Here is a 56,877-nt window from a genome sequence, read left to right as displayed (position 1 = left end):
CACATAGGTGACCTTGTTGCCGTCGCACTGCCAGCCGGCCTCGATGCGTCCCTGGCTGATATCATGATGGGCCGATACCGGCGAAAGCGAAGGAATCGGCGCTGGATCGACGATCACCTCGGCAAATCCGGGTGCGCTCGGGCTCGGCGAAATTCCGGCGACGCTTTCGAATAGCCATTGGCAGACCGCGCCATAGGCATAGTGGTTATAGCTGTTCATGTCGGGTTCGTAGATCGTGCCGTCAGGCGCCATGGAATCCCAGCGCTCCCAGATCGTCGTCGCCCCTTTCGACACCTGGTAGAGCCACCCCGGCACATCCTCCTGCAGGAAGACCTTTTCGGCAAGATCGTCCATGCCGAGCTTTGTCAGCGCCGGCAACAGGGCCGGCGTTCCGATGAAGCCGGTGCCGATCTTGTAGTCGGCATCAATGATCACCTGCCGGAAATGCTGCTGCGCGGCTTGCCTGTGCTCTGCCGGTATCAGGTCGTGAAGGAAGGCCAAGGCGTAGGATGTCTGGTCGTTGTGCGCGAGCCGTCCCGCCGGCGTGATGAACTCGTTGGAAAATGTCAGCCGGATCTCGTTTGCGCGCTGTTTCATCTTCTCTTCAAGGGCATGCTCGCCGAGAGTGGCTGCGATCCTTGCCAGAAGGTCGGTCGAGATGAAGTGATAGAGCGTCGCCGCGCAGTCGTCGGCGATCGTCGGGCGAGGCTTTCGATTGTCGCCGACCGGCTGCAGCCAGTCGCCGAAGGTGAAGCCTCGGGCGCCCCAATGCGACGGCGGGCGAACCAGGGGACCATCCGAGATCGACCAGACAAAATCGACCCAGCGCACCATGGAATCCAGGCACTCCGCCAGAACGGCCCGGTCGCCGTAATGGGTGTAGAGCACCCAGGGGATGACGACGATCGCGTCGCCCCAGCCGGTCGAGCCGGCATAGCCCGGGAAATTGGTCGGATGCAGACGCGTCGGATCCGGCGAAAAATGTGAGACGGCGCCATCCTCGCGCTGATCGGCCATCACATCCCGCAGATACTTTCTCAGGAAGGATTGGCTGTCGCTCAGCCAGCATGCGGTTGCGGCAAAGACCTGGGCGTCGCCCGTCCAGCCGAGGCGTTCGTCGCGCTGCGGGCAATCGGTCGGCACTTCGACGAAATTGGCGCGCTGCGACCAGATGGTATTTTCGACCAGACGATTGACCAGCGCATTGCCCGAGGTGAAACCGCCGGCGGGCTCGGCCACAGACGAGATCGGGATGGACGCGATTGCGAGGATCTTCGCATCGCCCGTAATCGTCACCCTGGCATAACGGAAGCCGTGGAAGGTGAAATGCGGCGCGTAGGTCTCGTCGCCGTCTCCCCGTAGCGTATAGACGGTGTGCGCGGCAGCCGTGCGATAGTTGCGATTGTCGAAATGACGGTCGGGACCGAGAACTTCCGAATGCTCCACCCGGACTTCGGCGCCGGCAGTGCCCCGGACGGTATATCTGATGTAGCCGCCGGCATTCTGGCCGAAATCAAAGATCGTCCTGCCCTCATCGTCGATCCAGTTTTCGACCGCGGCGAGTGGCCGCAGCTCGCGCACCGCAGCAGTTTCATGCGCGACGAGCAATGCCCTGTCGAACGGCAGTCTCTCGGTGCCGTGGCTCTCCAAGTAGCTTTCCTGCCGGGCATCATAGATTTCGCCGAAATAGATCCCCGACTTCAGAATCGGCAAAACACCGCTTCGCCATGTGGTGTCGGTGGAAAGAAGGGCGCCATCAGCTCCGATCAGATCCGCAATGGCGCCGATCCTGTCACCCCAGCAATTCGGGATCGCCTGGGCGCCCCACATCAAGGGCGATCGGTACCATCCGTCGGCAAGCCAGATCTCGATGCGGTTGAGGCCCGGCTTGAGCAGGTTCGAGACATCATACCGCTGGTAAGCAAGGCGATCGTCGTAGTTCGTCCAGCCGGGTGTCAGCAAGTCACCGCCGACGCGAACGCCGTTGATGAAGCAGCGATAGAGGCCAAGTGCGGAGATGAAGAGATCGACGGGGAGCCCCGGGCCATCATGCTCGAAAGTTTGAGAAACGAAGCTTGCCGCCGTTCCCTGACCGCCATCCGATAGCGGCGCGATCATATCCCCGGACCAGGTACGCGAAACGAGGTTGCCGCTGATGGCTGCCGGCTGAAAGTTCATCAAGTCCTCCCGACGAGTTGTAGAACGTTCTCCATATAACGTTCTACATTTTCTTCGGAAGCGCAATAGAATTTTCGTTACCAGTCTGCCATGGTGGTTGTGCGGGCGATGTTGACGACCCGCAGCAAGCCAGAGATTTCATGTCAATCGAAGAAAAACAAAAGCCGCAACGGAATGATCGCGTAACGATCCGGACCGTGGCAACTCACGCCGGCGTATCGGTCGCAGCAGTTTCCAAGGTGATGCGAAACGCCTATGGCGTCAGTGATGCACTGCGCGCAAGGGTGACTGATTCCATCGAAACACTCGCATATCGCCCCTCGCGGGCAGCACGAGGGCTGCGTGGCCGGAGTTTCACCATCGGCGTGCTCCTGATCGATATCCGCAATCCTTTCCTTCCGGAGGTGATTGCCGGCGTGAACGGGGTGCTGGCGCCTTCGCACTATCAGGCGATGATCGGGGTCAGCGATGCGCGCGTGCAGCTGGAGACGTCGTTGATCGAGTCGATGATCGACTACAAGATGGATGGCCTGATCCTCGTTGCGCCGCGTTTGCCCTCGGACATCCTCGCAAAGTTCGCAGTCCAGATACCGATCGTCGCCGTCGGTTACCACGATGCCAGCGCTACGGCCTTCGATACCGTCAATGCCGACGATCAGCGCGGCGCGGAGATCGCGGTGGAAGCGCTTCTTGCCTGCGGCTATCGCGACATCGAAATGCTGAGCCTTGGCGAGCGCCAGGGGCACGCGGTCTCCGTCGTCCGCCAGCGTGAGATCGGGTTTCGCCGGGCGATGCAGCGTGGCGGGCTCGGCTCCTCGCCAGCGATCGGCAAAATTCCGATTGCCTCGCCGAAGCGGGAAGAGGCGATGCGAAAATTCCTATCGAGGAAGGACAGGCCGCGCGCCGTATTCTGCTGGAGCGATCTCGACGCGATCACCCTTCTCAGCCTGGCTATGGAGATGGGCGTGCGCGTCCCCGAAGATCTCGCCGTCATCGGATACGACAATTCGCCGACCGCAGCACTCGGCCTCGTCAATCTCGCAAGCATCGATCAGTCGGGCAGGGAACTCGGTCAGGTCGCAACCCGGGCCCTCATTTCCAGAATAGAAGGCCGCACCGCTTCCGAGCATATTTTCCAGATACCGTCGCTGGTCAGCCGAAACAGCCTGGCCCGTTCCGGCAATTCCACGGACAGATAATAGCGACCACGGCCGGCTTGCCGGTGTTGCTTGCCTTCGTTTTCAGTCGGATTGAGGGGGACTGCCGCAAGACTGCCGCACGACCAGGCGACACGGCAATCTGGTGATGCCGGCAGGGACCGGTTCACCCTTGGAGAGGCTGAGGATTGCCAGGCCGGCGCGATGGCCCAGTTCCTTCAACTCCATGTCTATGGTGCTGAGCGGCGGGCGCGTTTGCCGTGCGACGACCTCCCAATTGTCGAACCCGACCACGGCGACATCCGTGGGAATCTCCACATTGAGGTCGCGCAGCGCGTCGATGACTCCGCGGGCGATCTCGTCACTGCCGCAGAAGATGGCGTCGGGCTTTGGGCCGGGCCGGGCAAACACCGTCTGGACGGCTTCGTGACCCCATTCCTCCGACCACTCGCCGAACATCGCTTCGGCACCGTCGCCGCAGGCATCAAGATAGGATTGGGCGCGGATGCGAGCGGCGAGATAATCCCGCGGCCCGGTGATGTGCAGGATCCGCGATCGACCGAGCTCTTTCAGGTGGTCGACGGCGAGGCGGGCGCCCTGTTCGTCATCAGGGAAGAAAGTGACGCTGTCGGCCGGCCCCTCGGCAAAGACGTAGACGACGGGTATCGGCAAGCGGGACAGCTGGACCGGCGGCTTGAGGTCGAGGCGGGTCGCGGTGAATATGATGCCGTCGACCTGCCGGTCAAGAAGCGCCTCCAGGTGCAGCTGGGCGAGCCTTGGATCATTGTTCGTGGCGCAAAGGAAGACGGAAACGCCGTGATCGACGAGCACCTCCGATACCCCGGCCGCCATCGGCAGCGTCAGTCTGCCATAGGTGTCGTTGGTCAGCATGCCGATCGCATGGCTTCGCTTGCTCAGCAACCCACGGGCGAGTGCGTTGGGCCGAAATCCGATTTCTTCCGCCACACGCCGGACCCGCTCGCGTGTCTCGGGCTTCGTCCGGCCGGTGTCGTTCAGCGCGTTCGACGCCGTCGAAATGCTAACGCCTGCAGCCTTCGCCACGTCGTAAATCGTCCGTCTCCGATCGCCGCTATTCTTCAAATTCCGCCTCGTCATCGGTTCATGATAAAAGCTTTTAGCAGAAAAAAAAGGTGCTGTTAAAAGGTTTTATCAAACCGACATCAGATTTATGCACACAGACTGTCGACACCAAAAAATTTCTGATCTAACGTCCATTTCGTCCGACGGCCTTGGGCCTGAACGAGAAAAAGGGGAACAAGCATGCTTCGACTGAAAACAACGATCACTGCTCTTGCGCTGCTGGCAAGCTCTTCTCTCGCCGGCGCCGAAGAAATCACCCTATGGGTGCGCACGTCGTCCGGCGCCGTCCTTCAGGGACTGGCAGACAAATACAATGCCGCACATTCCGACAAGGTCAATGTCACCCAGATCACGGCGGAGCAGATGGTGCCGAAGCTCGGTGCGGCGATTGCCGGCAGCGCGGCTCCTGATGGCGCCGTGCTCGACCTGATCTATCTCCCGACCTTTGCCGCGGCGGATGGTCTCGAGGATATCTCCGACTTCGTGAAGGGCTTGCCCTATTCCTCCGCGATGAGCCCGTCGCACATCCGTCTTGCCACCTATGACGGCAAGATCTATGGCGTGCCGGCCCTGCCGGATGCCTCGATTATCGCCTATAACACCGATCTGTTCACCAAGGCCGGCCTCGACCCCAACAAGGCGCCGGCATCGATGGAGGAGGTCGCCGCCGATGCCAAGACGATCGCCGCGCTCGGCAACGAGACCTACGGCTTCTATTTCGTGGCAAATTCGGGAAGCTGGCTGATCTACGACTTCCTGCCGCATCTGTGGGCCGCCAATGCCGATGTGCTGAGCGATGACGGCCGCAGCGCCACGGTCGATACGCCGGCGCTGCGTGAGACCATCGCTGCCTATCGCGATATGTGGAAGGCCGGTGCGATCCACCCGACCTCGCGTTCCGGCAACGGCAACAATGCCGTCGAAGCCTTCGCCTCGGGCAAGGTCGGCATCCTGATGACCGGCTCCTACATCGTCAATCTGCTGACCAGCAAATATCCCGACGTGAAATTCGCCGTTGCGCCGATCCCGGGGCCGAAGGGTGGCGCATCGAGCTTTGCCGGCGGCGACACGCTGTCCCTCATCAAGGGCATCAGTGAAGAGAAGAAGAAGGTCGCGCTCGACTTCGTCAATTTCTACATGCAGCCCGAGCAGCAGGTCTATATCACCCAGGAATCGGGGATGCCGTCGCGCACCGACCTCGCAGCGGAAGCCTATGCGAAGTTCGACCCGCGCAATCTCGTTGCCTACGATATCCTCGCCAAGGCGCGCACGCCCTACACTTTTTCGTCCGATGAACTCTTCGTCAGCCGCACCGGGCCCTTCCTCAACCTGATCCAGGGCACGATCTTCGGTGACGACGTCGACGGAACGATTGCCAAGACGCAGGCCGACTTCACCCGTATCCTTGAACGTACCAATCCGAACTAAGCCAACGCGTTTCGTCAGGGTGTCCGTGGATGCCCTGACGTTCATTTCACATCTCGACATTCAAGCGGAAGGAGGAGTTGCGGTGGTATCCTCGACACTTCGCAGCCGAAGGCGCGCAATCGCGACCGGAGAAGCCGAGCCAAAGGGTTGGCTTGGTCTTGCCTTCATCCTGCCGGGCTTGCTGTTCATCGTCGTGCTTTTCCTCGTGCCGCTTGTCATGACGGTCTGGATGAGCTTCTACAACTGGCCGCTTCTCGGCCGGACGAAGTTCATCGGCTTGTCCAACTATGCCGAACTGATCGGCGATACCCAGCTTTGGCATTCCCTGGGTTTCACGCTGCTCTACACTGTGCTGGTTACGGTTGCGATCTTCCTGGTGGCCTTTCCTCTGGCGCTGCTCGTCGACCGGCCGCTGCGGATCGCCGGCTTTTTCCGCACGATCTATTTCATGCCCGTCGTCATCGGCTTCGGGGCAGCCTCGACATTGTGGATGTGGCTGCTCAATCCCGATAGCGGCGTCTTTGCGCAGCTGCTGCGCGGCGCGGGCATCATCGACAGCGCCCCGAGGCCGCTCGAAAGTTTCTGGCCAGCCCTCGGCGTCGTCATCCTGATGGTCGTCTGGAAAACAGCGGGCTTCACGATGATCATCCTCCTGACCGGCCTTCAGAGCATATCGAACGACGTCATCGAAGCCGCCAGGATCGACGGCGCCAGCGTCTGGAGCCGGTTTCGCCGGATCACGCTGCCTTTGATGAGGAACTCGGTGGTGCTGGCGCTTGTCCTCAACGTCACCTCGTCGATGCTGGCCTTCGACCAGTTCTTCATCATCACCCAGGGCGGCCCCGAGAACAGCACGATCTCGGCGGTCTTCTCGATCTATCTCGCGTCGTTCTCATCCTACCGTCTCGGTTATGGCTCGGCGATCTCCTTTGCCCTGCTCATCGTCCTGGTGGCGATCAGCGCCATCCAGTTCGTCCTGCTGCGCCAGCGGCCGGAGGAGGGTTGATGGAACGGCTCAACCACAATCTCGCAGGGAAGCCGGCGAGCGAGCGGCTCGGTTATCTCGCTTTCGTTCTGACGGCATGCGTCTTTGCCGTCTTCTTCGTGATGCCGATCGTCTGGTCTTTCGCCAATTCCTTCAAGCCCGCGGCCGCAGCACTTGCCGATCCGGCAGCGCTTTTCTCGAAAGCCTTCTCGCTCGAAAACTACCGTCGCCTCGAGCATGTCGGCGCCGGCTGGTACGTCTATGCCGGCAATTCGGTGCTGATCGCCGCCGGAACGGTGATCCTGACGGTGCTCGTCGCGGTGCCGGCGGGATACGGTTTTTCGAAGTTCCGCTTTCCCGGCCAGTCGCTGCTCTTCGTGCTGATCATGGCAACGATGATGATCCCCTTTCAGTCGATCCTGACGCCGCTTTTCCTGATCCTGAAATTCCTCCACCTGCAAAACAGCCTTCTCGGGCTGGTGCTGATCTACGTGACGTTCCAGCTACCCTTTTCCGTCTTCATGATGCGCAACGCCTTCGACGCGGTGCCAAAGGCGCTGATCGAGGCGGCGCGGATAGACGGTGCGTCGCAGGCTACGATCCTGCGCCGGATCATGCTGCCGATCGCGCTTCCCGGTGTTGCCACCGTTGCCATGTTCGCCTTCCTGAACTCCTGGAATGAATTCCTTGCCGCCCTCATCTTTCTGTCCGACCAGAACAAGTTCACGCTGCCGATCATGCTGGTCAATGTTTCATCGGGCATCTATGGCATCATCGACTGGGGCGCGCTTCAGGCCGGCATAGCCGTGACCATGGTCCCCTGCATCCTGCTTTTCCTTCTCTTGCAACGATATTACGTGCGCGGCCTGACGGCCGGCGCCGTGAAGTAACAGCGCTCGTCCCGCTCAGGAGTCCTCATGACCAGCTCACCTCGTTTTCAACCGGCACGCGCTGCGGGACGGCAGCGATACAGGCCCGCCGACCATTCCAGTGTCGTGTTCCGTGGCGGTTTCTGGCAGAGTTGGACGGAGACGGTTCGCAACGTCACCATCCCGACACAGCACAAGCGGCTGGAAGAGGAGGGCTTCCTCGAGGTGCTCGATTTTGACAAGCCGGCCGGGCCGCTGGTGCGCCCGATCCAGCCGAGCGGACTGTCGATGCAGCATTTCTTCGATTCGGATTTCGGCAAATGGATCGAGGCCGCAAGTTACACGCTGAAGGCTCACCCGAATGCGGCGCTCGAAACGAAGATCGATGCTATCGTCGAAAAACTCGAGAAAGGGCAGATGGCAGATGGCTACCTCAACAGCTGGTTCATTCGCCGCGAGCCGGACAGGCGTTGGACCAATCTGCGCGACCTGCACGAGATGTATTCGATGGGCCATCTGCTGGAGGGGGCCGTCGCCTATTACGAGGCGACTGGAAAGCGTCGCTTCCTCGATGTGATGATCCGCGCAGTCGACCATATCATCGAAACCTTCGGTGCCGAACCCGGAAAGCTCAGAGGTTATGACGCCCATGAGGAAATCGAGTTGGCGCTGGTCAAGCTCTACCGGGTGACGGGCGATCCGCGGCATCTGAAGCTTGCGACCTATTTCGTCGACGAACGTGGGCGAATGCCCTCATATTACGACGAGGAGGCTCGCAAGCGCGGCGAGAGCCCTGAGGATTACGTCTACAAGACATATGCCTATAGTCAGGCCCATTTGCCGGTGCGCGATCAGCACCAGGTCGTCGGCCACGCGGTTCGCGCCATGTACCTGTTTTCTGCGATGGCGGATCTCTCCCGTGAGAACGACGATCCGACATTGAAGGAGGCCTGCGACCGGCTTTTCGACAATCTGGTCAGCCGCCAGCTCTACGTGACCGGTGGCCTTGGCCCGTCGGCATCCAATGAAGGGTTCACCCGCGAATTCGACCTGCCGAACGAGACGGCTTACGCCGAGACATGCGCGGCCGTCGCGCTCGGCTTCTGGAGCCATCGCATGGCGCAGGTCGATCTCGACAGCAAGTTCACCGACAGGCTGGAAACGGTGCTTTACAATGGCGCGCTTTCCGGCATCTCGCGCGACGGCGAGCGTTATTTCTATGAGAACGTCCTTGAAAGCCACGGGCAGCACCGCCGGTGGAAATGGCATTACTGCCCCTGCTGCCCGACAAACATCGCCCGTTTCATCACGTCGCTCGGCCAATATTTCTATTCGACTGATGATCATCAGCTCGCCGTCCATCTCTACGGCACCAATTCCGCCGAGCTGACAGTCGGCGACAGCTTCGTGCGCCTGATCCAGGAGACGCAATATCCCTGGGATGGCGACATCAGCCTGCGGTTCGCCGTCGAGCGGCCAAGCCGGTTTCAGCTTCGTCTTCGGATCCCCGGATGGTGCAGGCAGGCGCAAATCTCGGTCAACGGCGTTGCCGTCGATCTCGATCAATGCGTGACGAAGGGTTATGCCGCAATATCAAGGGAATGGCGCAATGGTGACGAGGTGCGCATCGGCTTCTCGATGCCGGTCGAGCGCATCTACGCGCATCCTGCCGTCTCCGAAGACGGCGGGCGCGTCGCGCTGCGGCGCGGGCCTGTCGTCTATTGCATCGAGGAGACGGACCTCGGCGGCGAGCCGCAGCGGCTCCGCCTGCCGGCATCTGAGGAAATTTCTGCCCGTTACGATGCCTCGCTTCTCGGCGGAGCGACCGTCCTCGAAGGCACCGCGCTCGAAGCCGATATATCCGATTGGCAGAATGCGCTCTATCGCACCGCGCGCCCCGCGCTGAAGGAGCGGCCTTTCACCGCGATCCCCTATCACCTCTGGGCCAATCGCGAGCCCGGAGCGATGGCGATCTGGTTGCACGAGGTCTAGGAGAAAACCATGGCACGGCTGGAACTCAAGAGCATCGTCAAATCCTATGGCATCTACGAGGCCGTGCGCGGCATCAGCCTTGACATCGAAGACAATGAATTCGTCGTTTTCGTGGGTCCGTCGGGATGCGGAAAATCGACGACATTGCGCATGATCGCGGGTCTCGAACACATCACCGGCGGTGAGATCGTGATCGGCGACCAGGTCGTCAACCGGCTTGGCCCGGGCAAACGCGATATCGCCATGGTCTTTCAGAACTACGCGCTCTATCCGCACATGACGGTGCGGGAGAATATTTCGTTCTGCCTGGAGCAGCAGAAGCTCGCCAAGAGCGAGATTGACGCCCGTATCATCAGGGCGGCGGAAACCCTGCATATCAGCGAGCTGCTCGGCCGGCGCCCGGGCCAGCTTTCGGGCGGCCAGCGCCAGCGCGTCGCGATGGGGCGCGCGATCGTGCGGAACCCGAAAGTCTTTCTCTTCGACGAGCCGTTGTCCAACCTCGATGCCAAGCTTCGCGTACAGATGCGCACGGAGATCAAGCGGCTGCACCAGCTGTTGCCGACGACGACCGTCTACGTCACGCACGACCAGGTCGAGGCGATGACCATGGCGGATCGTGTCGTGGTGATGAATGGTGGCATCATCGAACAGGCGGGACCGCCGCAGGCGCTCTATCATCGGCCCGTCAGCCAGTTCGTCGCCGGCTTCATCGGCTCACCGTCGATGAATTTCCTGTCGGCGACGCTGCTATCAGGAGACAAGGGTCTCGTCGTCAAACTGACTGACGGCAGCGAGCTTCCGGTGCCGAAGGCGCGCGCCGGCGACTATGCCAGCCATGCCGGTAAATCAGTCGTGTTCGGGATCAGGCCGGAATCGATCACCGACCGCCAGGCCCGTCCTGGTTATGCCGACATCGAAGCTAAGATCGATCTTGTGGAACCACTCGGGCCGGAGACCATGGTCTATTTCGGCATCGGCGAGGCAAGTCTTTGCGCCTGCATCGATCCCGAGAGCGGGCCCAGGCCGATGTCGACGATGCCGCTCTCGTTCAACATGAACCAGATGCATCTGTTCGATCCGGCGACCGGCCGGTCGCTGGCGCTTGCCTGAACCGCAAACACTGAAAGGCCGGCAACCGCGAGGGTCGCCGGCCTCGATGATCAGGCAGCCTGGCGGATCTTCGAAGGACGCGTGGCAGCGGCCTTCTCGACCATCGCGGTGACTTCGGCGCGTCGGGCGCCCGAAAGCGGCAGGCGCGGCATGCGAACGCGCTCGGAGCCGCGGCCCATGATCTGCTCGGCAAGCTTGATCGACTGCACGAGGTCGTGTTCGGCATCGAGGTGCAGAAGCGGCATGAACCAGCGATAGATCTTGCGGGCCTCTTCCCAGTCGCCGCGTTCGGCGGCGGCAACGAGTTGTACGGATTCCTGCGGGAAGGCGCTGGTCAAGCCCGAGACCCAGCCCTTGGCGCCGAGCATCAGGCCTTCAAGCGCCACGTCGTCGAGACCTGCGAAGATATCGAAACGATCGCCGAATTCATTGATGAGATCGGTGAAGCGGCGCGGATCCGGCGCGCTTTCCTTGACCGCCTTGATGTTTGGCACATCGGCAAGCACCTTCAGCACATCGGCGCCGATGTTGACGCGGTAGGCCGGCGGGTTGTTGTAGAGCATGATCGGCAGCGAGGTCGCTTCGGCGACGGTACGGAAATGCGCGATCAGCTCTTCGGGCTTCGGCACATAAACCATGGCCGGCAGCAGCATCAGCCCGTCGGCGCCGAGTTTTTCGGCGTCGCGAGCATAGGCGACGGCACGGCGCGTGTCGAATTCGGACACGCCCGTCACCACGGGAACGCGGCCGTTGACGACCTCGACGGCAGCTTTCAAGATCGTGCGCTTCTCCTCGGGGTCCAGCGAATTGTTCTCGCCGCATGTGCCCATGACGATCAGTCCGTTGACGCCATCGTTTACAAGCGCGTCCTGGACGCGCTGGGTCGAGGGCAGATCAACGGAAAGATCATCGTTGAACTGTGTCGTTACGGCGGGAAATACGCCCTTCCATCCTGTGGTCATTGATCGAGCCTCGTTGAAACTGGTTGCCTTATATACAAACTGTCGACAAGATTCAATGATGTGAGCTTACATATTTGAGACCCCGAAGACCGACATTGCGAGAATCGGCCGAAACGCAATACAAGGCTCTAACAAAAGAGGGCGGACGAATGCGGAACGACGCGGAAAATGTGCGGGTGCGCGGCTCTGGCACGCAGAGCGTCTATGTGACGCTTAGGCAGGAAATCCTGTCGATGGCGCTGGAACCCGGCAGTCCGCTCGACGAAGTGCGGCTGTCGGAGCGTTTCCGGATGTCGCGGACACCCATTCGAGAGGCGCTGTTGCGGCTCGCCGCCGATGGGCTCGTCACGACGCTGCCGAACAGGAACACGATCGTCGCAACGATCGATTTCGCAAGCTTGCCCACCTATTTCGAAGCGCTGACGCTGATGTACCGGGTGACGACCCGCGGCGCGGCGCAACGGCGAAACGGCGAGATCATGAAGACCATCCGCCGGCATCAGAAGGACTTCGCCGATGCCGTTGCCGCGCGCGATGCCTATGCGATGATCGAGGCCAACCGCGAATTTCACGTCGCGATCGCTGAACTAGCCGGCAATTCCTATTACACGGCCTTCTTCGCCAGGCTGCTCGACGAGGGCCGCCGCATCCTGCGCCTTTACTACTCGACATTCGACGACCGCCTGCCGCGCCAGTATGTCGACGAACACGAGGAGATCATCGCCGCAATCGAGGCCGGTGACGTCGAGCGGGCCGACCAACTGGCGATCGCCCACGCCGGGCAGATCGTCCGCCAGATCCAGGAATATATTGCCCGCGACCTCGACCGGCCGGTGGCGATCAGCATGTCCTGACGCGACGAGAGCAGTGAACCGCTCGAGCCTCAAGAGGCGAGGGGGCCGCCTTGCTCTCTGACCAAGGTCATCAGCCGGCGCAGGACAGCCGCCGACTGGCGAACACCGTCATGCTCGAATTCGTTGGTCACCCATGCCTGCACATTGGCGACGTGGCGCGCTGTTTCGAGCGAAAGCCCGGCATCGACATACATGTCGTCATGATAGATGACCGCGGCGACCGGCACCTCGTTTGCAGCGAGACGTGCCGGAGCATAGAGCGGGGCGTAGTGCTCAATCGTTGCCAGCGCCTCGACACCTGCCCTGAAGGCCCTAAGCGAGCGAATTTCCTCGAACATCCAGGGATACATCATCTCCCCCGTCAACAGCAGCGGCCGCCGGTCGCCCGCAAAGGCCGGATGCTCGGCGCGGATGCGTTCGGCTGCCCAGGCAGTCGGCGTCCCGGCCTGGCCATAGATGCTTTCCTGCAAAACGGCGAAGAGCGGATTGTCGTCATATGAGGTCAGCGACATCACCGACGCGAGGAAGCGCTCGGAGAGACGTTCTTCATTGGGACCGGAGAAAGCCTCGTCGACCAGCCAATGGATGTTCTCGTAACCCGGCGCCATGCCGAAATCGATGCCGATGGTCTGAAAGCGGCGAACGGAGAGGCGATCGCCATCGGGCAACCGCACCTCATTGGTCTCGATATAGTCGGCGATCCGGCCGATGCGTTCGGCATCCCCGGGGTAGCGGCGGTAATAGGCGGCGTTCTTTTCGGTAACGCGCGGGTAGGTGCGCCGATAGACATCATCGGCCGTCGCCCCAAGGCCGGCAAGGCCGCCGGTGACATAACAGGCGGAAAGTCCCTCCGGCGCCTTCGAGAGATAGGTGAGTGTCAGGAAGCCGCCATAGCTCTGGCCAAGCGTCTGCCAGCGCCCGCCGCCGAAGACGGTTTTCCTCACATGTTCGCAATCGGCAACGATGCTGTCGGCACGAAAGAGGCTGAGATAGTCGGCTGCGGCCCTGCCGTCGGCAAAGTGCTCCATCGTCGCACTTTCGATCCGGCTGCTGCGCCCGGTGCCGCGCTGGTCGATCAGGATAACGCGGTGCGTCTTCAGGGCTTCGGCAAGCCATGGCGGCCCGCCGTTGCTCGGCCGCGGCGACTTTCCGCCAGGACCGCCTTGAAGGAAAGCCAGCAACGGCAGTGTTTCACGACGGCGGGCGGGATCGCACACTTCACGTGCAAAAATCCGGATCGTCTCACCCTCCGGCTTCGACCAATCCAGGGGCACGTCGACCATATGATCGCGCATCAGCATGCCCGGTGTGGTGTATTCGACCGCCATGGCTATCTCCTCACTTTTCATGTCGACATATTGCCTACAGCGGCATTAGTGTCGGTTCAAGATCCTGGCTGCAAGGCGAGGGTTTCATCGATCTCGAAGCGCAGGAAAAGCAGGAAAACAACATGTCGTGGCAGCACCCCGTACCCCGCATCACTGAGGACGAACGGCAGAACCGCCTCGCCGGGCTTCGGAAACTGATCGAAGCCGAAGGATTGGCTGCCGTGCTTCTTGGGCCGACCGAAAGCCTCCACTACTTCACCGGGCTCGTCTGGCATCCGAGCGAAAGGTTCCTCGGCGCGCTCGTCATGCCCGCGACCATTTCCTACATCGTTCCGGGGTTCGAGCGCAGCCGTGTCGAAACGCTGCCACATCTGCCGGGGGAAATCCTGGTCTGGGAAGAGGAGGAGAGCAGCGCCGCTCTCATCGCCCGCCTTGTTGCCCAGCGCGGCAGACTTGCCCTCGACGATGGCTTGCCGCTTTTCTTCTATCACGCATTGGCAGCGGAGATGGGCGCGGCAAGGCTTGCCGATGGCGGGCGGCTGATCCGCGACCTGCGTTGCATCAAATCGGCTGCAGAGCTTGCCCTCATTCAGTATGCGATGGACCTGACGCTCGACGTCCACAAGCAAGTGCATGGGCTTTTGAAGCCGGGCATCAAATCATCCGAGGTGGTCGAATTCATCGACCGACAGCATCGCCAGGCCGGCGCCGATGCCGGCTCGACGTTCTGCATCGTCTCCTTCGGCGCGGCGACCTCGCTTCCGCATGGCGCCGACGGCGATCAGGTCCTTGGTCGCGACGACGTCGTTCTCGTCGATACCGGCTGCCGGATCGACGGTTATCATTCCGATATCACCAGGACCTATATTCTGGAGGACGGCAACAGCGCGTTCGAACGCGCCTGGTGGATCGAGCGCGAGGCGCAACAGGCCGTCTTCGACGCAGCCCGGATCGGCGCCGCCTGCTCGAGCCTCGACGATGCGGCCCGCAAGGTGCTTGCCAAACACTCGCTAGGCCCCGACTATCGCCTGCCGGGTTTGCCGCATCGCGCCGGTCATGGCCTCGGGCTCGAGATCCACGAGGAGCCATACATCGTTCGCGGCAACGACGCGCCGCTTGCCGCCGGCATGTGTTTTTCCAATGAACCGATGATCGTCTTCCCCGGGAAATTCGGGATCCGGTTGGAAGACCATATCTACATGACCGCCGAGGGACCACGCTGGCTGACCAATCCAGCGGCGGGACCGACAAAGCCATTCTCCTGAGAAGGCCCAATCTCACCCGCTCAGGCAGCGCCGATTTTCAAGTGGCTGTCAGGCTGGGCGACCTTGAGGAGATCATCGCCGCGATCAAGCCTGACGATCGCTCACGCCGCGCAGATCGTCCGACAGCACCAGGACTATATTGGCCTCGATCTCGGCCGGCCGCTGGCGATCAGCGTAGCCTGAAGCGACCGGATTGAAGAGGTGGAGGCTGCCCCGGCCCGCACATTAGCGAGAGGTGCCGGAAATTCGATCCGTAAAGTATTACTTCGCAAACATTACTTGCTTTCTGGCGTGGTAAAAGGTTGACTATGGTTAACCCTATAGTCTCGAGGATAGGATGATGGATTTGTTTAGAAGGGAGGGGGATGACCAGGCTCAACTGAAGAAAATGACACTAAATAGCAGATATAGAAATATAGCGGCGATGCTTTCGATTGCAGTGGTTGCCCTGTCTATATTCTTGATATCGATTGGCGCTTTAATTGAGTTTTTTCAACCCGCATTTTTGTCAAACGTCATTCTCGACGACGTCCCTTTGCACTACATCGCGTGGTTCATGATAACCTTCGGGATCACTATCGCCGTCATCAACGTGATTTTGGCGGCAAGGCGGGAGATCGAGCAAGAGACGGCCGAAAGCATGCTTCCATCGGACGCAGCCGAGATCAAAAGGCAGGCTTTGCGTGACCTTCGAACACATCGAAACGGCTATGCTCGTTCCTCCAAGGTTAATCAATATCTCTGGAATTTTCTCACCTTGGCGATCATCGTTTTGAGTGGCCTTTCATCATTGTTTTCGGCCTATGGACCGGTTGTCCCGAATTGGCTGCCAATGACCGCTTCCGCGCTCGTGGCGCTTTTCGGCGTCATAATGGTCCAATTTCGCGTCAGGGATGTCTGGCAATTGAGAGAGCAGGGCAGGATTGAAGCGGAAATGCTGGTCGCCGATGCGCATCTCATTGAGACGACAGACAACCTTGCAACGCTCAAACAGGTAGCCGCCCTCAGAAGGCGCGCCCATGCACTTGAGATGAAACAGCTCAACCAGCTCTTCGTGGAAACCACAGAAGCAAATCGGTAAGTCACTCTCGGCATATGGCGGGACCGTTCTTCTGAGCGGGAATATGCCTCGTCGCTCGAGCACGTGTCGACTGACGCTCCACGACTTTGACAACGAACCGATGCCTCACGACGGTCCCTAGTGTCAGCGTTCGCCTTCTATTTCGGCCCTTCGCTCTGCGCCCGTGCCGCGCTCGATGGCTATTGCCGCCTTTCCTCGAGGCGATGCGCCGCAACCTCGTCGGCGTCGGTAGGCTTGTTGAACTGTTCGATCTGCCCGGTAAACACGCCCTGATCACCCGGAGCATCAATCACCCCGTTCCCCCAATGGAGATGTCTTCCAGGTGAGCATGACGCTCTATTGGAACGGTTTCTGCGCGTCCTGAGTGGATCCCGGGACTCAAGAAAGAAGCAATTGAGACATAGTTCTTTGAAGCAAGCTTCGATAACCACCGCCAAATCTCGACACAGATGACTTTCCGCTCCGCAAAGCGGCACCGCAGAATATTTCGATGTGCCTTGGACACACGACACTCCGGATCGAACTGAGGTCGAACTCTAATAGCTGTGTGGATGTTAAGCGCGGTTAAGGAAGTGTAAAGTTTGGTAAAGGTTCTCTCTGCGACACAGGCCAGGTACGCTGTTGGCCGAGAAAATGCAGGACGCGCAGGCGGCGCGGGGCCGCCTGCGGGGTAACGCGTCCCGCGGTCTCGTTCCGGGGGGGAATTCGACCGAAGAGGTGGTCAAAGGCATCGATGCCTTTTCCCGATCCGCGCCAACTCAACGAGGGATTGCGGGCCATGTCGCTGCAATCCGGTTTCAGCGCGTATTATGTCATGGCAGGATCAGTAGCGGGACGAACGTTAAGTGCGGTCAAGTTAATGTTAAGTTAGGTAAAACTTGGCTGCGCGACTGTATTTGTGCTGTATGGCTTGCCGGGATTGAGAGCGGATAATGCGAATGAACAAGGTTCTCCTTATCGACGACGATGCCGAGCTGACGACGCTTCTGCAGGAATATCTGGTCGAAGAAGGATATGAGGTCGTCACGGATACAGACGGGCGCGCCGCCATTGCCGCGGCGGCCGGCAATACGGTTGATATTATCGTGCTCGACATCATGATGCCTCGGATGAACGGGATCGAGGTTCTGCAGAGGATCAGGAAGCTCAGCCAGGTTCCTGTGCTGATGCTTACCGCAAGGGGCGATGACGTCGACAGGATATCGGGTCTCAATCTCGGCGCCGACGACTATGTGCCGAAGCCATGCTCGCCGGGCGAACTTGCGGCGAGACTGCGCGCCATCCTCCGCCGGGCGGGCCAGCCGGCGGCCGGTGCTTCGATCGACATCATAAGGGCGGGAAAACTCGTGATCCATCCTGGCAGCAGGATCGCCGAATGGCGCGGCGAAAGCTTGGACCTGACCGGCACGGAATTCAGCCTGCTCGAGGTCCTCGCCCGCAGCGCCGGCCAGCTCGTGTCGAAGCAGGACATTTCGAAGCGGGCCTTCGGCAAGCCGCTGACCCCGTTCGATCGCCGGATCGACGTCCATATCAGCAGCGTTCGCCAGAAGCTCGGACTGAGGGAGGATGGCCAATCCTGGATCCAGTCCGTTCGCGGCCAGGGCTATCAACTTCTCGTGGACTGACCATGCCCCGGCTTTTCTGGAAATTCTTCACGACGATCTGGTTGACGATGGCGGCAACCGTCGGCGTCATCATCCTGCTCGTCAATTTCCTCCAGGGCGTTCCTTTTGCGCGCGAACTGGAGGAAGAGCGGCGAGTGATCGCCCTGAATCTCACCGCAAACATGCTCGCCAGAGATGGTGAGGATGCCGCCGCGCATTTCGTGCGCGCAAGTGAAGAGACGCTACCATCTGGTCTGACGATCTCCAAAACGGCGAAAGCCGATGCCTGCGCGGTTCAAAAGACCGTCGACACACGATTCGTCCTGAAGGACGAGGTTTGCTACCAGATTTCCCTGCCGGCCAAGGCGACGTTCACGTTCGAGAACTTCGGTCCGTTCTTGCCGTGGCTCACGATCCTGATTTCGAGCACGATTTCGGCAGGTGCACTCGCCCGATATCTCATTCGTCCCGTGGTGCATCTGCGCGATGGCTTGAGCGCGCTCGCCCATGGCCGCTTCGATTTCCGCATCGGTGACAAGATGGCCGGCCGAAAGGACGAGGTTACCGCGCTTGCGCATGACTTCGATTCCAGCGCCGCCCGGCTTCAGGAGCTGCAGGATGCGCAGCAGAGGCTGTTCCATGATGTCTCCCACGAGCTGCGTTCGCCTTTGTCCCGCCTGCAGGCCGCCGTCGGCGTGCTCCGGCAGAGCCCGGCGAAACTCGGCGCCATGCTAGACCGCATGGACCGGGAGGTCGAACGGCTGGATGCGCTGGTCGGCGAAGTTCTGACGCTTGCCAGGTTGACTGCCGGATCCAGCCGGCCGCTGAAAACGCACACTCTTGATGTCATCGAGCTGCTCAACGAAATTCTCGGCGATGCGGCATTCGAAGCTCAGGCGCGGGAGGTCTCAATCACAACCAGTGTCGAGGGCGTTTTCCGCGCCGAAGTCGAAGGCGAGCTCATCTACAGGGCGCTCGAAAACGTCGTCCGCAACGCCGTCAAGTACACAGCCGAGCATTCGCGCATATCCGTATCGTGCGAGACGACAGACGAGCGCCTCAAAATCTGTGTCACCGATCAGGGGCCAGGTGTCAGTCGAGACGAACTCGAACGGATCTTCCAGCCGTTCTCACGCGGAAACGAGGCTGTACCGAGAGGTGGATATGGCCTGGGTCTGGCCATCACCAGACAGGCCATCGAGCGCCATGGCGGGCGTGTGCATGCGTCGTTGCCGGATGCCGGAGGTCTTGCAATCACCCTGGAGCTTCCCCGAAAGCCGACGTCCTATGGTTCGGCTGATGACCGGGCCTGATCCCGCCCAGCGATTTTACCTAACTTTACAGTGTCTTTACCGCCATTAACGCTGGCGCCGCTAAGCCTGAACCCACGATCCCGGTTCAGAAAGCTCGCCCGTGAATCCGTCGCTCTGCATGAACCTATCATCGCTGCGCAACGCCGCATCGGCGGTCACGCTTCTGCTGGCAGGCTGCGTCAGCGGCCCGGATCACGTTCCCCCAGAGATGCCGCTTCCTGCCAAATTCAAAGAAGGAAGTACCAAGAGCAACGGCGATGTCGTGGCGGCGCAGTGGTGGACGGCCTATCGTGACAAGCGGCTCGACGGCCTGGTGGCTCATGGCCTCAGCGAGAACCTTGATGTCCTGCAGGCGCTCGAGCGCATCAATTCGGCTTTCGCCAATGTCACGGTTGCCGCTGCCGGTGGCCTGCCGAGCCTCGATGTCGGCGCATCGCACACGGTATCCGGCGAGAAGGGTTCTGAGCGTACGACGATCGGTACCACGAATGAGACAGGTGGCGAGGCCAGCCTTTCCTGGCTGCTCGACATCTTCGGCCAGTACCGTCGCTCGAAGGAGAGTGCGATCGCCTCGCTGGGGGCCGCCTATGCAACGGCCGACAATGCAAAGCTCACCTTTCTGAAAGACCTGGTCGAGAGCTATATCGACGCCCGCTATTATCAGCAGCGCATCGCGCTTTCGCAGGCGAATTTGAAATCCCGCCAACAGACTTACGAACTCACGCAGCTGCAGCTCAAGGCGGGTGCGGCCTCCCGCCTCGACGTCGTTCAGGCCGAGGGTCTGGTACAGTCGACAAAGTCCGACATTCCTGGCCTCGAACAGAGCTTCACCGAATCGGGCCATCACATTGCCACTCTGCTCGGGATGCCGGCGGCCTCGCTGATGGGCGAACTGCAGAAAAGCGCCGGCCAGCCGGTTTTCCGTGGCGACATTCGGGCCGGCATTCCGGCCGATCTCATCCGCAACCGTCCCGATATCCGCAAGGCGGAACGCGAGCTGGCGGCGGCTGTCGCCGATATCGGGGCCGCGGAAGCCCAGCTCTACCCGTCGATCTCGCTATCCGGCTCGATCTCGCCGAGCTGGGTCAAATCATCCGGTGCAAGCGGCGGAACTCTGACCAGTTGGTCCTTCGGGCCGACACTCAACCTGCCGATCTTCGATGGCGGCAAATTGCGTGCGAATGTCGACATCGAAAAATCCGATGCCAGGACCCAATATCTCGCCTGGAAAGCTGCGGTGCTGAACGGGGTCGAAGAGGTTGAAAATGCGCTGTCGGCTGTTCGCCGTGACACGCAGACGCTCGAACCGTTGCGCAGACAGGTGCAGACGGCACAGGAGTCGCTTGCGCTTTCGACCACGAGCTACAAGGATGGCGCCTCGTCATTGCTCGACGTCCTGGAGGCACAGCGGTCGGTCTCCGATGCCCAGGAAAGCCTTGCCGACACCGTGCAACAGGTTGCCAAGGACTATGTGGATCTCTACGTCGCCATCGGCGCCGGCTACCTCAGCCGAGAGAACGCCGCCTCCAAGCACACCGCAAAGGCGGGCTAATTGGTGGCGCATTTGCTCTATCGCCCGGCCACATCGAGAATGCGGGTCGCGAGCTTGAGATGCGGCAAATCCATCATGCGTCCGTCAAGCTGGATGACGCCCGCGTCGGGGCTGGCGGCAAAGGCGGCGGCGACTTTCTCCGCCCAGGCGATCTCGGATGCATCCGGCGTGAAGGCGTGATTGATCGTTTCGACCTGGCTCGGATGGATGGCCATCATGCCGGAAAAGCCGTCGCGCCGGGCTCGGCCGACATAGGCCCTGAGACCGTTCAGATCGTGGAAATCGGGATAGACGGTGTCGATTGCCGGAACGCCGGCGGCATGGGCTGCGAACAGCGTGAGCGAGCGGGCAAGCTCGTAAGGCGGCGTGTAGCGGCCATCCGTCCTCCGCGCGGTCGTAGCCCCCATCGCGGCAGGCAGATCCTCCGCCCCCCATGTCAGGCCGCAAAGGCTGGTCGCGACATCCCGGTAGCTGCCGATCTCGAAGATCGCGGATGGCGTTTCGGTTGCTATCGGCAAGATCGGAATTACAGATGCAAGAGAGCCTGCAAGCTTCAGCACCGAAGCGGCACCCTCGGCCTTCGGCAGCACGATCGCGAAAGGATGAAGGCCGCTCAAAGCGGCAAGGTCGTCTTCGAATTCTGGGGAGGCGAGGGGATTGATGCGGATCAGGAGAGGGGTCTCGCTGGCATGATGCAGGACGAACTCGTGCACGCTCTCGCGCGCTTTCGGCTTGTTTGCGGGCGCAACCGAATCTTCCAGGTCGAGAATGACGGCATCGGCGCCTGAGGCGAGCGCTTTTTCGAAACGCTCCGGCCGGTCACCGGGCGCAAAGAGTAGCGAGCGCAGCCTCATGACGGTTTCACCTTCAGCAGTGCCGTGCGCAGGCACTGGCAGACGATCTCGCCGCGCTGGTTCAGGGTGATATGCCGGAAGGTGACGATGCCGGCATCGGGGCGGGAGTTCGAGCGACGCAGCTCCATCACTTCCGTTTCCACCCGCAGCGTATCGCCGATGAAGACCGGCTTTGGCATCGTTACCTTGTCATAGCCGAGATTGGCGACGAGCGTGCCGAGCGTGGTGTCGCCGACCGAAAGGCCGACGGTGAGGGCAAAAGTGAAGGTGCCGTTGACGACGATCCGGCCGAATTCGGTCCCGGCCGCATAGTCGGCATCGAGATGCAGCGGTTGCGGATTGTGGGAGAGCGTCGTGAAGAGCAGATTGTCGGTCTCGGTGACCGTGCGGCGGACGTCGTGGGCGATGCGGTCGCCGACCGTCCATTCGTCGAAATAGCGGCCGGCCATCAAATCTCCTCCTTCACAATGCTGACGACCAGCTGGTTTTCCGAGACCCTGATCCCCGAGGAAACCTGCAGCTTTTCGACGATGCCGTCGAAGGGCGCACGCAGAGAATGTTCCATTTTCATCGCTTCGACTGTCAGCAGGCGGTCCCCCTTGGTGACACGATCGCCTTCGGCGACATCCACCGAAATGACCAGGCCGGGCATGGGTGACAGGATCGCGCCATCACCGGCACTCTGACTTGCCTCGACCTCGCTGGCGACGGGCAGGCTGATCGGCCAGGCATTGCCGGCCTCGAAAAGCACCGTGGTTTCACCGATCGTGATGGTATTGGCCTCAAACTCCGGACGCGATTGCCCCCAATGGAGGTGATCGCCAATACGGATGCGCACCCTCTTGTCCTCTGCGCCGGCGATGCGGAACCCGGTCAGCGCGGTCCAGGGATTACCATCGGTGTTCTTTAAAAGCGCCGTGGCCGCGCTATCGATTGCAGTTTCGCTCGGCTCCGTCGCCACAAGCCTTTCGTCATGACGATCGAGAAAGCCGGTATCGATCCGAGCTGCGCGAAAATCCGGATCGATGGCGATATGGGCGAGAAGACCAGCATTGGATCTGACCGGCCAGACCTCGATGCCAGCGCAGGCGGCTGCGAGCTTCGAAAGTGCGGCCTCGCGGTTCGGCCCATGCGCAATGATCTTGGCAATCATCGGGTCGTAGAAGGCGGTGATGTCATCCCCTTGCTCGACACCGCTATCGACACGGACGGTTTGCGGCAGGCTGAGATGTTCAAGCCGGCCGATCGACGGCAGATAGCCGGCGGCAGGATTTTCGGCATAGAGCCGGGCTTCGAAGGCCCAGCCGCTCATGGCGATCTCGTCCTGCATTTTCGGCAGCGGTTCGCCGCTAGCGACCTTCAACTGCCAGAGCACCAGATCCTCGTCAGTAATTGCCTCGGTGACCGGATGTTCCACCTGCAGGCGGGTGTTCATCTCCATGAACCAGATGCGATCTTCGCAAAGGCCTTCCGAGGCATCGGCGATGAATTCGATGGTGCCGGCGCCGACATAATTCACCGCTCTTGCGGCTTTCACCGCCGCATCGCAGATCACTGCCTGGGTGGCGGCATCGAGACCGGGGGCAGGGGCCTCCTCGATGACCTTCTGGTGACGGCGCTGCAGCGAACAATCGCGTTCGAAGAGATGAACGCAATTTCCGAGCTTGTCGGCGAAAACCTGCACCTCGATATGGCGCGGATTGGCGATATAGCGTTCGATCAGAACGCGGTCATCGCCGAAGGCGGCAGCCGCCTCACGGCGGCAGGAGGCGAGAAGTTCGGCGAAATCCTGTGGGCGATCGACGCGGCGCATGCCCTTGCCGCCGCCACCAGCGACCGCCTTGATGAGCACGGGATAACCAATGATATCAGCCTCGGCCGCCAGCCTCTCTTCGCTCTGGTCCGCGCCGATATAACCGGGGGTCACAGGCACGCCGGCTGCTTGCATCAATTCCTTGGCCGCATCCTTGAGCCCCATCGCCCGGATTGCGGCAGGGGGCGCGCCGACCCAGATGATCCCGGCCTTTTCCACCGCTTCGGCAAATCCGGCATTTTCCGAAAGGAAACCGTAGCCGGGATGGATCGCGGCAGCGCCGGTTTTCCGGGCGGCATCGAGGATGCGTTCCTGCGAGAGATAGCTTTCGCGGGCCGGCGAGGGGCCGATGGCGATCGCCTCGTCCGCCTCCCTGACGAAGGGGAGGCCGGCATCGGCCTCGGAGTAGACGGCGATGGTGCGGATGCCGAGCATCTTGGCCGAGCGGATGATGCGGCGAGCGATTTCGCCCCTGTTGGCAATGAGAAGGCTTTCCATCATCGGCGCCTCACATCCTGAACAGGCCGAAGCGCGGCCCTTTCGGGATCGGCGCATTCAGGCAGGCGGAAAAGGCAAGGCCCAGCACGTCCCGTGTCTGGCGCGGATCGATGATGCCGTCGTCCCAGAGGCGAGCCGTGGCATAATAGGGATTGCCCTCGGCCTCGTAGCCGGCGCGGATCGGCGCCTTGAAGGCTTCCTCCTCTTCAATTGGCCAATTCTCACCGCGCGCCTCCGTGGAGTCTCGGCGGATCGTGGCGAGCACCGAGGCCGCCTGTTCGCCGCCCATCACGCTGATGCGGCTGTTCGGCCAGGTGAAGAGAAAGCGCGGGCGATAGGCGCGGCCGCACATGCCGTAATTGCCGGCGCCGAAGCTGCCGCCGATGATGACCGTGACCTTCGGCACGCTCGCGGTCGCAACCGCCGTCACCAGCTTTGCCCCATCCTTGGCGATGCCGCCGGCCTCATAACGGCCGCCGACCATGAAGCCGGAGATGTTTTGCAGGAAAAGCAAAGGCACGCGGCGCTGGCAGGCGAGCTCGATGAAATGCGCGCCCTTCAGCGCGCTTTCGGAAAACAGCACGCCGTTATTGGCGATGACGGCGACGGGCATGCCCCATATGCGGGCGAAGCCGCAGACCAGCGTGGTGCCGTAGAGCGGCTTGAACTCATGCAGTTCCGAGCCATCGACGATCCGGCCGATGACCTCCCGCACATCATAGGGCGAGCGCACATCCCCCGGGATCAGGCCGCAGAGATCCTCGGGATCGAGTTTGGGCGGCCGTGGCTGCTGCAGGTCGATATCAATGGCCTTCACGCTGTTGAGAGTGGCTGCGATATCACGCACGAGCAGCAGCGCATGCTCGTCGTTTTCGGCGACATGATCGACGACGCCGGAGCGGCGGCCATGGGTTTCGGCGCCGCCGAGCTCTTCGGCCGAGATGATCTCGCCGGTCGCGGCCTTCACCAGCGGCGGGCCGGCAAGGAAGATCGTGCCCTGATTGCGCACGATGACCGTTTCGTCGGACATGGCGGGCACATAGGCGCCGCCGGCGGTGCAGCTTCCCATCACGCAGGCGATCTGTGGGATTCCCTCGGCCGACATCTGCGCCTGATTGTAGAAGATTGCGCCGAAATGGTCGCGGTCGGGAAAGACTTCGGCCTGATGCGGAAGATTGGCGCCGCCGCTATCGACCAAATAGAGACAGGGCAGGCGGTTCTGCATGGCGATCTCCTGCGCCCGCAGATGTTTCTTCACCGTCATGGGGAAATAAGCGCCGCCCTTCACCGTCGCGTCATTAGCGACGATCATCACTTCGCGGCCGGACACGCGGCCGATGCCTGATATGATGCCGGCGCCGGGCGCCTCGTCATCATACATGCCGTTGGCGGCCAGCGTGCCGATCTCCAGGAACGGGCTGCCGGCATCGATGAGCAGCTGGATGCGATCGCGCGGCAGCAGCTTGCCTTTGCCGGTATGGCGCTCGCGCGCCGTTTGCGATCCGCCCTCGCGCGTTTTCGCCGAACGATTGAGGAGTTCGTCGATCAGGGCTTTATTCTTGCTGGCATTGGCCTTGAAGCTGTCGCTGTCGCGATCGATCGCAGTCGAAATCACCGTCATGATGCAATGAGCTCCCGGCCGATCAGGTAGCGGCGGATCTCATTGGTGCCGGCGCCGATATCGTAAAGCTTGGCGTCGCGCAAAAAGCGTTCGACCGGCCATTCCTTGGTATAGCCGGCGCCGCCGAGCGCCTGGATCGCTTCCAGCGAGACCTTCACGGCATTCTCGCTGGCGAAAAGGATCGCGGCAGCAGCATCCGTGCGCGTCGCGCGGCCGGCATCGCAGGCGCGAGCGACGGAATAGACATAGGCGCGCGCCGAATTCAGCGCGACATACATGTCGGCGATCTTGCCCTGCATCAGCTGGAAATCGCCGATCGCTTTGCCGAATTGCTTGCGATCGCGCACATAGGGCAGCACGACATCGAGGCAGGCTTGCATGATGCCGAGCGGCCCGCCGGCAAGCACGGCGCGCTCATAATCAAGGCCGGACATCAGGATCTTCACGCCTTCGCCTTCCCTGCCCATCAGCGCCTCGGCCGGCACCGCGCAATCCTCGAAGACCAGTTCGGCCGTATCGCTGCCGCGCATGCCGAGTTTGGAAAGCTTCTTGGAGACGCCGAAACCGGGCAGGTCTTTCTCGATGATCAAGGCGGAAATGCCTTTCGGGCCGGCCGCGGGATCCGTCTTGGCATAGACAACAAGCACATCGGCATGCGGCGCGTTGGTGATCCAGAATTTGGTGCCGTTCAGAACATAGCGGTCGCCTTTTTTCTCGGCACGCAACCGCATGGAGACAACATCGGAACCGGCGCCGACCTCCGACATGGCGAGCGAGCCGACATGTTCGCCGGAGATCAGCTTCGGCAGATAGCGGCGCTTTTGTTCCGGCGAGGCCCAGCGGCGGATCTGGTTGACGCAGAGATTGGAATGGGCGCCGTAACTGAGCCCCACGGAGGCCGAGGCGCGCGAAACCTCTTCCATGGCGACGACATGATCGAGATAACCAAGACCGGCGCCACCGAATTCTTCCTCGACGGTGATTCCATGCAGGCCGAGCGCACCCATCTCGGGCCAGAGCTGGCGTGGAAACGTGTTGCTTTCGTCGATCTCCACGGCCAGCGGAGCAATATGATCGGCAGCAAACCGCGCCGTCGTTTCACGGATCGCGTCCGCGGTTTCGCCGAGCGAAAAATCAAACATGGCACTCCTCCCGCTGAAATATGTAGCGCGGGTTGCGGCAGGGTCAAAGTGCCCTTGAATGATGCGGCCGAAGAACCTTGCGAATTCTTGTCGAGAGCGCGTGAGCGCCATTTTCTTGAAAAGATGGAATATATGGAAATCAAACCGGAGACGATGATCATGCGACAGTTCACGACAGGTGATCTCAATAAACAGATTGGTGATGTGACCGATGTCGCGAGCCGCGAGCCGGTTATTCTTACCCGCCACAACAAGCCACGTTTCGTGCTGATGAGCTATGAGCACTATCAGCGGATGCGCAGCGGCGGGGACCCGCGTCGTGCCCATCACATTTCGGAGATGCCGGACGAGCATGCCGAATTGTTCGGCGAGGCGATTGAGCGGCTGGCGCACGGTGAAGGCTACGACGATAAGCCATGAGTTTCGTCCTGGCGAGGTGGTTACCTATCCCTATCTCTGGGCGTGGCAACAGCAGCGTGGTGAGACCGAGGGGCGCAAACAACGCCCAGTCTGTGTCGTCATCGCGATCCGCAGTGCGAGCGATGGAAACACGCATCTCGTCCTTCTGGCAATCACCACACAGCCGCCGGAGGTGGGAAGGGTGGCCCTGGAAATTCCCGATATCGAACACCGTCGCGCCGGTCTCGGTGATCTCAAACAGAGTGGGATCGTCGTCGACGAATACAATTACGATATCGTCGAGCGATCCTGGTACATCGAGCCTCATCAGGCGGTTCTTTGGCCGCTTCAGCAAGTCGTTCATGATGAAGGTTGCCGCCATGTTCGCGAAAGCGCGAGGCCAGTCAGGGCGGGTCAACCGATTCGACTGACATGCCCTCGATTTCCGCTCCGTCCCGCCGAAAGCCCTCGGGGCTCTTGCCCACCCATTTGCGGAAGGCCCGGAAGAAGGCGCTCGGCTCGGAATAGCCAAGCTGCACGGCAATCTCACCGATGGTCATCGTCGTGTTCAGCAGCAGTTCGACGGCGAGGTCGCGACGGATGTCGTCCTTGATGGCGGCATAGCTTTGTCCCTCGTCGCGCAGGCGGTGGCGGAGTGTGGAGGGCGGCATGCGCATATCGGCGGCAAGCTCGGCAAAACTCCGCCACATGGCAGGCGTCGCCTGGTTCAGGCGACGGCGGACGCCGGCGGCGATGCCCGCATCATAACGGTAGCGCACTAGAATATTGGCGGGTGCGCCGCGCAGGAACTGTTTGAGCGCCTGTTCGCTGCGCCCCACCGGCAGGTCGAGCAGGGCGCTGTCGAAGCCGAGCCGGCTGATAGCTTGCGAGAAACGTACGGGCGCGCCGAAGAATAGCCGGTAGTCGGCCCCTTGTTTGGGTTCCGCGCAGCGGAAATCGACGAGCCGGATCGGAATGCGCCGGCCGACCAGCCAGCAGATGAGGCCGTGCAGGATGATCCAGTAGGTGCGGTAGGCGAAGGCCGAACGCGGGCCGCCGGCATCGCTCAGTTCGATCTCGGCCAGACCGTCGCGGATGACGAGCCGTCCCCGGGGGTCGTCGAGCACGACATCGAGGAAGCGCAGCGCCCGGCGCAGAGCGTGACCCAGCGTCGGCGCATGCAGCACAGAGTGGCAAAGCAGCGTGAAGCTGCCGCTACGCATCGGTCGACCCCCCATGCCGAAGAATTCATCGTCGAGCTCGACAGCGATCGCCAGCCAGAGCGCGCCATAGGTCTCTGCCGAAACCGGCTGATCAACCCAGGATGCCAGGCCGACGCGGGCAAGGACCGGCGCCGTCGGCTTGCCGAGCCGCCGCAGGCTGTCGAGTGCCTCCTCCACGAAGCCCGGCGCGATCATGCGTCGCTCGATCTCGGCCATTCTATCCTCGCTATGGCAAAACTGGCCGAAATAATGGAGCAGTTCTGTCATCGCTTGCAATAGGTGGAGCGAATAGAATCGTATCCGTCGGTTGCGCTTGGAGGGGGCGCAGTCGGCAGGGAGGAAGAGATTCATGCTGATCCGTGGAGCAAGTTTCATCGTGACCGGCGGCGGCTCCGGCTTGGGTGCGGCAACCGTGCGCGCGCTTGTGGAGGCCGGCGGGCGCGTGACGATTGCCGATCTTAACGCGGAAGCCGGTCAGGAAATCGCCCGAGAATTCGGAAGCGATGCCTGTTTCGTCGAGGCCGATGTGACCGATGGCGAGAAGGGGGCGGCGGTGGTTGCCGCTGCCGTCGAAGCCTTTGGCAGCCTGCGCGGTTTGGTGAATTGCGCAGGCGTCGCACCGGCCGAAAAGGTGATCGGCCGCGACGGACCGCACCGGCTGGAGAATTTTGCCCGCACGGTCGGCATCAATCTCATCGGCACGTTCAACATGATCCGGCTGGCCGCCGCAGCGATCCAGACGACCGAGCCGGATGCGGAAGGCGAACGAGGCGTCATCGTCAATACGGCCTCGGTCGCCGCCTTCGACGGCCAGATCGGCCAGGCAGCCTATGCCGCCTCCAAGGGCGGGGTGGCGGCGATGACCTTGCCAATCGCCCGCGAGCTTGCCCGTCACGGCATTCGCGTTGTGTCGATTGCGCCGGGCATTTTCGAAACGCCGATGATGGCTGATATGCCGGCCGAGGTTCAGGCAGCACTCGGCAAGAGCGTGCCCTTTCCGCCGCGGCTTGGCCGTCCGGCAGAATTCGCCGGGCTGGTACGCCATATCTTGGAAAACAACATGCTGAACGGCGAGGTCATCCGCCTCGACGGCGCATTGCGGATGGGCGCGCGCTGAGCGCTTTGCCCGAAGGAGGAAAGATGGTTTTGCAAGACCCCATCGTTATCGTCGGTGCAGCGCGCACCCCGATCGGCAGCTTTCAGGGAGAGCTGAAGGAGGCGACAGCGCCGGAACTCGGAGCAACGGCGATCCGCGCGGCATTGCAGCGGAGCCGCGTCGAGGCCGAGGCGATCGAGGAGGTCGTCTTCGGCTGTGTACTGCCGGCGGGGCAGGGCCAGGCACCGGCCCGCCAGGCGGCGATCCATGCCGGTCTGCCCTTCGCCACCGCGGCCAGCACCGTCAACAAGATGTGCGGCTCGGGCATGAAGGCGGTGATGATGGTGCATGACCTGATCGCCGCCGGCAGCGCTTCTGTAGCGGTTGCAGGTGGCATGGAAAGCATGACCAATGCGCCCTATCTCCTTGACAAGGCCCGTGGCGGCTACAGGCTCGGCCATGGGCGTGTCGTGGATCATATGTTCCTCGACGGGCTGGAGGATGCTTATGACAAGGGGCGCTTGATGGGCAGCTTCGCGGAGGATTGCGCCGAGGCCTATCAGTTCACGCGCGAGGCGCAGGACAGCTACGCCATCACCTCGCTGACGCGGGCGCAGAAGGCGATCGCCGAAGGCTGTTTCGAAAGCGAGATCGTGCCGGTCACCGTAAAAACGGGTAAAGCCGAGCAGGTGGCGAGCCGGGACGAACAGCCCGGAAAGGCGAAGCTCGACAAGATCCCGACGCTGAAGCCCGCCTTCCGCGAGGGCGGCACGGTGACCGCCGCTAATTCCAGCTCGATCTCCGATGGCGCGGCGGCCCTGGTGCTGATGCGCCGCTCCGAGGCGGAGCATCGCGGCCTGAAGCCGCTTGCCACGATCCTTGGCCATGCCACGCATTCACAGGCGCCCAATCTTTTTGCCACCGCACCGATCGGCGCGCTGCAGAAGCTGTCCGATCGCACCGGCTTGCCGCTGTCGGCGGTTGATCTGTTCGAAATCAACGAGGCTTTCGCCGTCGTCGCCATGGCGGCGATGCGCGATCTCAACCTGCCGCATGAAAAAGTGAACGTGCATGGCGGCGCCTGCGCGCTCGGCCATCCGATCGGCGCCTCGGGGGCTCGCATCCTGGTGACGCTGCTTGCAGCACTGGAGCGATACGACCTGAAGCGCGGCATGGCCGCGCTCTGCATCGGTGGCGGCGAGGCGACCGCCGTTGCCATCGAACGGCAATAGGAGAGGGAGAGAACAGATGATCCTTTCCGACCTCCAGCAGCAAATCTCAGATCTCGCCCGTGACTTTGCCCGCGACCGGCTAGCGCCGGGGGCAGCCAAACGCGACCGGGAGCATCTCTTCCCACGCGAGGAATTGAAGGAAATGGGTGAACTCGGGCTGCTCGGCATGCTGGTGCCGGAAGCCTATGGGGGATCGGATACCGGCGTGGTCGCCTATGCCGCGGCGCTGGAGGAGATTGCCGCGGGCGACGGAACCTGTTCGACGATCATGAGCGTGCATAGCTCCGTCGGCTGTGTGCCGATCCTGAAATTCGGCGCCGAGGAGCAGCGGCAGCGCTTCCTGCCGAAACTGGCCAGCGGCGAGTGGATTGGCGGCTTTGCGCTGACCGAGCCGCAGGCCGGCTCCGATGCCTCGAACCTGAAGACCCGGGCGCGGCGTGATGGCGACCACTACGTGATCGACGGCTCCAAGCAATTCATCACCTCGGGCAAGAACGGCAATGTCATCATCGTCTTTGCCGTTACCGATCTCGATGTCGGAAAGAAGGGCATCACCGCCTTCATCGTGCAGACAGATACGCCGGGCTACGAGGTGATCCGCGTCGAGGAAAAACTTGGGCTGCATTCCTCCGATACCTGCCAGATCGCCTTCAACAGCATGCGCATTCCGGCAGAACTCAGGCTCGGTGCGGAAGGCGAGGGCTATCGCATCGCGCTCGCCAATCTCGAGGGCGGACGGATCGGCATCGCGGCGCAGGCCGTCGGCATGGCGCGGGCGGCCTTTGAGGCGGCGCGCGATTACGCCCGCGAGCGTACCGCTTTCGGCAAGCCGATCTTCGAGCACCAGGCCGTTGCCTTCCGCCTTGCCGATATGGCGGTGCGGATCGAGGCGGCGCGGCAGCTCGTCTTTCATGCCGCGTCCCTCAGGGAGGCAGGGCTGCCCTGCCTGTCGGAAGCCTCGATGGCGAAACTCTTTGCCTCCGAGATGGCGGAGCGCGTCTGTTCCGATGCGATCCAGATCCATGGCGGTTATGGCTACATGGCCGATTATCCGGTCGAGCGCATCTACCGCGATGTGCGCATCTGCCAGATCTATGAAGGAACGAGCGACGTGCAGCGCATGGTGATCGCCCGCAATCTATAAGAACCACATCCGGCCCTGCTTCCGGAGGAGAGGAGCAAGGCCGGCAAAGGGAGGAAAGAAAAGACATGGTGGATTCCGCTCGTTTGAGCCTGCATGTCCCCGAACCCGCCGTTCGCCCGGGCGGTCAGCCCGATTTTTCCAACGTCAAGATTGCCAAGGCCGGTTCGGTGCCGCGGCCGGAGGTGGATGTCGCATCCGAAGATATCCGTGATCTCGCCTATTCCATCATCCGCGTTTTGAACCGCGAGGGCGAGGCGGTCGGTCCTTGGGCTGGGTCGCTCTCCGATGAGGCGTTGCTGACCGGGCTTCGCAACATGATGAAGCTGCGTGCCTTCGACGCCCGCATGCTGATGGCGCAGCGGCAGGGCAAGACCTCCTTCTACATGCAGCATCTCGGTGAAGAAGCCGTCAGTTGCGCCTTCCGCAAGGCGCTCGAGACGGGAGATATGAATTTCCCGACCTATCGCCAGGCCGGCCTGCTGATTGCCGACGACTATCCGATGGTCGAGATGATGAACCAGATCTACTCGAACGAGAGCGATCCTTTGCGCGGCCGGCAACTGCCGATCATGTATTCCTCCAAGGAGCATGGCTTCTTCACCATCTCGGGTAATCTCGCCACCCAATATGTGCAGGCTGTCGGCTGGGCGATGGCCTCGGCGATCAAGAACGACAGCCGCATTGCCGCCGCCTGGATCGGCGACGGATCGACGGCGGAATCGGATTTCCACTCGGCGCTGGTTTTCGCCTCGACCTACAAGGCGCCTGTTATTCTCAACATCGTCAACAATCAGTGGGCGATCTCCACCTTCCAGGGCATCGCCCGCGGCGGCTCCGGCACCTTCGCGGCGCGCGGCCTCGGCTTCGGCATTCCGGCGCTGCGTGTCGACGGAAACGACTATCTCGCCGTCCATGCCGTCGCCTACTGGGCGGCAGAGCGCGCGCGGCGCAATCTCGGCCCGACGCTGATCGAATATGTGACCTATCGCGTCGGCGCGCATTCGACCTCCGACGATCCGAGCGCCTATCGGCCTAAGACGGAATCGGAGGCCTGGCCGCTCGGCGATCCCGTGCTGCGGCTGAAGAAACATCTGATCGTCAAGGGTGCGTGGTCGGAGGAACGGCATGTGCAGGCCGAAGCCGAAATCATGGACGAGGTGATCGAGGCGCAGCGCCAGGCAGAGGCGCATGGCACACTGCATGCCGGCGGCAGGCCTTCGGTGCGCGACATTTTCGAGGGCGTCTATGCCGAGATGCCGCCGCATATCCGCCGCCAGCGACAGAAGGCGGGGTACTGATATGGCCAGGATGACGATGATCGAGGCCGTGCGCAGCGCCATGGACGTCTCGATGGCACGGGACGACAATGTCGTCGTTTTCGGCGAGGATGTCGGCTATTTCGGCGGCGTCTTTCGCAGCACGCAGGGCCTGCAGGCAAAATACGGCAGAACGCGCTGCTTCGATACGCCGATCAGCGAATCCGGCATCGTCGGCACGGCGATCGGCATGGCGGCCTATGGGCTGAAACCCTGTGTCGAAATCCAGTTCGCCGATTACATGTATCCGGCCTATGACCAGCTGACGCAGGAGGCGGCGCGCATCCGCTACCGTTCCAACGGCGATTTCACCTGCCCGATCGTCGTGCGCATGCCGACCGGCGGCGGCATTTTCGGCGGCCAGACGCACAGCCAGAGTCCGGAGGCGCTTTTTACCCATGTCTGCGGGCTGAAGGTGATCGTGCCGTCCAATCCCTATGATGCCAAAGGCTTGCTGATCGCGGCGATCGAGGACCCTGATCCGGTCATGTTTCTGGAGCCGAAGCGCCTCTATAACGGCCCCTTCGACGGCCATCACGAGCGGCCGGTGACGCCCTGGTCGAAACACGACCTCGGGGAGGTGCCTGATGGCCATTACACCATCCCGATCGGCAAGGCCGAAGTGCGGCGCGCGGGATCGGCGGTGACCGTCGTTGCCTACGGCACCATGGTACATGTGGCGCTTGCTGCGGCCGAGGATGCCGGCATCGATGCCGAGGTGATCGATCTCAGAAGCCTGCTGCCGCTCGATCTCGATACGATCGTCAAATCGGTCTCGAAGACGGGTCGTTGCGTCGTCGTGCATGAGGCAACCCTGACATCCGGCTTCGGCGCCGAGGTCGCAGCACTGGTGCAGGAACATTGCTTCTATCATCTCGAAGCGCCAGTCGTGCGTGTTGCCGGCTGGGACACGCCCTATCCGCATGCGCAGGAGTGGGACTATTTTCCCGGTCCCGGCCGTGTCGGGCGGGCGCTTGCCGAAGTCATGGAGGCCTGAGCCATGAGCGAATTCATCATCAAGATGCCTGATGTCGGGGAAGGGGTCGCCGAGGCCGAGATCGTAGAATGGCATGTGAAGACGGGAGATCCCGTCCGTGAGGACATGGTGATCGCCGCCGTCATGACCGACAAGGCCACCGTGGAAATTCCGTCTCCTGTCAATGGTACCGTCACCTGGCTTGCCGGTGAAGTCGGAGACCGTATCGCGGTCAAGGCTCCGCTGGTGCGGATCGAGACGGCGGGAGATGTCGGCGAGGTTCAGTTTGCAGGGATTTCGCAGACGCCGATTGCCGGAACGCCCAAGGCCGAGATTGCAAAACCTGCTCCGCCAGCGCCAACTCCCGCGCCGGCGCCGGCGGAAAAGCCGCTTGCCGCGCCCTCCGTGCGGCTCTTCGCCAGGGAAAGCGGTGTCGATCTTAGGCAGGTGCAGGCGACCGGACCGGCCGGGCGCATCCTGCGCGAGGACATCGAGCAATTCCTAAGCCATGGGACCGCGCCTGCAACGGCAAAGAACGGCTTTGCCAGGAAGACGGCGACCGAGGAGATCAAGCTGACCGGCCTGCGCCGCCGCATTGCCGAGAAGATGGTGCTTTCCGCCTCGCGCATCCCCCACATCACCTATGTGGAGGAAGTGGATATGTCCGCGCTTGAGGAGTTGCGCGCCACCATGAACGGCGATCGCAGGCCTGATCATCCAAAGCTGACGGTTCTGCCCTTCCTGATGCGGGCGCTGGTCAAGGCGATTTCCGAGCAGCCTGACGTCAACGCCACTTTCGACGACGATGCCGGCATCATCATGCGCTATAGTGCTGTGCATATCGGCATCGCCACGCAGACACCGGCCGGTCTGACAGTGCCGGTGGTGCGGCATGCCGAAGCCCGTGGCATCTGGGATTGCGCCGCCGAGATGAATCGGCTGGCGGAAGCGGCGCGCTCGGGGACTGCGACACGCGATGAGCTGTCCGGCTCCACCATCACCATCAGCTCGCTCGGTGCGCTTGGCGGCATCGTCTCGACACCCATCATCAATCATCCCGAAGTGGCGATCATCGGCGTCAACAAGATCGCCACGCGACCGGTCTGGGACGGCACGCAGTTCGTGCCGCGCAAGATGATGAACCTCTCCTCCAGCTTCGATCACCGCATCATCGACGGCTGGGATGCGGCAAACTTCGTCCAGCGCATCCGCACGCTCATCGAAACGCCTGCGCTCATTTTTATCGAAAGCTGAGATCCATGAAAGAGATCGTCTGCAAGCTCCTCGTCATCGGTGCCGGTCCGGGCGGTTATGTCTGCGCCATTCGCGCCGGACAGCTCGGCATCGATACCGTCATCGTCGAGGCCGGCAAGCCGGGCGGCACCTGCCTGACGGTCGGCTGCATTCCCTCCAAGGCGTTGATCCATGCGGCCGAGGAATTCGATGCGACGCAGAAGATGCTTGCCGGCAAGAACCCGATGGGCATCCGCGTCGAAGGCGCCTCGATCGATCTCATGAGGACGATTGCCTGGAAGGACGGGATCGTCAGCCGGTTGACGACCGGTGTTTCGGGGCTGCTGCAGAAGGCGCGAGTCAAGATCGTCCACGGCCGAGCCCATTTCCGCGATGGCAAGACGGTGGAGGTGGAGACGGAAACCGGCCAGCAGATCATCCGCGCCGAGACCGTGGTGATCGCCACCGGTTCGGATCCGGTGGAGCTTGCGAACCTGCCTTTCGGCGGCCGCGTGATTTCCTCGACAGAGGCACTGTCGCTGACGGAACTTCCGAAAAAACTCCTCGTCGTCGGCGGCGGTTATATCGGGCTGGAGCTCGGGACGGCCTTTGCCAAGATGGGGTCTGATGTGACGATCGTCGAGGCGACGCCACAGGTGCTGCCGCAATATGATGCCGAGCTGGTACGCCCCGTCATGCGCAAGTTGACCGAAGGCGGTATCCGGGTGTTGACGGCTGCGAAGGCGATTGGCCTTGCCGACAATGGAGAGGCATTGATCGTCGAAACGGCTGATGGCCGGCGTGAGACCCTGCCGGCGGACCGCATCCTCGTTACCGTTGGCCGCCGCCCAAGAACCGCAGGATCCGGTCTCGAAGAGCTCGATCTCGATCGTGCCGGGCCTTATCTGAGGATCGACGACCGCTGCCGCACCTCGATGCGCGGGATCTATGCGATCGGAGACATAACCGGCGAGCCGATGCTTGCCCATCGGGCCATGGCGCAAGGCGAGATGGTGGCGGAAATCATCGCCGGGAAGAAGCGGGCCTGGGACAAAAGATGCATTCCCGCCATCTGCTTCACTGACCCGGAGATCGTCAGCGCCGGCCTGTCGCCGGCGGAGGCGAAGGCGCAAGGCTACGAAATTCGCACCGGCCAGTTTCCGTTCAGCGCCAACGGGCGGGCGATGACGATGCTGTCCGAAGAGGGCTTCGTGCGCGTCGTAGCCCGGGCCGACACCAATCTCGTGCTCGGCCTGCAGGCGGTCGGAGCCGGGGTTTCCGAACTCTCGGCGGCTTTTGCGCTGGCCATCGAGATGGGTGCACGCCTGGAAGACATCGCCGGCACCATCCACGCGCATCCGACCCGCAGCGAAGCGGTGATGGAGGCGGCGCTGAAAGCTTTGGGAAGCGCGCTGCATATCTGAGCCGGAGTCCTGTATGAAAGGTGGCAATCTCCGAAAAAATTGAGCAGGGAAACCGTCCCGCGATGATTATCGAATTTCTCGACGGTCTCCGTTCGTCCCAAGCAACAGACTGGTTAGTTTCGTTCAGTTCGGTGTTGCCACATAAACCTGCTGTCAGTGAGCGGGGTGTGGAGATGGTGGGATGAAGAATTCAGCCATCAGCTACAAGCGTCACCGTCTCCCGCAACAGATCATCGCGCACGCGGTCTGGCTGTATTTCAGATTTCCTTTGAGCCTGCGGCTGGTAGAGGAAATGCTGCTGGAGCGCGGCATCGTCGTTTCGTATGAAACGATCCGGCGATGGGGTCGGAAATTCGGACCGGCCTACGCGAAGCAAATCCGCCGCCGACGGCCGTCGGGCCGGGACGTCTGGCATCGGGACGAGGTGGTAGTTTCCATCGCCGGCCGCAAACACTGGCTCTGGCGTGCCGTTGACCAGGACATGACGAGATCGGGCAGGCGTTCAAGGCAGCGGGATTGGATGCCTATCTCGTTCATGTGCTGTCGCCGGGCGACCTCGACGCCATTGCCACGACACGTGAGGCGGGAACGCGGATCGCCTATTCCGAGCAGCAACTGTCGGGCTGGATCTTGGCCGTTCAGGGCGTAGTCGCCTATCTCAAGGGGCAACCACGCTCTGGCGGTAAGATCGGAATTTGGGAATTTCCCTTGGCGCGCAAATCGCGGCATAGATCCGCAGGGGGTTGTCGTCCGTTGAAGCTGCAAGAACAGTTCTACTGAGGATTTCTCATTTTCATAGAATACAAACGCATCTTTTTGGAAAGTTTAATATGGCCTTGAATATTCTGAATACGAACGGCGCAACGATCACCAAGACCGGCGCCGAGTTCGAATCTTACGACGTCATCCGCAATTCCGAAATCAATCCTCTCCTCTCGGTCAATCTGGTCATCTCCGATTCCGGGACGGTTGATCTTGCTGACGAACTGGGCTCTGGCTCCGCGAATGTGACCGGCTCAAACGGCGACAATGCGATCACAACAGGCGCAGGCAACGATAACATCGATGGCGGCGAGGGCGCAGACACACTGAATGGGGGCGCCGGAAACGATCTGCTTCGTGGCGGTAATGGCAATGACACGCTTGACGGCGGTGATGGCAATGACTGGCTCGCGGGCAGAGATGGCAATGATATTCTGAATGGTGGTGACGGCAATGACCAGATTATAGACGACGTCGGAAATGACGTCATCAGAGGCGGCTTGGGCAACGATACGATTTCCGATGGTGACGCCGGCGGCCGTAACCCTGAGGTCTTCGACATCAATGCGGGCGACGGCGACGATGCCATAAGCGTGAAGGGGCAGGGCTCCGGAACAATCGACGGCGGCGCGGGGATCGATACTCTCCAAGCCTCTGAGCTAAGAGGCCTGACGATCAAGAACATTGAAGTCCTTGAAACGGTGGGATACTGGGTTGCCGGTTCAAGCGCGCAGTTCGAAAGCTTTGACACGATCGTGTGGTCGACCGATTCGTTCCACAATTTTAACCCCGCATTGGCAGTGACAGACAGCGCCCACCTCGATCTTTCCGACGAACTGGGAGATCGCGGGGCTTTCGTTACCGGCTATGTCTCTGGCGTTGACGTCAAGACCGGCGGTGGTAGCGACGAGTTTACAGGCACCGATGGCAACGACATTTTCGACGGCAGCGGCGGCAACGACATCATCAATGGCAAGGCCGGCAATGACAAGTTGACCGGGGGCGCCGGCAACGACACCATCAATGGCGGCGCCGGCATCGATACCGCGATCTTCTCAGGTAATTTCGTCAATTATTCCTTCGCATTGAACAACAGCGATCACATTCTGACGAGCGCCCTGGAGGGCAAGGACACGCTGACGGACGTCGAATTCGCGCGCTTTGCCGACGGCGTCTACGATTTCGCCACGGAAACCTTCATAAGCAGCAATACCGCGCCGACCAATATCCAGCTCTCGAAAACCTCCCTGTCGGAAAGCACGCCGATATGGACCACGGTCGGCCTGCTCAGCGCCAAGGACGTCGATGGTGACAAGCTCACTTACACGCTGCTCGACGGCGCCAACGATCATTTCCGGATCAACGGCAACCGCATCGTTACCTCCAAGGCTCTGGATTACGAGACGGCCAAGTCGCACACGATTAAGGTCGCCGTCTCCGACGGCAAGGTCTCGGTCGAAAAGGACATCACGATCAACGTCCTCGACGTCAACGAAACCCCTGCCAACAAGGCGCCGACCAATCTCGCTTTCTCGCGCAGCTCGATCTCCGAGATTGTCGCGATCGGCACCTCGGTCGGCCTGCTCACGGCACGCGATCCGGAGGGCAGCGTGGTGAAGTGGCGGCTGACGGATGATGCTGACGGCATCTTCAAGCTCGTCGGCAACAAGATCCAGACAAAGGCGGCGATCGATTTCGAAAGCACCCACAGCCTGACTTTCACCGCCGAAGCCTATGACGCTGCCGGAAACGCCACGAGCCACGATTTCACGGTGGCCGTGAAGGACGTCTTCGAGCCGTCCTTTTCTAGCTTGTCGCATGAGGCGTTGATCTAACTGCGACTGGATTGCCGTCAGGCGCGGAGATGCGTTGTGATCGTCTCTGGATGCGTTGCGAAGGGATAGGTCTGCCACCTCTCCTCCTTCATTCCTGTGCTTGTCACAGGAATCCATTCACGGCGCGTCCGCGCCGTGAATGACTCTGCGGCAAGAAAGAAAGGATGTCGCTTTGCCGGAAGCGGCCATGCCGGTCTTGGAGAAACTGGAATGATCCGGCACCTTCCCATCCAGACCGAGCCGGCAAAACCAGCGATAGGCCAAATTGAGATGGGCCTCTTCGTACAGCCGCCGATCCGAGGATGCCCAGGCAGTAGCCGATGATCCGCATCATCAGATCAGGATCAACCGACGGCCGGCCAGTGCCGCTATAAAAGGGCTTTAGCTGCGTGCGCAGCTGTCGAGGTCGAGATGGCGGTCGATGCCGCGCAGCAGATGATCGGCAGGAACGTGATCATCGAGGCGGAAGTCGTAGAAGAGCTGCGCAGGAACCGCCTGACACCTCATCACTCAATCCGCCGCAAATCAATGCGACGATTGAATCATGACACCAAAGCATCGGCAACGCCGAGTGTTTTCAACACTATCTCTCCGAAGGGGACATTAAGCACATATTGGCTAGATGCTGCTGGCGGACGCTTAGCTCAGGCATGGTTCATATTGCGCCGCTGTCCAACAAGCCTTCCAACAAGGCTCCGCTGAACTTTCTCTTATTCTGGGCACCGTCCTTCAAAGGACGGAAAGATATGGCGCCGTCGCTCGCTGGCCCTACCTGAACACCCAGAGAAGGTTTATCAGGAAATTGAAGACGAAGGCCGCGCCGATTCCAAAAAGCTTTGCCCACAAGGGCGAGAGCCCAACCTGCTGCACGAGGATCAACGTCACGAAGACATTGATCGAGAGGCCGAGCAGTGCGCCGATCAGGAACAGTGAAGCGCGCTTGCGGCTTGTTGCCTGATTGAAGACATAGCGGCTGGTGGCGCTGTAATTGACGGCGGCCGCGATCAGCCAGCTCGATGTCGCCGAGAGCCCGAGGGGCACGCCAAACGCCAGCAGGCCACGAAACACCGTGAGGTCGACGAACGCGGCCAGCCCTCCGGTGAACACATAGCGGATAGCCTTTGACAAGATCATCCGGACGCTTCCTTTGCCCGCAGCGCTGCGAACACAGGGTCCGAATAGGTCGAAAAGGTCAGCCAGCCCTCGCGTGGCCCGTCGGAGCGAATGAGCGGCAGGACACCGGCGCGCCGCGCCGCAAGGCCATCCCGCTCGGGCCTGTCGCCTATCAATACGGTTTGCGCCGGGCCGACGCCGGCGCGCTGCATCAGCATCTGCAGGCCGCGCGGATCAGGCTTCTGGATGCCGACGCCGGGATCGCTTGCGGCCAATATGTAATCGGCCGACAATGTCATCTTCTGCAGCTTCTCGTCGGCAGGATAATCAGAATAAATCCCGATCGACTTGTTCTGCCGTCTGAGCCCGGCAAACAACTCCACCAGCCCATCATACCGGCAGGATGCGATATAGGCGAGCGGACGGCGCTCGATCCACTCGCTGACGATTGCCTCTATCCTTTCGGCTGGCTGGCCGGTTCGCGCGACGGTTCGCGTCATCAGGCTCGCCTGAAAATCGTCGATCTCCCCCTCGCCGATGGCTTCACGCAAGGAGCGGTATGCGCGTAGCACACGCAGATTGGTCAGGCTGCCTCTCGCCACTGCATCAGCAATCAATTCGCCGGCCATTCGAAGGCGTAGCATGCGCTGGTTGTATAACGTTCCGTCGACGTCGAAGACGACGAACCGGATACTGCCCCAGTCGACATTCCTCGCGATCATCGGATGGTGATGTAGTGCTGTTCGGTCAGCGTCACTAAAAGCGGAATGTCGACGAATGTCGCGAAGATGAAGGCCGCCGCCAGGGCCGCGACGATGGCGATCAGGCCGGGCTCGCGGAACAGCTTTTCCGGTTTCTGCGCCGTAGAGCCCGGTTTCGTCGCCATCACGAAATAGGCCGTGAACAGGGCTACGACGAAGGGCAAGACGAGCATGTACTCGATGCGATACTTGACCAGGAAGACGGACAGAAAGGCAATCGAAAACAGTGAATACGCAATGCAGGAGGCGGTCAGCGATACCTGCGTATACTTGGCGAAACTCGCCCGGTAGCGCGACAGCAACTCCTTGCCATGCGACGCGACGATCTCGTCATATTCCGATAAGCGTTTGGCCGCCATGAGGAACGCGCCGCCGAACCAGTAGGCCAGGATGATCGATCCCGGCGGCAGGCTCGTTGGGTCGATCATTGACCAGCCGATCACCAAGCGGATCGGATTATTGATCGATTCTGAGATGACATCGAGATAGGTCTTATCCTTGCTTCTGATCGGATCGAGATTGTAGAGGATCCCCTGAATCGCAAACAGGCAGGCGACGAAGAACAGAAGTTTGCTCGAGAGGATGGCGCAGCCCAGGCCGACGATGAGCAGCACGGTCCATTCGAGCTGAACCAGCCTGCCGTTCATCGCGCATTGCACGGCGGACCGCTGCGATTTCGTCGGATGATGCCGGTCAAACTCGCGGTCGAACCACTCGTTAATGCAGTAGTTCGCGGATGCGATGCAGAGCGCGGTCACAAATCCGAGCAGGATCGAGGACGTCAGGTCGTCGGTTCTGACCCCCCGCAGAAGATAGGCGAGGATGATGCCGGGAACGATGAAAACATGCTTCGTACTGTGATCGAGCCGTGCAATGGCGATATAGTCGCGCAAGCCCGCTCGGCCTGATGCGGTCACCCTGCGGTCACCCAAGCTTGTGTTCATGCCGGACGCCTCCTTTTTCGTCAGACGGTCTATTTCCGATCACCGTCCAACAGATACACATCATAGGTTTCGAAATAATTCGCAGGGCCGAATTCGGCGAGCAGCATCGTCGTCGACAGGAAATCGTCGATCTGTTGGCGCGAGGCATGGAAGGTCTCCAGTTGTAACCCTCCCGGCAAATCTGGTCCGGAACTATTCTCTTCAGCTTGTGCTGCATCAGGATTACCACTGGAGACCGGGTCTGGGCGTGCAGGTCCTGGCTAGTTTTCAGCGCCTCTCCAAGATCCGCGTCCAGCTGACCCTTCTTGGTGAAGCGGACGTAGGTCCTGAATTTCTGCTCGCGGGTCAGATATATCGGATCGTTGATGTAATATAGCAGGGCTTCCGCGAGATATTCCGGTTCGGCAACGATGGTTGCCTTGGCGAGTTAAGGCCGGGAGAGGATGAGACGGGCGAGATCCGCACTGCGGTGACTTGCCCTGAGAATTTACTCCAGAATGGATTAATGTCCGCCGCCGAGGTGGTGCATCAGAACTCGTCACTTAAGATAGGTTGCCTATCCAGCTCCGAAGGAGCTCAATTTCTCCAGAAGCGCCTGTGAAATCTCGAACTGGCGTGCCGTTCCACGCCCCATCGAATTCTTGACGATCGTCTCGTCCAGCATCCCTCGCTTCACCAGCAGATCCACCGTCTCCTTGACGCCACTGCGTGTCAGAGCGGTAATTTCCATGATGCTGGAAAGTGTTAGCTTCTGGTGTGCCTGGTTCATGCTGTAGAGGATCGTCATCATGCCGACCTGCTTCAGCCTTGCTTGAGGCGTCTCGTCATCGTCGAGAGGATGATCGAGGATCTCATGCAGGATCAGGCCTGAAAAAGCGAGATTGTGCCATTGAGTCTTGAGTGCTCTTGTCATGTCATTTTACTGTGTTATATAAGTCAGTATAAATTGCTCTACAGGCAAACCACCTCTTCCGCAATGGGATGTCCTTTGAAGGGTCGTGCTCATGAAAAACCTTCTGTTCAACTCAGTTGTCGCGGCCTGCTGCATATTGCCACCCTATCTTACCTCGCCTGGCAACGCGCAAGCAACTGATTGGGGTTGCGAGGTTATCCTGTGCCTTTCCAACCCCGGAGGTCCGACGCAGTTCGCGGAATGCCGGCCGCCGATCCAAAAGCTGTGGCGCGAGCTTGCCGAGGGGCATTCGTTCCCGACATGTAGCGGCGCCACCTTCCACAGTTCGCGCCCGGGCTATGAGCCGTATTACTGCGAAACCGGATACCGGCTGGAAAGCGATTATGGTCCGCGCGGGCAAGAAACAACCTGCGTGTCGACAGCCCTCCAGCCGGTGAGTGATGCATTCTGCCTCAATCTTGGCGCCGGCAAAATTTCAGCAAGGGTTCGGTCCTCTCGCCGCGATGGCAGCGGGAGGATGGGCGCCGCCGGTGCATGGGTTATTCGACGGCTCGTCCGAACGTGCGATCGCAACCTCACTAAGTCGAGGTCACCATCGATGGGACAGCCACGCAGCGGGTCTGGTATTGATCGATGGCGGTCGCTTTCGTGGATCTCGCGCAGACATGCGCGCCCATTGTGGAAGTCAGAACGCTCGCTGCTGTCGTCAGTCTCGAGAGCCGTTTCAAGCCTTCCGCCATTCGGATCAACAGCGGTTCGCCGCTTGAGCGCCAACCCGCATCGAAGGCGGAAGCAATTGAGCTTGCGACCTCCCTCATTACGGATCACCAGAACATTCAATGGAGGAGTTGCGCAAGCTGAACCTTTCGATTTCGAGAACGAGATTTTCGGGCGCTTCACCATCAATTTGCTGGACGATCTCGAAATCGACGTCGGCACCCACGAATACCGCATCAGCGGCGGCAGCTGGATCAACGCTTTGACGGCCGATGAGGGTGGGGTCGAGGTCCGGTTTCCGACATTGGTTGGGTTGACCGACGAAGAATTCGGTTCACTGGCATCGACTATTGAGGATATCACGCTGGAAACTGGCATCCCCGTTCATGCGGTGCGCGCCATTTGATCCTCGTGGTAAAAGGCGCTTCAGATGCTAAGAGGTGGCGGACGACGCCCGCCTCACAATTGGCGATCGCCGCAGCCGTTGTGAGCTGAGCGGCAATGGCGGACGCCGCAATTCCCGTCCGCGCAAGGCCGCACGCCTCAAACCAGCAACTTGCAGCATTGTTGGAAATGCTGTATATTGCAACAAATACAGCAACAAGGAAACCCATATGTCGAAGTCAAGCGGTTCCTATTCAACCAGCGACCTCTCCCGTAAGTCTGGCGACATCATCGCCGAGGCCCTGCGCCATCCAGTGACCATCACCCAGCGGAATAAACCCCGACTGGTCCTCCTCAATATCGAAGACTACCAACGGCTGATGAAGCAGTCGGATCGACGCACCGCCGGGACCATTGAAACGATGCCCGATGAACTGTTTGCCGAGTTCGAAAACGCCGTCGAGGCCTACGCCGGCGAGGACGAGGCAGGCCACTGATGAACTACGAGCTGATCCAGACCGCAAGCGTCATACGCTATCCCTATCTATGGGCGAGAGAGGCTGGGCGTGGAGAGACGGAAGGACGCAAGGAGCGGCCGGTGGCCGTCGGCGTGAGAATGCCGCGGCCGGACGGGGATCTGGTTCTCTTCTTTCCCATCACCACCAAGCAGCCGGAGGCGTCGCGGTTTGCTGTGGAAGTGCCGGCCATCGAAAAGCGCCGGGCTGGCCTCGATGCCGATCGCAGGCTTTGGATCATTTTCGATGAGTTCAACACCGACATCGTCGGAAATTCATTCTATCTTGAGCCTGAGCCGCCAACCGGCCGCTTCAGCAAGGCCTTCTTCCTGCCGCTGCTGCGCGAATTCATCCGTCGCCGCAAGTCGGCCACGGAGGTCAGCCGATTCCGCTGAGCAGGCCCTGAGAACTCGAATTAGCGTTTGCGCACGAACTCGGTGCGTAGAACGAGGCCCTTAATTCCATCATGGCGGCAATCGATCTCCTCGGGATTATCAGTGAGGCGGATCGACCTGATGACGGTGCCCTGTTTCAGCGTCTGGCCGGCTCCCTTGACCTTCAAATCCTTGATGACGGTGACCGAGTCACCATCGGCCAGAACATTGCCGCTTGCGTCTCGAACGACCGCCTCACCGCCACTGGCGGATGCTGCCATCTCCGAAGCCGGACGCCATTCGCCAGTCACTTCGTCATAGATGTATTCGTCATTTTCAGCGGCCATGCTCGTCTCGGTTCCTCAGAAGTCCTTGGCGCCTTCCGTGCGGGAGCGGCGTACAAAGGCGCTTATCGCAGACGTCCGCCCAACGCAACTCGGGCGGCGCTGCTGAACGTGTGAGCTCGTCAAGTTCGCACGAAGCGATTGGCCTTTGCTTGCGCATCCAATGAAGAAGCAGGGGCGAAAATCGTGCTGGTCGGCGATGCGATGCAGCTTCAGCCGATCCAGGCGGTATAGGGGAAAGCCTTCAGCGACATGCTGCGCAGATCGGGCAAACCGAGTTCATATGCGTAGCGCGATGAACCCGATGAAGGATGCTTTGCGATCAAACCAAATGTCGACTGCAGCGCGTCAACGAAGCTAATCGCGACTTGAGCGCCAGCCTCGCGAGCATAGTAGTCCACGGCATTCTCGATATCCCCGCGGGCCGACTCGCGGGGAACGATAGACTTTGCAATCACTTGGAGCTTTGCCGCGAGGCACGGGCTCGCAGGCTATCGAAATAGGCGGCATCAACCGGCTCGGTCGTCTCGAATGAAGCACCCTCAAGCAGGAGACTACGCAAGTGCTGCCGATCTTTGTCGTGACGGATCAACTCGCGGACGTATTCGCTGCCGTAGCGCGCACATAGTGCGCACCAGGCGGCCGCTGTTTTCGCATCTTGTCCGTAAAGCGATCGGGCAGCAGTACTAATGTTCCCAACATCTGCATCACTCCAAAAATCCGGTGCCGTTTTGGTGCAGCCGGCTGAAAACCTTTTGAACATTTCGCGCATTAAAAAGTCCCGTTACCGTCCGGAAACAGGCCGTCAAATTATGCCGGAAAAAGCCGATGACGACCGAACGAGCTACACTACCTCTCGGGACATCATCGGCCGTGATGCTTGAGAAGTGGTGGCTCTGACGTGTAGTTCACGTTAACACCTAGGGGCTGCAAACTCAGGAAAGCTACGAAACAGACGTCGGCTTAGCAGTGTTCGGAGATGATTGAATTGAGGCCCTTGTGAATTCATCTGTGGGATCGAAATGCGGCTCGATAGCTCCGGGTCTTCAAATCATGCCCGGACGAGGTTAGATCAGCCTCTGTAAACCTTCGAACCGTGACTGCCATGATGCGCTTTCGCGGAAGCCAGGATATCAGCAAAGAGTTGCACCGACCTTGGAAAACTTCGAAACCTGCCGGTGAACAGCATCGATGTCAATTTCCCTTCCCCTATCCTCCCAACCATCAGAAAACTTTCTCATGACCAATCCCATCAGCGTCTATTCGATGCCCGGAACGTGTTTTTTCGATCTGGCTCCTGCTGCGGGCGGCGAGCCCTATCGCTTATTCCTTTCCATTCCGGCGGAGAAACCGCCTGCGGGAGGATGGCCGCTTCTCGTCATGACCGACGGCAACGCCACTTTCCCCTTCGCAGTCGCCAGCTTGGTCACGCAGGCACCTTACCCAACGGGGACGAATGTCGGTTGGGGGGTGATCGCGGCGATCGGCTACCCCTCCGACGAGCCCTATGATCCGCTCCGCCGGTCTTGGGACCTGGGGCCTCCGCCGGTCAAATCCTATCCGCCGTTCGTTGAGGGTGGTCCGCCGGTTGTAATCGGAGGGACCGGTAAGCTGGTGGATTTCATCGAGAACGAGCTTATACCGCGGATTGCAGAGATGGTGATCCTGGATCCGATGCGCCGATCACTTTTCGGACATTCCTTCGGCGGCCTCTTTACTCTCTATGCCCTGTTCGAGCGCCCAGGTCTGTTTGCCACTTGGATTGCGGCCAGCCCAACCATCTATTGGGAGAACAGTGAAATCCTCAAGAATGAAGCGCAGCGTCAAGACGCGCCGGGCAATGCACCCTTCCTGCATTTGTCCGCCGGAGAATACGAAGGCGATGAGCTGGCACCCTTCCAGTACCGGAACGAGGATGCCACTGCTCGCCTGGAGAAGAGGAAGACGGAACGGACCGTCCTCCTGGCGCGGGAGATGGCGGAGCGATTAAACGGCACTGCCGACGGATTGCGTACCGAATTCGAGCTCTATGCCGGTGAGACCCACATGTCCGTTCTTGCAGCGGCCGTGAATCGTGCGGTTGGCATCGCATTCGCCGTCCAAAGTTGACCGACATGTGACGCTTTCTGCAAGGGGCCTCATCGGTGAATAAATCCGGCGGTTAGACGATCGTCCTTGAGACGAACGTCCTTGCGCGTGCACTCGTCAAGGTCGGCGCCTCATGGCGTTTGGGATTACCTCCTCTTCTCCGTGTTGCCGCTAAACCTCATGGTCCCGACCAGGAGCAAAGATGGTCACAAAAGCGGGATTTTTAAGTTGACTCCAATTCTCCTGTTTGAGTAAACGGACTCGCTGCAGTGGCCGGAGGGGCGACCGTCACGCTGCTCGATATTGGTCTGACAGGGGATAGTATGACAGTAGGACTACAGGGAAAGTTGCGTGTGTTCACAAGCCGATTGATTGCGAGCAGCGCTTTGATGACAGTGTCGTTCGGATCGGTAGGCATCGGCTGGGCCCAAGACAATGCGGCGGAAGAGGCGACGCAATTGGCCCCGATCGTCATAACCGGCAAGTCGGATCGTGTGGTTGGCCCTGATCGCACCATCGTTGCCAAGGATACCGCCACAGGCACCAAAACAGATACTCCGGTCGTCGATGTCCCTGCGTCCGTGTCGGTGGTGACGCAAAAAGAGTTGGAAGAGCGTCATGTGGACAATCTTCAGCAGGCGGTCGCTTATACCGCCGGCGTCTTTTCGGATGAGTTCGGAAACGACGATCGCTACGACTATATAAGAATTCGCGGCTTCGATCAGACGGCGCTCGGCACCTATCGGGATGGACTGGCGGCGCGCATTCCTGCCTGGTTCACGGCCAGCCGCCTCGAACCCTATGGTCTTCAGCGCGTCGAGGTCCTGAAAGGATCGACTTCGACCCTCTTTGGCCTTAACGGCCCGGGGGGACTGGTCAATGCGATCACCAAGCGTCCCTTGGATGAGAAGCATGGCGAAGTGTACACGTCTTATGGGGATGGCACCAAGGAAGTGGGTGCGGATTTCGGCGGCCCGATCGATGCCGATGGCGTTTGGACCTACCGGCTTACCGGACTTGCCAAGGACGGTGACCAAGGCTTGGATTATTCGAACGACGACCGCACCTACATTGCACCGGCACTGACGATCAAGCCGGACGAGGGGACCTCGCTCACCATTCTGACCGATTACTATAAACGCGATGGAACGGGCGCACGGGGCGTTCCGACCGGTGCAAATATCGATGTCGACACCTTCCTCGGCGAACCGGACTTCAATCGCTTCAATACGGAGCAGGTCGACATCGGATATCAGTTCGAGCACGAGATCAACGACAACCTGACCTTCCGCTCCAACGCTCGCTATACACATTTGAGCCTGGATTATGCTGAAGTCTATGGCGCATCGCTGGACCCGACGGCCAATCGAACGGCGTTCTCGGTTGACGGCACGTCCAACCGCTACGCCTTCGACAATCAGCTCCAGTACGATACCGGATGGGACGGGATCGACAGCAAGACGCTGGTCGGCGTTGATTACACCAGTGACAATACGCGCGAAAACATCCTGTTCGGCACGGCGGGGCCGATCGATATTGATAATCCGGTCTATTGCGGTCTTTCCTGCATTAACCTTGGCCCTTATGTGAACTGGCGCGTCAAACAGCAGGCGCTCGGGATCTATGCTCAGGAGCAATTGACGTTCGACGATCGATGGATCGTTACCCTGGGCGGACGATGGGACCAGGTTCACACGACCGCGGATTACCTCGATAGCGGGACAAGCGACGACGACACGGCGTCAGCTTTCACCAAGCGGGCCGGACTGACGTATAAATTTACGCCGAACCTCGCAGCCTATGCGAACTATTCGGAAAGCTTCCAGCCGCTCGTCGCGCAGACCGCAAACGGCTACGCTGTGACGGGCTCGTTGAAACCACAGCAGGGTGAACAATACGAAGTTGGCCTCAAATATCAGCCGGATGGGTTTGACGGCCTCTTCACCTTGGCGCTGTTTGATCTTACCCAAACCAATGTGCCGAGCTATGTCAGCCCTCTGGTGCAGGAGCAGATCGGCAAGGTCGGTGTGCGCGGCATCGAATTTGAAGGGAAAGCCGCAATCAACGACAGGCTCAATCTCACGCTTGCTTATTCCTATTGGGATGCTGAAATCCGCGAAGACGGGACAGGCGGCAATGTCGGTAACCGGCCTTCCCGCGTGCCGCGACATCTGGCATCGGCCTGGCTTGATTACACGATTCCGGGAGACGGATGGCGCGGTGACCTGACGATCGGGGGAGGTGTCCGCTATATCGGTCAAACCTACGGTGACGATACAAATACGGTGTCGCTTTCCAGCTATACGCTCGTTGATGCCGCGGTCAGCTACAAGGTGACCGAGGACGTGACGCTGGCCGTCAATGCAACGAACCTGTTTGACCATAAATATCTCGCCACCAGCTATTACGGAACTGAGTTCTACGGCGATCGGCGTAAGGTCGTCGGCACCCTGAAGTATTCCTGGTAAAGTGGCGGACGCCGCCTTTGTCCAATCAAGGCGGCGTCCGCATTCTGAGCGTCGAAAGAAGCAATTATCCGCGGAGAAGCCGAACTGTCGCGCCGGTATCCCTGCCGTTGTCGGGGCCGTTTGTCTGCGGATCTTCGCTGACGGAGCAAAACGCTCCTATTGATGGCGGGTTTTTCTTGCCGCGATGACAGCCACGGCTCTGCGGTGCGTGCCTCATGGCCGCCCCTCCCTACGCATAACCCTCAGCTGGCACTGCGCTTCCGCATCATCAGCATCAAGAACGGCGCTCCGATGAGTGCGGAAACGAGACCGGCCGGGATCTGGTAGGGCGATACGATCGTGCGGCCGACGAAATCAGCCGCAACCATAAGCCCCCCTCCGATCAGAGCGGCGCCAACCATTTGCGGCAGCGCGCGGGCCAATCCCGCCTCCCGCGCAAGGTGAGGTCCCATGAGGCCGATAAATGACAACGGGCCAACCGTGAGCGTCGCGGCAGCCGTCAACAATCCTGCAAGGCCAAAAAGCGCAAATCGCGATTTCGCCAAGGGTATACCGACCGCCGCCGAAGGCGACGGCCCAAGCGGAAGGATGTCAAGCCAACGGCGAGCGGCGAGCGAGACGGCAATCAGCACGGCGCCGAGCGCTACCTCCATTGCGGCGGTCGACCCGTCGATAAGATAGGTGGACCCGCTCATCCACCGCATCAGCAGCGCTGCTCTCGGATCTCCCGTCGAGCTCAACACGCCGACGACGGCATCGACCATCGCGCTTAAGGCAATGCCCGCCAGCAGGACTCGCTCAGGCGCAAACGCCGATCGCCGGGAACTGACGAAGATGACAAAAAGAACGCTGATCGCACCGGCCACGGCAAACGCAAATTGCCCGGAAAACCCTGGAGCGACGGCAAACAGGGCAATTGCAACACCGAAGGTTGCGCCGGCACTGATCCCCAGAACTTCGGGACTTGCCATTTCGTTTCCGGTCAGCCGCTGAAGGATCGAGCCCGCGACCGCAAGCATGGCGCCCGATGTCAGGGCGGCGAGGATTTTAGGTATCCTGATCGCAAGAACATCGACCGAAAATTCGCCTGATGTAAAAGCCCAGCCGCCGTTGATGTCGCGTCCGAGAAACGCGCTGACCATCAACAGGACGAGCAGGCCGGCGGCAGCGACGATGACCGGTCGGGTTCCATCCCATCGACGTGGCCGTCTGAACACCGGCGATTGCTGTAGCCTATGACGGATCTTCAGCCGCGGCAGGAGCGCGAGAAGCAGCGGCGAACCGAAGATGGCCGTCACCGCCCCCGTCGGCAAGAAATCACCAAGTCCGCCGGCGACAAGTTGCAGGATGGAGTCGGCGAAGAACAGCAGTCCGGCGCCGATCAGGGGAGACCAAAGGATGAGCTGCGCGGGACGCCGTGCTCCGGACAATCGCGCAATCGTCGGCGCGACCAGTCCAATGAAACCGATGACCCCAACGGCGCTCGTGACAAATGCAGCAAGCGCGACGGCAAGGGCGACGACAACGAAACGCAGGCGGACCAATCTGACGCCGAGTGCCGTGGAACTGCTCTCGCCAAGATCGAGCAGCGAAAGCGGTCTCATCACGAACGCGCAGCCGATGGCGATGCCGGCCAACTTCCAAAGAAGCGACAAGGGAATGACCCAGCTTTGCTGTGCCAGCGAGCCGGCGCCCCAGATGAACAGGCTCGAGAGGTAGCGCTGGTTCAAATAGGTCAGGATGGCAGCGAGGCCACCGCACCATAGACTGAGAACCAGCCCCGACAAAACAAGCGAATAAGGCGAAAAACCACGGCGCGCCCCCAAGCTGACGACGATCGCAGCAGCGGTCGCACTGCCAATCAGAGCGACAAGATCGCGGCCGGCGCCAAGCAGGTCGGGGAGAAATAACGATGTTACCACCAGCGCCAGGTTTGCGCCGGCGGACACGCCGAGGGTGGTAGGATCGGCGAGCGGGTTTCGCAAAACTTGCTGAAACAGCGCCCCGGACAAGGCAAGCGCGGCTCCGGCAATCAGCGCTGTCGCAAGACGGGGAAGCGTCGAATAGGTGAACACCATTCGCGTGACATCGTAATCCGGTCGAGCCATTTCTGACATCGCAGGAGCCGCGAGAAACCACGATGCCACGCCTCCACCGCACATCAGGAGGATAAAGACAAGTGCTGGCCCGATATGGTCGCGGCGGGATACCATCAAGCTTCCTTTTCCAGAAGATCTGTCAAAAGGCCCGCGAAACGCATGGCCTCGTTCACCATCCCGAACATCAGGGCTGGCGGCAGAATCGACAGATGGCCTGGACGCGCAAACGAAAGCCTGTTCCACAGCGGGCTCTGAGCGAGTTTCGGAAGAACGTCCGGAGGAATTGGCTCAAAGGCGATCAGACGCGCGTCCGGATCGGTGATCTTGGAGAGATCTTCAATCCCGATCGTTTCAAAACCCCAATAATTCGACTCTCTGGTCCAGGCGTTCCGGACGCCGATGCGCTCGAGCACATTGTGGAACAGTCCAGGACTCGAGTAGATGCGGGCATGGCGGGCATCCATGAAGTTCACGAGGGCGACCGGCGGCAGGTTCTTGCCCGCCAGGCGACTGCGGCACTGCGCAAAGAAGACGTCGGCTCGCGCGAGGAACTGCTCTGCTTCATTCTCACGGCCAAGCTCAACGGCCAATTTCCGCGTCGCCGCGATGGCAGCGGTAAGAATAGGTCCAATGCCCGGCGTAAAGATTTCCAGCCGAACGACTTTCGCCACCGACTGCAGCTTGGGCAACAGCTCATCCAGGTAGGGTGTGGTCAAGATAATGTCGGGCTTCAGCGTAACGAGAATTTCAAAATTGACCTCGAACGCACTGCCGATATCGACGACGGATTTTGGCATCGGCGGCTCGACAACCCATCTGTCCCAGTCGGCGAGGTCCGAAATCCCGACCGGAGGCAATCCGAGTGATAAAAGAGTGGACGCAAGGCCGTAGTCGAGACTGACGATCCTTGGGCCCATCGACTGTGCAAACAGCGGAGCCGGAATGAGCGAGGCCCCGGCGAACTGCAAAAAGCAGCGCCGCGAAAACCCCATTGAACGCAGAGCCTCAGCAAACATAGACGAGCGGATAGGGCAGGTTGGGCGCGGAGATCACATCCATGTCGATCCCATAGATCTCTTGCAGCGTGTTTGGCGCGAGGATCGCGCTCGGTGTTCCGCTGGCAACCACGCGACCACGTTTCAATGCATGGATCCGATCGCAGAAGCGCGCGGCCATGTTGATGTCGTGGAGAACGATAATGACACTCCTTCCACCTTCATGCGCCAGGCGTCGCACAAGTGAGAGCACCTCGACCTGATGCGCAACGTCGAGTGCCGCAGTCGGTTCGTCGAGCAACAGGCAGCGAGCATCCTGAGCGATCAGCATCGCAATCCAGGCCCGTTGCCGCTCACCGCCCGATAGTGTTCCCATGATACGGTCGGCGAACGTCTCGATATGCGTGGCTCGAAGGGCTTCCTCGACTTTCTCTTCATCGTTCTTTGTGAAGCGGCCGAGCGCTCCGTGCCACGGATAACGACCACATCCCACAAGCTCGCGGACCGTCATTTCCGATCCGGTTGTGACGTCCTGGGGCAGATATGCGACCGAACGCGCAAAGGCGCGTTCGCTATACATCCTCAGATCCTGGTTACCGTAAGAGATCGATCCGGTGCTCGGCGCAAGCTGGCGAGCCAACATTTTGAGAAGACTGGATTTGCCGGAGCCGTTGTGGCCGACCAGCGCGACAACTTCTCCTGCCGGAAATTTAAGACTGACGTCGCAGAGAATTTCGTTCCGCTCGATCAAAAGACCTATATTTTCGGCGACAAAAGTTTCAGCCGTTCGAGGCGGATCTTGAGGGAGTATAGCCACGTGACATCCTTTAACCGGGTGATAGGTCGGTACTAAAGATGAGAGCGGCAATCAACTATTTTCGTTGTTCCTCCGCCTAGGTCTCGTCATCTCGTGCGGCAGCCCCGGCTTTCGGCCCGCACGCCGGCTTCTGTGCCGCTTCAGGGTAAGGGACTGAGGGAGGAGGAGGATAGCAAATCCTCTCCAGCGTGTGTAGTTCTGAACAAATTTTGAGATTATCATTATTTAACCGTCGCTTGCAGGATCTGTCGCAGTTCAAGCGGGAAAATATATGCAATCTAAAATTGTATAAAGTGGCATAAGCTGAATTATGGAACTACGCTATCGGCTTTCAGTCGAACTTCGACGACACATGGTAAGCTCCATTTAAGTGCTGACGACTGCGTCACCACCCTTCGCGGCCTTCCTAGAAGCGAGGGGCCCTCCCAGGCCCCTCGGATCAGTTTGAAGATCGGCCGTTCAGCCCCACTTCATTTCTCCCTTGGCAACTTTGGAGCCTATGTCGAGCGCAACGCCCATGCCGAGACCGGGGAAGCGGGCTTCCATGGCGGCCTTCAGCGCGGCGGAATCGGCGGCCTTGGCGAGTTCTTCCTCGAAAGCGACCAGATAACTCTTCGTGTGTTCGACGGCGGACAGATCGGTTGCCGCTTCCGGCATCATGTGGCCGGGAACGACGATCGTCGGCTTGCGGGCGCTGATCTTGTCGAGGGTGGCCACCCAAGCGGCACGCTGCTCCGGAGCCTGGGTGTCAGCTGTCCACACGTGGACGCCGGAGAAAATCATGACGCCTCCGAAAACAGCGTTCAGCGACGGCACGAACAGGTACCGGCGATTGCTTAACCCTACCTCGGCCGCGACAATCTCGACGGTCTCACCATCAACTGTGAGGCTTGAAGCGTCGAAAGCCTCGGGCATGACGATGTCTGCAAGGGTCTGCGGGCCGTTCTCCTTGAGCTGCGGCCCCCAAACAGCAAGCTTTTTCTCGACGTTGCCCTTGATCGCTGCAACCGTGTCGGAAGCGGCCAGCACTTTTGTGCCGGGAAAGGCTTCGAGGACCGGTTTGAGGCTGAAGTAATAGTCCGGATCGGACTGGCTGACATAAATCGCGGTCAGCGTCTTGCCGGTGGTCTTGATGGCTTCCGCCAGCGCACGACCGTCGGGATAGCTGAACCCGCCATCGATCAGCAACGCTTCGCTGGGGCCGGTCAGCAGCACCGGAGCGCGAAAGAAGCCATTCTGACCGGCGGGGAAGTGCTTCCAGGCCAGCTTTGACCCAGCTGCGTTGCCGAGACCGGCAGGCGCAAAAACGGCAACGGCGCCGGCTGCGAGGGTGGTTTTCATGATTTCTCTCCTTGAATACATGGTTGTCTCCGATGATCGCCAGTTTCGATTTTCTGCTGCCGTGAGTGTTGCCCCCGACAGGCTTTGCGGTAGTTCATGGAACGGTCTGCTGAAAACGAACGATCACGCTGCCTGAAGCTCGGCAGCAAGTCGGTCAAAGCCGCCGAACAAGGCATCGCTGCGCAGCACGCGGCGCTTATCGCCGTCGCTGACCAAAAGCGCCGGGACACCATCCATCCGGAATGCAGCCATGAGTTGGCGGGACTTCCCGATCCTGTTGCGATAGATTTCGAGCAGAGCCTCGTCCGGAGCCCGGACACGAGCGGCGGAATCGGAAAACCCGGCCTGATCGAGAACGTCGGCCACGACAACGATCTCCGAGGTGTTGAGGCCGTCAACATAACGGGCGATTTGAAGTGCCTTCAGAGCTTCGCGCTCTTTGTCGAGTTGCGTAAGCCCGACCGCAATGATCCCGAGCGTCGCAGGGGCGGAGTCGAACATACTGTCGGCGCCCCCGAGAACCTGATCGCGATAGAGCTGGCTGAAGACCTGTCCCGTGAGCCGGTTGATCCGCTGGTCATTGTGCCAGGCATAGGCTGCGAAACGTTGATCCAGCGGACGCGCGCCTTCGCCCGCGAAGAGCCCGGTGGGCGCGAGCTCGACGGTGAGATTGTCAAGCTTGGCCATTTTGTCGAGCGCGGGCGCCGCACCATAACACCAGCCGCAAAGCGGATCGTAGAGATAGATAAGATGCATATCGGACCATCCTTGAGCGATGGACAACAGATAGTGCACTTTTATTGAGTGATAAATATTGTTAAATGTGACAGAATGTATGTCAAAAACTTACAATCAAATGGAAGAAGGTTATGGAGGCTGTCAACCTCAATCGGCTGGCCTATTTCGCAGCCGTCGTCGATACCGGCTCGTTCACGAAAGCTGCCGAGCGCCTCGCAATCACGAAGACGGTCGTCAGCCAGCAGGTTGCGCGGCTGGAAGCTGAGTTGAAAACCAGCTTGCTCCTCCGAACAACACGACGCGTCGAGCCGACTGAGGCCGGCAAGCTTCTCTACGCGCGCTGCGTCTTGATTTTCCGCGAAGCCGAGGACGCGGTCGATGAAATCACCCGCGCAAATGCCGAGCCGACAGGCATGCTACGCATTGCTGCGCCCAATGATTATGGTGCGAGCACGATCGCTCCGATTGCTGCATCCTTTATCCGGAAGTACCCCGCTTGCAGGGTCGAGCTTCTGCTCGCCGATACGAAGATGGATCTGCTCGCCAATCAGATCGATCTGTCGATCCGCGTTGGTTGGCTCGATGACTCCAGTCACCAAGCGAGACGGATCGGTTCGTTCCGGCAGTTTCTTGTGGCGTCTCCCAGCTTCTCCGCCACGCTCAGTTTGAACAGCCCGGAGGATGCGGCGGGTCAGCCGTTTATCGCCAACCTGGCCCTCAAGGAGCCGGTGACCTGGAGGTTTATCCAGGGCGATTTCGATCGGCGCACCGTGCGGATGCAACAGAGCCTCATGAGCAATTCGACGCCTGCGGTTCTCGCGGCCACGCTTGCGGGGGCGGGCATATCCGTGCTGCCGGATTTTCTGGCTGGAGAGCATATAGACGCTGGCCGACTGATAAGATTGTTGCCGGACTGGAG

Annotated in this window: 49 protein-coding genes and 7 pseudogenes (2 of these 56 only partly in view); 32 read left to right on the top strand and 24 right to left on the bottom strand. The window is 60.4% G+C overall.

Annotated elements, in window-relative coordinates:
* Positions 1-2,178 carry the 5' portion of a family 78 glycoside hydrolase catalytic domain gene (locus ACM5SV_RS19800; RefSeq protein WP_419425355.1) on the bottom strand. It extends 144 nt beyond the left edge of the window, so only the first 2,178 of its 2,322 coding nucleotides appear in the window; it begins with the start codon at positions 2,176-2,178; its stop codon lies off the left edge, out of view.
* A 140-nt stretch (positions 2,179-2,318) separates the two neighbouring features.
* Between ACM5SV_RS19800 and ACM5SV_RS19795 the strand changes: the two genes are divergently transcribed.
* Positions 2,319-3,377, top strand: coding sequence for a LacI family DNA-binding transcriptional regulator (locus ACM5SV_RS19795; RefSeq protein ID WP_012760762.1), 1,059 nt, complete (start codon positions 2,319-2,321; stop codon positions 3,375-3,377).
* Positions 3,378-3,419: 42 nt separating this feature from the next.
* Here the strand turns inward: ACM5SV_RS19795 and ACM5SV_RS19790 are convergent, their stop codons facing one another.
* Positions 3,420-4,436, bottom strand: a complete 1,017-nt coding sequence (locus tag ACM5SV_RS19790) for a LacI family DNA-binding transcriptional regulator (protein WP_003555622.1) — start codon at positions 4,434-4,436, stop codon at positions 3,420-3,422.
* A gap of 180 nt (positions 4,437-4,616) precedes the next feature.
* Between ACM5SV_RS19790 and ACM5SV_RS19785 the strand changes: the two genes are divergently transcribed.
* From ACM5SV_RS19785 to ACM5SV_RS19765, 5 genes are all read left to right on the top strand, one after another.
* Entirely contained in the window at positions 4,617-5,864 is a 1,248-nt protein-coding gene (locus ACM5SV_RS19785; protein ID WP_222015335.1) for an ABC transporter substrate-binding protein, read from the top strand.
* 82 nt (positions 5,865-5,946) lie between these two features.
* Positions 5,947-6,870 (top strand): carbohydrate ABC transporter permease, encoded by a 924-nt coding sequence (locus tag ACM5SV_RS19780; protein WP_003555620.1) that lies wholly within the window; start codon positions 5,947-5,949, stop codon positions 6,868-6,870.
* A complete protein-coding gene (locus ACM5SV_RS19775; protein ID WP_128438971.1) occupies positions 6,870-7,739 on the top strand; it encodes a carbohydrate ABC transporter permease in 870 nt (289 codons plus the stop codon). The genes ACM5SV_RS19780 and ACM5SV_RS19775 overlap by 1 nt, the downstream gene beginning before the upstream one ends.
* A 27-nt stretch (positions 7,740-7,766) precedes the next feature.
* Positions 7,767-9,710, top strand: a complete 1,944-nt coding sequence (locus ACM5SV_RS19770; protein ID WP_128438970.1) for a glycoside hydrolase family 127 protein — start codon at positions 7,767-7,769, stop codon at positions 9,708-9,710.
* A gap of 9 nt (positions 9,711-9,719) precedes the next feature.
* Positions 9,720-10,820 (top strand): ABC transporter ATP-binding protein, encoded by a 1,101-nt coding sequence (locus ACM5SV_RS19765; protein ID WP_003555616.1) that lies wholly within the window; start codon positions 9,720-9,722, stop codon positions 10,818-10,820.
* Between the two features lie 50 nt (positions 10,821-10,870).
* Here the strand turns inward: ACM5SV_RS19765 and ACM5SV_RS19760 are convergent, their stop codons facing one another.
* Positions 10,871-11,782 carry a dihydrodipicolinate synthase family protein gene (locus ACM5SV_RS19760; RefSeq protein WP_012760756.1) on the bottom strand — a complete coding sequence of 304 codons (912 nt, stop codon included), beginning with the start codon at positions 11,780-11,782 and terminating at the stop codon, positions 10,871-10,873.
* 149 nt (positions 11,783-11,931) lie between these two features.
* Here ACM5SV_RS19760 and ACM5SV_RS19755 point away from each other — a divergent pair, with 149 nt between their 5' ends.
* Positions 11,932-12,636, top strand: a complete 705-nt coding sequence (locus ACM5SV_RS19755; RefSeq protein ID WP_003555614.1) for a GntR family transcriptional regulator — start codon at positions 11,932-11,934, stop codon at positions 12,634-12,636.
* 29 nt (positions 12,637-12,665) lie between these two features.
* Here the strand turns inward: ACM5SV_RS19755 and ACM5SV_RS19750 are convergent, their stop codons facing one another.
* The gene (locus ACM5SV_RS19750) at positions 12,666-13,964 is read right to left on the bottom strand and encodes an alpha/beta fold hydrolase (protein ID WP_221973997.1); all 1,299 of its coding nucleotides are present in this window, start codon (positions 13,962-13,964) and stop codon (positions 12,666-12,668) included.
* Between the two features lie 122 nt (positions 13,965-14,086).
* On the opposite strand from ACM5SV_RS19750, the gene ACM5SV_RS19745 reads away from it, so the two are divergent.
* From ACM5SV_RS19745 to ACM5SV_RS19725, 5 genes are all read left to right on the top strand, one after another.
* On the top strand, positions 14,087-15,229 hold the full coding sequence (locus ACM5SV_RS19745; RefSeq protein WP_012760753.1) for a M24 family metallopeptidase: 1,143 nt from the start codon (positions 14,087-14,089) through the stop codon (positions 15,227-15,229).
* Between the two features lie 340 nt (positions 15,230-15,569).
* Complete coding sequence (locus ACM5SV_RS19740) at positions 15,570-16,310, top strand: DUF4231 domain-containing protein (RefSeq protein ID WP_041935979.1); 741 nt, start codon at positions 15,570-15,572, stop codon at positions 16,308-16,310.
* 938 nt (positions 16,311-17,248) lie between these two features.
* Positions 17,249-17,935 (top strand): response regulator, encoded by a 687-nt coding sequence (locus ACM5SV_RS19735; RefSeq protein ID WP_003555609.1) that lies wholly within the window; start codon positions 17,249-17,251, stop codon positions 17,933-17,935.
* 2 nt (positions 17,936-17,937) lie between these two features.
* On the top strand, positions 17,938-19,227 hold the full coding sequence (locus ACM5SV_RS19730) for a HAMP domain-containing sensor histidine kinase (protein ID WP_003555608.1): 1,290 nt from the start codon (positions 17,938-17,940) through the stop codon (positions 19,225-19,227).
* 118 nt (positions 19,228-19,345) lie between these two features.
* Positions 19,346-20,779: an efflux transporter outer membrane subunit gene (locus tag ACM5SV_RS19725; RefSeq protein ID WP_419425354.1), complete on the top strand. Its 1,434-nt coding sequence runs from the start codon at positions 19,346-19,348 to the stop codon at positions 20,777-20,779.
* A 17-nt stretch (positions 20,780-20,796) separates the two neighbouring features.
* Here the strand turns inward: ACM5SV_RS19725 and ACM5SV_RS19720 are convergent, their stop codons facing one another.
* The 5 genes from ACM5SV_RS19720 to ACM5SV_RS19700 are packed head-to-tail and all read right to left on the bottom strand — an operon-like array spanning position 20,797 to position 26,707.
* A complete protein-coding gene (locus ACM5SV_RS19720; protein WP_221974000.1) occupies positions 20,797-21,633 on the bottom strand; it encodes an HpcH/HpaI aldolase/citrate lyase family protein in 837 nt (278 codons plus the stop codon).
* On the bottom strand, positions 21,630-22,082 hold the full coding sequence (locus tag ACM5SV_RS19715; protein WP_221963152.1) for a MaoC family dehydratase: 453 nt from the start codon (positions 22,080-22,082) through the stop codon (positions 21,630-21,632). Before ACM5SV_RS19715 ends, ACM5SV_RS19720 begins: the two co-directional genes overlap by 4 nt.
* Positions 22,082-23,947, bottom strand: a complete 1,866-nt coding sequence (locus ACM5SV_RS19710) for an acetyl/propionyl/methylcrotonyl-CoA carboxylase subunit alpha (RefSeq protein WP_222015348.1) — start codon at positions 23,945-23,947, stop codon at positions 22,082-22,084. The genes ACM5SV_RS19715 and ACM5SV_RS19710 overlap by 1 nt, the downstream gene beginning before the upstream one ends.
* 7 nt (positions 23,948-23,954) lie before the next feature.
* A complete protein-coding gene (locus ACM5SV_RS19705; RefSeq protein WP_221974002.1) occupies positions 23,955-25,565 on the bottom strand; it encodes a carboxyl transferase domain-containing protein in 1,611 nt (536 codons plus the stop codon).
* Positions 25,562-26,707: an isovaleryl-CoA dehydrogenase gene (locus ACM5SV_RS19700; protein WP_221974003.1), complete on the bottom strand. Its 1,146-nt coding sequence runs from the start codon at positions 26,705-26,707 to the stop codon at positions 25,562-25,564. The genes ACM5SV_RS19705 and ACM5SV_RS19700 overlap by 4 nt, the downstream gene beginning before the upstream one ends.
* A 159-nt stretch (positions 26,708-26,866) precedes the next feature.
* Here ACM5SV_RS19700 and ACM5SV_RS19695 point away from each other — a divergent pair, with 159 nt between their 5' ends.
* Both ACM5SV_RS19695 and ACM5SV_RS19690 read left to right on the top strand, forming a co-directional pair.
* Entirely contained in the window at positions 26,867-27,127 is a 261-nt protein-coding gene (locus ACM5SV_RS19695) for a type II toxin-antitoxin system Phd/YefM family antitoxin (RefSeq protein ID WP_026170885.1), read from the top strand.
* A pseudogene (locus ACM5SV_RS19690) lies at positions 27,117-27,537 on the top strand (hypothetical protein). The gene ACM5SV_RS19695 and the pseudogene ACM5SV_RS19690 overlap by 11 nt, the downstream one beginning before the upstream one ends.
* Here ACM5SV_RS19690 and ACM5SV_RS19685 read toward each other — a convergent pair.
* Complete coding sequence (locus ACM5SV_RS19685; RefSeq protein WP_221974004.1) at positions 27,511-28,596, bottom strand: AraC family transcriptional regulator; 1,086 nt, start codon at positions 28,594-28,596, stop codon at positions 27,511-27,513. The pseudogene ACM5SV_RS19690 and the gene ACM5SV_RS19685 overlap by 27 nt on opposite strands.
* An 82-nt stretch (positions 28,597-28,678) precedes the next feature.
* Between ACM5SV_RS19685 and ACM5SV_RS19680 the strand changes: the two genes are divergently transcribed.
* The 10 genes and pseudogenes from ACM5SV_RS19680 (at position 28,679) to ACM5SV_RS19635 (ending at position 39,347) form a co-directional block, all read left to right on the top strand.
* Positions 28,679-29,446 carry a 3-hydroxyacyl-CoA dehydrogenase gene (locus ACM5SV_RS19680; RefSeq protein WP_222004598.1) on the top strand — a complete coding sequence of 256 codons (768 nt, stop codon included), beginning with the start codon at positions 28,679-28,681 and terminating at the stop codon, positions 29,444-29,446.
* A 23-nt stretch (positions 29,447-29,469) separates the two neighbouring features.
* Positions 29,470-30,657 carry an acetyl-CoA C-acyltransferase gene (locus tag ACM5SV_RS19675; RefSeq protein ID WP_222004599.1) on the top strand — a complete coding sequence of 396 codons (1,188 nt, stop codon included), beginning with the start codon at positions 29,470-29,472 and terminating at the stop codon, positions 30,655-30,657.
* A gap of 16 nt (positions 30,658-30,673) precedes the next feature.
* Positions 30,674-31,801, top strand: a complete 1,128-nt coding sequence (locus tag ACM5SV_RS19670) for an acyl-CoA dehydrogenase family protein (protein ID WP_222015350.1) — start codon at positions 30,674-30,676, stop codon at positions 31,799-31,801.
* A gap of 65 nt (positions 31,802-31,866) precedes the next feature.
* Positions 31,867-33,099, top strand: a complete 1,233-nt coding sequence (locus ACM5SV_RS19665; RefSeq protein ID WP_003555592.1) for a thiamine pyrophosphate-dependent enzyme — start codon at positions 31,867-31,869, stop codon at positions 33,097-33,099.
* 1 nt (position 33,100) lies between these two features.
* Positions 33,101-34,114: an alpha-ketoacid dehydrogenase subunit beta gene (locus ACM5SV_RS19660; RefSeq protein ID WP_017958371.1), complete on the top strand. Its 1,014-nt coding sequence runs from the start codon at positions 33,101-33,103 to the stop codon at positions 34,112-34,114.
* Between the two features lie 3 nt (positions 34,115-34,117).
* The gene (locus ACM5SV_RS19655; RefSeq protein ID WP_222015351.1) at positions 34,118-35,347 is read left to right on the top strand and encodes a dihydrolipoamide acetyltransferase family protein; all 1,230 of its coding nucleotides are present in this window, start codon (positions 34,118-34,120) and stop codon (positions 35,345-35,347) included.
* Positions 35,348-35,352: 5 nt separating this feature from the next.
* Positions 35,353-36,750 carry a dihydrolipoyl dehydrogenase gene (gene lpdA, locus ACM5SV_RS19650; protein WP_222015358.1) on the top strand — a complete coding sequence of 466 codons (1,398 nt, stop codon included), beginning with the start codon at positions 35,353-35,355 and terminating at the stop codon, positions 36,748-36,750.
* A 181-nt stretch (positions 36,751-36,931) separates the two neighbouring features.
* Positions 36,932-37,228 (top strand): annotated as a pseudogene (locus tag ACM5SV_RS19645) (IS6 family transposase); the annotation flags it as partial.
* Positions 37,229-37,266: 38 nt separating this feature from the next.
* The gene (locus ACM5SV_RS19640; RefSeq protein ID WP_206615929.1) at positions 37,267-37,530 is read left to right on the top strand and encodes a hypothetical protein; all 264 of its coding nucleotides are present in this window, start codon (positions 37,267-37,269) and stop codon (positions 37,528-37,530) included.
* 50 nt (positions 37,531-37,580) lie between these two features.
* On the top strand, positions 37,581-39,347 hold the full coding sequence (locus ACM5SV_RS19635; protein ID WP_222015359.1) for a cadherin domain-containing protein: 1,767 nt from the start codon (positions 37,581-37,583) through the stop codon (positions 39,345-39,347).
* A gap of 160 nt (positions 39,348-39,507) precedes the next feature.
* On the opposite strand, the pseudogene ACM5SV_RS19630 reads toward ACM5SV_RS19635, so the two are convergent.
* The 6 genes and pseudogenes from ACM5SV_RS19630 to ACM5SV_RS19605 all read right to left on the bottom strand — a co-directional run.
* Positions 39,508-39,854 (bottom strand): annotated as a pseudogene (locus ACM5SV_RS19630) (transposase); the annotation flags it as partial.
* Between the two features lie 261 nt (positions 39,855-40,115).
* Positions 40,116-40,481, bottom strand: coding sequence for a GtrA family protein (locus ACM5SV_RS19625; protein ID WP_012760736.1), 366 nt, complete (start codon positions 40,479-40,481; stop codon positions 40,116-40,118).
* Positions 40,478-41,182, bottom strand: a complete 705-nt coding sequence (locus ACM5SV_RS19620) for an HAD family hydrolase (RefSeq protein WP_222015360.1) — start codon at positions 41,180-41,182, stop codon at positions 40,478-40,480. Before ACM5SV_RS19620 ends, ACM5SV_RS19625 begins: the two co-directional genes overlap by 4 nt.
* Positions 41,179-42,165: a UbiA family prenyltransferase gene (locus ACM5SV_RS19615; protein ID WP_128449443.1), complete on the bottom strand. Its 987-nt coding sequence runs from the start codon at positions 42,163-42,165 to the stop codon at positions 41,179-41,181. The genes ACM5SV_RS19620 and ACM5SV_RS19615 overlap by 4 nt, the downstream gene beginning before the upstream one ends.
* Positions 42,166-42,194: 29 nt before the next feature.
* Positions 42,195-42,344 carry a hypothetical protein gene (locus ACM5SV_RS19610; RefSeq protein ID WP_244432397.1) on the bottom strand — a complete coding sequence of 50 codons (150 nt, stop codon included), beginning with the start codon at positions 42,342-42,344 and terminating at the stop codon, positions 42,195-42,197.
* A 377-nt stretch (positions 42,345-42,721) separates the two neighbouring features.
* Positions 42,722-43,078, bottom strand: coding sequence for a hypothetical protein (locus ACM5SV_RS19605; RefSeq protein WP_012760733.1), 357 nt, complete (start codon positions 43,076-43,078; stop codon positions 42,722-42,724).
* Between the two features lie 91 nt (positions 43,079-43,169).
* On the opposite strand from ACM5SV_RS19605, the pseudogene ACM5SV_RS19600 reads away from it, so the two are divergent.
* From ACM5SV_RS19600 to ACM5SV_RS19580, 5 genes and pseudogenes are all read left to right on the top strand, one after another.
* Positions 43,170-43,660, top strand: a pseudogene (locus ACM5SV_RS19600) (hypothetical protein).
* A 51-nt stretch (positions 43,661-43,711) separates the two neighbouring features.
* Positions 43,712-43,918: pseudogene (locus tag ACM5SV_RS19595) on the top strand (type IV secretion system protein VirB1); the annotation flags it as partial.
* Between the two features lie 67 nt (positions 43,919-43,985).
* Positions 43,986-44,201: a hypothetical protein gene (locus tag ACM5SV_RS19590; RefSeq protein WP_409565708.1), complete on the top strand. Its 216-nt coding sequence runs from the start codon at positions 43,986-43,988 to the stop codon at positions 44,199-44,201.
* A 208-nt stretch (positions 44,202-44,409) separates the two neighbouring features.
* The gene (locus ACM5SV_RS19585) at positions 44,410-44,676 is read left to right on the top strand and encodes a type II toxin-antitoxin system prevent-host-death family antitoxin (RefSeq protein WP_011654345.1); all 267 of its coding nucleotides are present in this window, start codon (positions 44,410-44,412) and stop codon (positions 44,674-44,676) included.
* On the top strand, positions 44,676-45,089 hold the full coding sequence (locus ACM5SV_RS19580) for a hypothetical protein (RefSeq protein WP_011654346.1): 414 nt from the start codon (positions 44,676-44,678) through the stop codon (positions 45,087-45,089). The genes ACM5SV_RS19585 and ACM5SV_RS19580 overlap by 1 nt, the downstream gene beginning before the upstream one ends.
* A gap of 20 nt (positions 45,090-45,109) precedes the next feature.
* Here the strand turns inward: ACM5SV_RS19580 and ACM5SV_RS19575 are convergent, their stop codons facing one another.
* From ACM5SV_RS19575 to ACM5SV_RS19565, 3 genes and pseudogenes are all read right to left on the bottom strand, one after another.
* Positions 45,110-45,415: an alkylphosphonate utilization protein gene (locus ACM5SV_RS19575; protein WP_105008842.1), complete on the bottom strand. Its 306-nt coding sequence runs from the start codon at positions 45,413-45,415 to the stop codon at positions 45,110-45,112.
* Between the two features lie 227 nt (positions 45,416-45,642).
* Positions 45,643-45,867, bottom strand: a pseudogene (locus tag ACM5SV_RS19570) (type II toxin-antitoxin system RelE/ParE family toxin); the annotation flags it as partial.
* Positions 45,867-46,022 (bottom strand): annotated as a pseudogene (locus tag ACM5SV_RS19565) (type II toxin-antitoxin system ParD family antitoxin); the annotation flags it as partial. The pseudogenes ACM5SV_RS19565 and ACM5SV_RS19570, both read right to left, overlap by 1 nt.
* A gap of 629 nt (positions 46,023-46,651) precedes the next feature.
* Between ACM5SV_RS19565 and ACM5SV_RS19560 the strand changes: the two are divergent.
* Together ACM5SV_RS19560 and ACM5SV_RS19555 are read left to right on the top strand one after the other, a co-directional pair.
* Positions 46,652-47,521: an alpha/beta hydrolase gene (locus ACM5SV_RS19560; RefSeq protein WP_128449441.1), complete on the top strand. Its 870-nt coding sequence runs from the start codon at positions 46,652-46,654 to the stop codon at positions 47,519-47,521.
* Positions 47,522-47,823: 302 nt separating this feature from the next.
* Complete coding sequence (locus ACM5SV_RS19555) at positions 47,824-49,968, top strand: TonB-dependent siderophore receptor (RefSeq protein ID WP_128407751.1); 2,145 nt, start codon at positions 47,824-47,826, stop codon at positions 49,966-49,968.
* Positions 49,969-50,210: 242 nt separating this feature from the next.
* Here ACM5SV_RS19555 and fhuB read toward each other — a convergent pair whose 3' ends face one another.
* The 5 genes from fhuB to ACM5SV_RS19530 form a co-directional block, all read right to left on the bottom strand.
* On the bottom strand, positions 50,211-52,181 hold the full coding sequence (fhuB, locus tag ACM5SV_RS19550; protein WP_222015361.1) for a Fe(3+)-hydroxamate ABC transporter permease FhuB: 1,971 nt from the start codon (positions 52,179-52,181) through the stop codon (positions 50,211-50,213).
* Positions 52,181-53,059, bottom strand: coding sequence for an iron-siderophore ABC transporter substrate-binding protein (locus ACM5SV_RS19545; protein WP_222015362.1), 879 nt, complete (start codon positions 53,057-53,059; stop codon positions 52,181-52,183). The genes fhuB and ACM5SV_RS19545 overlap by 1 nt, the downstream gene beginning before the upstream one ends.
* Before the next feature lie 13 nt (positions 53,060-53,072).
* Positions 53,073-53,879 carry an ABC transporter ATP-binding protein gene (locus ACM5SV_RS19540; protein WP_222015514.1) on the bottom strand — a complete coding sequence of 269 codons (807 nt, stop codon included), beginning with the start codon at positions 53,877-53,879 and terminating at the stop codon, positions 53,073-53,075.
* Between the two features lie 459 nt (positions 53,880-54,338).
* The gene (locus tag ACM5SV_RS19535) at positions 54,339-55,241 is read right to left on the bottom strand and encodes an MBL fold metallo-hydrolase (RefSeq protein ID WP_221963186.1); all 903 of its coding nucleotides are present in this window, start codon (positions 55,239-55,241) and stop codon (positions 54,339-54,341) included.
* A gap of 102 nt (positions 55,242-55,343) precedes the next feature.
* The gene (locus ACM5SV_RS19530; protein ID WP_222015363.1) at positions 55,344-55,976 is read right to left on the bottom strand and encodes a DsbA family protein; all 633 of its coding nucleotides are present in this window, start codon (positions 55,974-55,976) and stop codon (positions 55,344-55,346) included.
* A gap of 113 nt (positions 55,977-56,089) precedes the next feature.
* Here ACM5SV_RS19530 and ACM5SV_RS19525 point away from each other — a divergent pair, with 113 nt between their 5' ends.
* Positions 56,090-56,877, top strand: partial view of a LysR family transcriptional regulator gene (locus ACM5SV_RS19525; RefSeq protein ID WP_012760716.1) — the 5' portion only. Its footprint extends 106 nt past the window's final position; 788 of the gene's 894 nt are visible here — the first part of the coding sequence; the start codon lies at positions 56,090-56,092; the stop codon falls past the right edge of the window.

Source organism: Rhizobium sp. CRRU65 (genome assembly GCF_048551595.1).
Lineage (GTDB): Bacteria > Pseudomonadota > Alphaproteobacteria > Rhizobiales > Rhizobiaceae > Rhizobium > Rhizobium leguminosarum_J.
This window is presented reverse-complemented; position numbering and strand designations above follow the sequence as displayed.

Bases quoted from the DNA above. Each gene is read 5' to 3' on its own strand.
- ACM5SV_RS19740 (WP_041935979.1), top strand. From the start codon at position 15,570: ATGGATTTGTTTAGAAGGGAGGGGGATGACCAGGCTCAACTGAAGAAA.
- ACM5SV_RS19760 (WP_012760756.1), bottom strand. From the start codon at position 11,782: ATGACCACAGGATGGAAGGGCGTATTTCCCGCCGTAACGACACAGTTC.
- ACM5SV_RS19785 (WP_222015335.1), top strand. From the start codon at position 4,617: ATGCTTCGACTGAAAACAACGATCACTGCTCTTGCGCTGCTGGCAAGC.
- ACM5SV_RS19620 (WP_222015360.1), bottom strand. From the start codon at position 41,182: ATGATCGCGAGGAATGTCGACTGGGGCAGTATCCGGTTCGTCGTCTTC.
- ACM5SV_RS19685 (WP_221974004.1), bottom strand. From the start codon at position 28,596: ATGACAGAACTGCTCCATTATTTCGGCCAGTTTTGCCATAGCGAGGAT.
- lpdA (WP_222015358.1), top strand. From the start codon at position 35,353: ATGAAAGAGATCGTCTGCAAGCTCCTCGTCATCGGTGCCGGTCCGGGC.
- ACM5SV_RS19655 (WP_222015351.1), top strand. From the start codon at position 34,118: ATGAGCGAATTCATCATCAAGATGCCTGATGTCGGGGAAGGGGTCGCC.
- ACM5SV_RS19615 (WP_128449443.1), bottom strand. From the start codon at position 42,165: ATGAACACAAGCTTGGGTGACCGCAGGGTGACCGCATCAGGCCGAGCG.
- ACM5SV_RS19735 (WP_003555609.1), top strand. From the start codon at position 17,249: ATGAACAAGGTTCTCCTTATCGACGACGATGCCGAGCTGACGACGCTT.
- ACM5SV_RS19750 (WP_221973997.1), bottom strand. From the start codon at position 13,964: ATGGCGGTCGAATACACCACACCGGGCATGCTGATGCGCGATCATATG.
- ACM5SV_RS19720 (WP_221974000.1), bottom strand. From the start codon at position 21,633: ATGAGGCTGCGCTCGCTACTCTTTGCGCCCGGTGACCGGCCGGAGCGT.
- ACM5SV_RS19725 (WP_419425354.1), top strand. From the start codon at position 19,346: ATGAACCTATCATCGCTGCGCAACGCCGCATCGGCGGTCACGCTTCTG.
- ACM5SV_RS19660 (WP_017958371.1), top strand. From the start codon at position 33,101: ATGGCCAGGATGACGATGATCGAGGCCGTGCGCAGCGCCATGGACGTC.
- ACM5SV_RS19745 (WP_012760753.1), top strand. From the start codon at position 14,087: ATGTCGTGGCAGCACCCCGTACCCCGCATCACTGAGGACGAACGGCAG.
- ACM5SV_RS19530 (WP_222015363.1), bottom strand. From the start codon at position 55,976: ATGCATCTTATCTATCTCTACGATCCGCTTTGCGGCTGGTGTTATGGT.
- ACM5SV_RS19700 (WP_221974003.1), bottom strand. From the start codon at position 26,707: ATGTTTGATTTTTCGCTCGGCGAAACCGCGGACGCGATCCGTGAAACG.
- ACM5SV_RS19675 (WP_222004599.1), top strand. From the start codon at position 29,470: ATGGTTTTGCAAGACCCCATCGTTATCGTCGGTGCAGCGCGCACCCCG.
- fhuB (WP_222015361.1), bottom strand. From the start codon at position 52,181: ATGGTATCCCGCCGCGACCATATCGGGCCAGCACTTGTCTTTATCCTC.
- ACM5SV_RS19680 (WP_222004598.1), top strand. From the start codon at position 28,679: ATGCTGATCCGTGGAGCAAGTTTCATCGTGACCGGCGGCGGCTCCGGC.
- ACM5SV_RS19730 (WP_003555608.1), top strand. From the start codon at position 17,938: ATGCCCCGGCTTTTCTGGAAATTCTTCACGACGATCTGGTTGACGATG.
- ACM5SV_RS19710 (WP_222015348.1), bottom strand. From the start codon at position 23,947: ATGATGGAAAGCCTTCTCATTGCCAACAGGGGCGAAATCGCTCGCCGC.
- ACM5SV_RS19560 (WP_128449441.1), top strand. From the start codon at position 46,652: ATGACCAATCCCATCAGCGTCTATTCGATGCCCGGAACGTGTTTTTTC.
- ACM5SV_RS19625 (WP_012760736.1), bottom strand. From the start codon at position 40,481: ATGATCTTGTCAAAGGCTATCCGCTATGTGTTCACCGGAGGGCTGGCC.
- ACM5SV_RS19770 (WP_128438970.1), top strand. From the start codon at position 7,767: ATGACCAGCTCACCTCGTTTTCAACCGGCACGCGCTGCGGGACGGCAG.
- ACM5SV_RS19775 (WP_128438971.1), top strand. From the start codon at position 6,870: ATGGAACGGCTCAACCACAATCTCGCAGGGAAGCCGGCGAGCGAGCGG.
- ACM5SV_RS19555 (WP_128407751.1), top strand. From the start codon at position 47,824: ATGACAGTAGGACTACAGGGAAAGTTGCGTGTGTTCACAAGCCGATTG.
- ACM5SV_RS19795 (WP_012760762.1), top strand. From the start codon at position 2,319: ATGTCAATCGAAGAAAAACAAAAGCCGCAACGGAATGATCGCGTAACG.
- ACM5SV_RS19575 (WP_105008842.1), bottom strand. From the start codon at position 45,415: ATGGCCGCTGAAAATGACGAATACATCTATGACGAAGTGACTGGCGAA.
- ACM5SV_RS19585 (WP_011654345.1), top strand. From the start codon at position 44,410: ATGTCGAAGTCAAGCGGTTCCTATTCAACCAGCGACCTCTCCCGTAAG.
- ACM5SV_RS19705 (WP_221974002.1), bottom strand. From the start codon at position 25,565: ATGACGGTGATTTCGACTGCGATCGATCGCGACAGCGACAGCTTCAAG.
- ACM5SV_RS19665 (WP_003555592.1), top strand. From the start codon at position 31,867: ATGGTGGATTCCGCTCGTTTGAGCCTGCATGTCCCCGAACCCGCCGTT.
- ACM5SV_RS19605 (WP_012760733.1), bottom strand. From the start codon at position 43,078: ATGACAAGAGCACTCAAGACTCAATGGCACAATCTCGCTTTTTCAGGC.
- ACM5SV_RS19635 (WP_222015359.1), top strand. From the start codon at position 37,581: ATGGCCTTGAATATTCTGAATACGAACGGCGCAACGATCACCAAGACC.
- ACM5SV_RS19695 (WP_026170885.1), top strand. From the start codon at position 26,867: ATGCGACAGTTCACGACAGGTGATCTCAATAAACAGATTGGTGATGTG.
- ACM5SV_RS19765 (WP_003555616.1), top strand. From the start codon at position 9,720: ATGGCACGGCTGGAACTCAAGAGCATCGTCAAATCCTATGGCATCTAC.
- ACM5SV_RS19545 (WP_222015362.1), bottom strand. From the start codon at position 53,059: ATGGGGTTTTCGCGGCGCTGCTTTTTGCAGTTCGCCGGGGCCTCGCTC.
- ACM5SV_RS19755 (WP_003555614.1), top strand. From the start codon at position 11,932: ATGCGGAACGACGCGGAAAATGTGCGGGTGCGCGGCTCTGGCACGCAG.
- ACM5SV_RS19535 (WP_221963186.1), bottom strand. From the start codon at position 55,241: ATGTATTCAAGGAGAGAAATCATGAAAACCACCCTCGCAGCCGGCGCC.
- ACM5SV_RS19715 (WP_221963152.1), bottom strand. From the start codon at position 22,082: ATGGCCGGCCGCTATTTCGACGAATGGACGGTCGGCGACCGCATCGCC.
- ACM5SV_RS19670 (WP_222015350.1), top strand. From the start codon at position 30,674: ATGATCCTTTCCGACCTCCAGCAGCAAATCTCAGATCTCGCCCGTGAC.
- ACM5SV_RS19580 (WP_011654346.1), top strand. From the start codon at position 44,676: ATGAACTACGAGCTGATCCAGACCGCAAGCGTCATACGCTATCCCTAT.